This window comes from Dactylosporangium sp. NPDC050588 (assembly GCF_040654975.1).
Classification (GTDB): Bacteria; Actinomycetota; Actinomycetes; order Mycobacteriales; family Micromonosporaceae; genus Dactylosporangium; species Dactylosporangium maewongense.
This window is the reverse complement of sequence record NZ_JBFAJA010000016.1, coordinates 112,253-154,201: the sequence shown is the minus strand read 5'-3', so window position 1 is coordinate 154,201 and position 41,949 is coordinate 112,253. Positions and strand designations below refer to the sequence as shown.

At 72.1% G+C, this 41,949-nt stretch carries 45 protein-coding genes and 1 pseudogene; 21 read left to right on the top strand and 25 right to left on the bottom strand.

The window, feature by feature from the left end:
* Positions 1–617 precede the first annotated feature (617 nt).
* Entirely contained in the window at positions 618–1,481 is an 864-nt protein-coding gene (locus AB0I21_RS13670; protein ID WP_360561006.1) for an MEDS domain-containing protein, read from the bottom strand.
* A 698-nt stretch (positions 1,482–2,179) separates the two neighbouring features.
* Positions 2,180–4,549, bottom strand: coding sequence for a PAS domain S-box protein (locus AB0I21_RS13665; protein ID WP_360561005.1), 2,370 nt, complete (start codon positions 4,547–4,549; stop codon positions 2,180–2,182).
* A 438-nt stretch (positions 4,550–4,987) separates the two neighbouring features.
* Between AB0I21_RS13665 and AB0I21_RS13660 the strand changes: the two genes are divergently transcribed.
* Positions 4,988–5,473: a helix-turn-helix domain-containing protein gene (locus AB0I21_RS13660; RefSeq protein ID WP_360561004.1), complete on the top strand. Its 486-nt coding sequence runs from the start codon at positions 4,988–4,990 to the stop codon at positions 5,471–5,473.
* 292 nt (positions 5,474–5,765) lie between these two features.
* Here AB0I21_RS13660 and rnhA read toward each other — a convergent pair.
* Positions 5,766–6,200 (bottom strand): annotated as a pseudogene (rnhA, locus tag AB0I21_RS13655) (ribonuclease HI); the annotation flags it as partial.
* A 79-nt stretch (positions 6,201–6,279) separates the two neighbouring features.
* Here rnhA and AB0I21_RS13650 point away from each other — a divergent pair.
* Positions 6,280–6,753, top strand: a complete 474-nt coding sequence (locus tag AB0I21_RS13650) for a macro domain-containing protein (protein WP_360561002.1) — start codon at positions 6,280–6,282, stop codon at positions 6,751–6,753.
* Positions 6,754–6,897: 144 nt separating this feature from the next.
* Here AB0I21_RS13650 and AB0I21_RS13645 read toward each other — a convergent pair whose 3' ends face one another.
* A complete protein-coding gene (locus AB0I21_RS13645; RefSeq protein ID WP_360561000.1) occupies positions 6,898–7,971 on the bottom strand; it encodes a hypothetical protein in 1,074 nt (357 codons plus the stop codon).
* Positions 7,972–8,036: 65 nt separating this feature from the next.
* Between AB0I21_RS13645 and AB0I21_RS13640 the strand changes: the two genes are divergently transcribed.
* Complete coding sequence (locus tag AB0I21_RS13640) at positions 8,037–8,528, top strand: MarR family transcriptional regulator (protein WP_360560998.1); 492 nt, start codon at positions 8,037–8,039, stop codon at positions 8,526–8,528.
* Here AB0I21_RS13640 and AB0I21_RS13635 read toward each other — a convergent pair.
* A complete protein-coding gene (locus tag AB0I21_RS13635; protein ID WP_360560996.1) occupies positions 8,525–9,358 on the bottom strand; it encodes a hypothetical protein in 834 nt (277 codons plus the stop codon). The genes AB0I21_RS13640 and AB0I21_RS13635 overlap by 4 nt on opposite strands.
* A 22-nt stretch (positions 9,359–9,380) precedes the next feature.
* Here AB0I21_RS13635 and AB0I21_RS13630 point away from each other — a divergent pair, with 22 nt between their 5' ends.
* Together AB0I21_RS13630 and AB0I21_RS13625 are read left to right on the top strand one after the other, a co-directional pair.
* Positions 9,381–9,932 carry a DinB family protein gene (locus tag AB0I21_RS13630; protein WP_360560994.1) on the top strand — a complete coding sequence of 184 codons (552 nt, stop codon included), beginning with the start codon at positions 9,381–9,383 and terminating at the stop codon, positions 9,930–9,932.
* A gap of 54 nt (positions 9,933–9,986) precedes the next feature.
* The gene (locus AB0I21_RS13625) at positions 9,987–10,352 is read left to right on the top strand and encodes a VOC family protein (protein ID WP_360560992.1); all 366 of its coding nucleotides are present in this window, start codon (positions 9,987–9,989) and stop codon (positions 10,350–10,352) included.
* A 924-nt stretch (positions 10,353–11,276) separates the two neighbouring features.
* Here AB0I21_RS13625 and AB0I21_RS13620 read toward each other — a convergent pair.
* Complete coding sequence (locus AB0I21_RS13620; RefSeq protein ID WP_360560990.1) at positions 11,277–11,987, bottom strand: SDR family oxidoreductase; 711 nt, start codon at positions 11,985–11,987, stop codon at positions 11,277–11,279.
* Positions 11,988–12,090: 103 nt separating this feature from the next.
* Here AB0I21_RS13620 and AB0I21_RS13615 point away from each other — a divergent pair, with 103 nt between their 5' ends.
* Complete coding sequence (locus AB0I21_RS13615) at positions 12,091–12,978, top strand: helix-turn-helix transcriptional regulator (RefSeq protein ID WP_360560988.1); 888 nt, start codon at positions 12,091–12,093, stop codon at positions 12,976–12,978.
* A 52-nt stretch (positions 12,979–13,030) separates the two neighbouring features.
* Here the strand turns inward: AB0I21_RS13615 and AB0I21_RS13610 are convergent, their stop codons facing one another.
* A complete protein-coding gene (locus AB0I21_RS13610) occupies positions 13,031–13,585 on the bottom strand; it encodes a dihydrofolate reductase family protein (protein ID WP_360560986.1) in 555 nt (184 codons plus the stop codon).
* 159 nt (positions 13,586–13,744) lie between these two features.
* On the opposite strand from AB0I21_RS13610, the gene AB0I21_RS13605 reads away from it, so the two are divergent.
* The gene (locus AB0I21_RS13605; protein ID WP_360560984.1) at positions 13,745–14,332 is read left to right on the top strand and encodes a dihydrofolate reductase family protein; all 588 of its coding nucleotides are present in this window, start codon (positions 13,745–13,747) and stop codon (positions 14,330–14,332) included.
* Here the strand turns inward: AB0I21_RS13605 and AB0I21_RS13600 are convergent.
* The 3 genes from AB0I21_RS13600 to AB0I21_RS13590 are packed head-to-tail and all read right to left on the bottom strand — an operon-like array spanning position 14,313 to position 16,770.
* Positions 14,313–15,023, bottom strand: a complete 711-nt coding sequence (locus tag AB0I21_RS13600; protein WP_360560982.1) for an ABC transporter ATP-binding protein — start codon at positions 15,021–15,023, stop codon at positions 14,313–14,315. The genes AB0I21_RS13605 and AB0I21_RS13600 overlap by 20 nt on opposite strands.
* Entirely contained in the window at positions 14,996–15,811 is an 816-nt protein-coding gene (locus AB0I21_RS13595) for an ABC transporter permease (protein WP_360560981.1), read from the bottom strand. Before AB0I21_RS13595 ends, AB0I21_RS13600 begins: the two co-directional genes overlap by 28 nt.
* Positions 15,808–16,770, bottom strand: coding sequence for an aliphatic sulfonate ABC transporter substrate-binding protein (locus AB0I21_RS13590; protein ID WP_360560980.1), 963 nt, complete (start codon positions 16,768–16,770; stop codon positions 15,808–15,810). Before AB0I21_RS13590 ends, AB0I21_RS13595 begins: the two co-directional genes overlap by 4 nt.
* 119 nt (positions 16,771–16,889) lie before the next feature.
* Between AB0I21_RS13590 and AB0I21_RS13585 the strand changes: the two genes are divergently transcribed.
* From AB0I21_RS13585 to AB0I21_RS13565, 5 genes are all read left to right on the top strand, one after another.
* Positions 16,890–17,660 carry a hypothetical protein gene (locus tag AB0I21_RS13585; protein WP_360560979.1) on the top strand — a complete coding sequence of 257 codons (771 nt, stop codon included), beginning with the start codon at positions 16,890–16,892 and terminating at the stop codon, positions 17,658–17,660.
* A gap of 43 nt (positions 17,661–17,703) precedes the next feature.
* Positions 17,704–18,393 (top strand): hypothetical protein, encoded by a 690-nt coding sequence (locus tag AB0I21_RS13580; RefSeq protein ID WP_360560977.1) that lies wholly within the window; start codon positions 17,704–17,706, stop codon positions 18,391–18,393.
* 43 nt (positions 18,394–18,436) lie between these two features.
* Positions 18,437–19,117, top strand: a complete 681-nt coding sequence (locus AB0I21_RS13575) for a hypothetical protein (protein WP_360560975.1) — start codon at positions 18,437–18,439, stop codon at positions 19,115–19,117.
* A gap of 2 nt (positions 19,118–19,119) precedes the next feature.
* Positions 19,120–19,863, top strand: coding sequence for a DUF5995 family protein (locus AB0I21_RS13570; protein ID WP_360560973.1), 744 nt, complete (start codon positions 19,120–19,122; stop codon positions 19,861–19,863).
* A gap of 109 nt (positions 19,864–19,972) precedes the next feature.
* On the top strand, positions 19,973–20,263 hold the full coding sequence (locus AB0I21_RS13565; RefSeq protein ID WP_344504430.1) for a peptidoglycan-binding domain-containing protein: 291 nt from the start codon (positions 19,973–19,975) through the stop codon (positions 20,261–20,263).
* A 107-nt stretch (positions 20,264–20,370) separates the two neighbouring features.
* Here the strand turns inward: AB0I21_RS13565 and corA are convergent, their stop codons facing one another.
* Positions 20,371–21,387, bottom strand: coding sequence for a magnesium/cobalt transporter CorA (corA, locus tag AB0I21_RS13560; protein ID WP_360560971.1), 1,017 nt, complete (start codon positions 21,385–21,387; stop codon positions 20,371–20,373).
* A gap of 215 nt (positions 21,388–21,602) precedes the next feature.
* Here corA and AB0I21_RS13555 point away from each other — a divergent pair, with 215 nt between their 5' ends.
* Positions 21,603–22,031, top strand: coding sequence for an STAS domain-containing protein (locus tag AB0I21_RS13555; protein ID WP_360560969.1), 429 nt, complete (start codon positions 21,603–21,605; stop codon positions 22,029–22,031).
* Between the two features lie 40 nt (positions 22,032–22,071).
* On the opposite strand, the gene AB0I21_RS13550 is transcribed toward AB0I21_RS13555, so the two are convergent.
* The 5 genes from AB0I21_RS13550 to AB0I21_RS13530 are packed head-to-tail and all read right to left on the bottom strand — an operon-like array spanning position 22,072 to position 25,741.
* A complete protein-coding gene (locus AB0I21_RS13550; RefSeq protein ID WP_344504427.1) occupies positions 22,072–22,473 on the bottom strand; it encodes a VOC family protein in 402 nt (133 codons plus the stop codon).
* Entirely contained in the window at positions 22,470–23,315 is an 846-nt protein-coding gene (locus AB0I21_RS13545) for an AraC family transcriptional regulator (protein WP_360560967.1), read from the bottom strand. The genes AB0I21_RS13550 and AB0I21_RS13545 overlap by 4 nt, the downstream gene beginning before the upstream one ends.
* Positions 23,316–23,319: 4 nt before the next feature.
* The gene (locus tag AB0I21_RS13540) at positions 23,320–23,646 is read right to left on the bottom strand and encodes a plasmid stabilization protein (protein ID WP_360560965.1); all 327 of its coding nucleotides are present in this window, start codon (positions 23,644–23,646) and stop codon (positions 23,320–23,322) included.
* 13 nt (positions 23,647–23,659) lie between these two features.
* Positions 23,660–24,598 carry a TIGR03557 family F420-dependent LLM class oxidoreductase gene (locus AB0I21_RS13535; protein ID WP_360560964.1) on the bottom strand — a complete coding sequence of 313 codons (939 nt, stop codon included), beginning with the start codon at positions 24,596–24,598 and terminating at the stop codon, positions 23,660–23,662.
* Positions 24,599–24,640: 42 nt separating this feature from the next.
* A complete protein-coding gene (locus tag AB0I21_RS13530; protein ID WP_360560962.1) occupies positions 24,641–25,741 on the bottom strand; it encodes a glycosyltransferase family 2 protein in 1,101 nt (366 codons plus the stop codon).
* 79 nt (positions 25,742–25,820) lie between these two features.
* On the opposite strand from AB0I21_RS13530, the gene AB0I21_RS13525 reads away from it, so the two are divergent.
* Positions 25,821–27,734 carry an ATP-binding cassette domain-containing protein gene (locus tag AB0I21_RS13525; protein WP_360560961.1) on the top strand — a complete coding sequence of 638 codons (1,914 nt, stop codon included), beginning with the start codon at positions 25,821–25,823 and terminating at the stop codon, positions 27,732–27,734.
* 2 nt (positions 27,735–27,736) lie between these two features.
* The gene (locus tag AB0I21_RS13520; RefSeq protein WP_360560960.1) at positions 27,737–28,981 is read left to right on the top strand and encodes a multidrug effflux MFS transporter; all 1,245 of its coding nucleotides are present in this window, start codon (positions 27,737–27,739) and stop codon (positions 28,979–28,981) included.
* Positions 28,982–29,078: 97 nt separating this feature from the next.
* Here AB0I21_RS13520 and AB0I21_RS13515 read toward each other — a convergent pair whose 3' ends face one another.
* Positions 29,079–29,432 carry an Lsr2 family protein gene (locus tag AB0I21_RS13515; RefSeq protein WP_344504420.1) on the bottom strand — a complete coding sequence of 118 codons (354 nt, stop codon included), beginning with the start codon at positions 29,430–29,432 and terminating at the stop codon, positions 29,079–29,081.
* Positions 29,433–29,625: 193 nt separating this feature from the next.
* On the opposite strand from AB0I21_RS13515, the gene AB0I21_RS13510 reads away from it, so the two are divergent.
* The 3 genes from AB0I21_RS13510 to AB0I21_RS13500 are packed head-to-tail and all read left to right on the top strand — an operon-like array spanning position 29,626 to position 32,093.
* Positions 29,626–30,234: a DinB family protein gene (locus AB0I21_RS13510; protein WP_360560958.1), complete on the top strand. Its 609-nt coding sequence runs from the start codon at positions 29,626–29,628 to the stop codon at positions 30,232–30,234.
* 36 nt (positions 30,235–30,270) lie between these two features.
* Positions 30,271–31,551, top strand: a complete 1,281-nt coding sequence (locus tag AB0I21_RS13505; RefSeq protein WP_360560956.1) for an AMP-binding protein — start codon at positions 30,271–30,273, stop codon at positions 31,549–31,551.
* Complete coding sequence (locus AB0I21_RS13500) at positions 31,548–32,093, top strand: GNAT family N-acetyltransferase (RefSeq protein WP_360560954.1); 546 nt, start codon at positions 31,548–31,550, stop codon at positions 32,091–32,093. The genes AB0I21_RS13505 and AB0I21_RS13500 overlap by 4 nt, the downstream gene beginning before the upstream one ends.
* A 67-nt stretch (positions 32,094–32,160) precedes the next feature.
* Here AB0I21_RS13500 and AB0I21_RS13495 read toward each other — a convergent pair whose 3' ends face one another.
* Genes AB0I21_RS13495 through AB0I21_RS13470 form a run of 6 tightly spaced genes read right to left on the bottom strand, consistent with a single transcriptional unit; the run spans position 32,161 to position 38,247 of the window.
* Positions 32,161–33,180 (bottom strand): hypothetical protein, encoded by a 1,020-nt coding sequence (locus AB0I21_RS13495; RefSeq protein WP_360560952.1) that lies wholly within the window; start codon positions 33,178–33,180, stop codon positions 32,161–32,163.
* An 8-nt stretch (positions 33,181–33,188) separates the two neighbouring features.
* The gene (locus AB0I21_RS13490) at positions 33,189–34,454 is read right to left on the bottom strand and encodes a hypothetical protein (protein WP_360560950.1); all 1,266 of its coding nucleotides are present in this window, start codon (positions 34,452–34,454) and stop codon (positions 33,189–33,191) included.
* Entirely contained in the window at positions 34,451–35,116 is a 666-nt protein-coding gene (locus AB0I21_RS13485; protein ID WP_360560948.1) for a hypothetical protein, read from the bottom strand. The genes AB0I21_RS13490 and AB0I21_RS13485 overlap by 4 nt, the downstream gene beginning before the upstream one ends.
* Positions 35,113–36,297, bottom strand: a complete 1,185-nt coding sequence (locus AB0I21_RS13480; protein WP_360560947.1) for an ATP-grasp domain-containing protein — start codon at positions 36,295–36,297, stop codon at positions 35,113–35,115. The genes AB0I21_RS13485 and AB0I21_RS13480 overlap by 4 nt, the downstream gene beginning before the upstream one ends.
* The gene (locus AB0I21_RS13475) at positions 36,294–37,268 is read right to left on the bottom strand and encodes a glycosyltransferase family 2 protein (protein WP_360560945.1); all 975 of its coding nucleotides are present in this window, start codon (positions 37,266–37,268) and stop codon (positions 36,294–36,296) included. Before AB0I21_RS13475 ends, AB0I21_RS13480 begins: the two co-directional genes overlap by 4 nt.
* Positions 37,269–37,281: 13 nt before the next feature.
* A complete protein-coding gene (locus AB0I21_RS13470; RefSeq protein WP_360560943.1) occupies positions 37,282–38,247 on the bottom strand; it encodes an NAD-dependent epimerase/dehydratase family protein in 966 nt (321 codons plus the stop codon).
* Between the two features lie 437 nt (positions 38,248–38,684).
* On the opposite strand from AB0I21_RS13470, the gene AB0I21_RS13465 reads away from it, so the two are divergent.
* Positions 38,685–39,227 carry a hypothetical protein gene (locus AB0I21_RS13465; protein WP_360560941.1) on the top strand — a complete coding sequence of 181 codons (543 nt, stop codon included), beginning with the start codon at positions 38,685–38,687 and terminating at the stop codon, positions 39,225–39,227.
* Here AB0I21_RS13465 and AB0I21_RS13460 read toward each other — a convergent pair.
* Complete coding sequence (locus AB0I21_RS13460) at positions 39,215–39,496, bottom strand: hypothetical protein (protein ID WP_360560939.1); 282 nt, start codon at positions 39,494–39,496, stop codon at positions 39,215–39,217. The two genes, AB0I21_RS13465 and AB0I21_RS13460, sit on opposite strands and share 13 nt — an antisense overlap.
* A gap of 230 nt (positions 39,497–39,726) precedes the next feature.
* On the opposite strand from AB0I21_RS13460, the gene AB0I21_RS13455 reads away from it, so the two are divergent.
* Positions 39,727–40,053 (top strand): nucleotide disphospho-sugar-binding domain-containing protein, encoded by a 327-nt coding sequence (locus tag AB0I21_RS13455; protein ID WP_360560937.1) that lies wholly within the window; start codon positions 39,727–39,729, stop codon positions 40,051–40,053.
* On the opposite strand, the gene AB0I21_RS13450 is transcribed toward AB0I21_RS13455, so the two are convergent.
* Entirely contained in the window at positions 40,050–40,466 is a 417-nt protein-coding gene (locus tag AB0I21_RS13450) for a hypothetical protein (RefSeq protein ID WP_360560935.1), read from the bottom strand. The genes AB0I21_RS13455 and AB0I21_RS13450 overlap by 4 nt on opposite strands.
* A 169-nt stretch (positions 40,467–40,635) precedes the next feature.
* On the opposite strand from AB0I21_RS13450, the gene AB0I21_RS13445 reads away from it, so the two are divergent.
* Positions 40,636–41,922, top strand: coding sequence for an RICIN domain-containing protein (locus AB0I21_RS13445; protein WP_360560933.1), 1,287 nt, complete (start codon positions 40,636–40,638; stop codon positions 41,920–41,922).
* Positions 41,923–41,949: the final 27 nt, after the last annotated feature.

Genomic DNA, 41,949 nt, shown 5'->3' with positions numbered 1-41,949 from the left:
AACAACTCGACATCGCCACCGACTGGGGCCGCTACGCCGAGCTGTACTCCTACAACGCCATCAACGAGGAATACGAACTCGACCCCGCCCAACGGACACCGGCCACTGAGCCGCGCTGACCGGGCGTACCGCACACAAGACGGAGAGCGCAGTCGCCGGGCGACAACCTACCGAGGCGGCCATCTGTCACCGGTCACGAGTAGATTCGGTTTGACAAGCGGATGCCATGCACAGCACCGGGGGCATGGCCCCCGGGACCAACTGCCGCCCAGGACGACCCGTCGAGGAAGTCCAGATGGTACTGATCGGCGTCCCGGCCTCGTCGCTCACCGAAGGCCGTCTGTATGTCCACTCAGGACACCGCACGCCGTCAGGCCAGAGCCCGAAGGTTGAAAAACAAGCCTAGCCTGTGTTCGGTAAGTCGTTGTGGGCTGCCGGCTGTTCGCCGGTGTGGCGGTGATCAACAAACAGCGAGTCTCGGTAGTTGGCTCGTTGTCGATGGCTGGACACCCCGCGGCGGGCGCTCGCGGCTGAGCGACTTCTGACGGACACCGCTGCGTATTGAACTGCCGCCCGAAGGGCGGGTGCCGTCGAGGCGAGGAGGGCCGCCCCGGCGATCACCTCATGTGGTCGCCGTAGGAGAGCGACGGCTCTGCAGCGCCGCCGAGAAGGTCGAGCATGGACCGCAGTTGCCGCGAGCAGTGCACGATCAGCCCGCCCGGCACGGTACGCGCGGACTGCAGCATCAGATTGGCGGTGGCACCGTCGGCGAACCGCAGCGCCGATGCGTCGATGGTCATCGGCACGCCCGACACGGTGCAGTCGTCGCGGAGATCTGCAACGCAGAAGTGCAGCGCGAGGCGGTTGGACAGATCGCTGTCACCGATCAGCCGTAGCACAGGACCATCGCGAAGGATTCGCAGCAGCGACCGATCCGTGTCGGATGGTGGCCACTGGTAGATGGTGCCCGGATGCGCAATGGTGATCGGCCGCAGCTGTCGGCGGCCGAGCAGTCTGCGATCGTACTGGCAGACAACGGTCACGAAACCGCCGACGACCACGCGGTTGAGCAGCAATTCATAGCGGGCGAGCACGTCAGCGCTGACTCCGGCCCGGTGTGCCCAGGACATGTCTGCGATCGCCCACAGGCCCGAATAGCCGGCGGCGCGGGCGTCGGCAACCTCCGACGCCAACTTCCGCACGACTGCCTCCGCGATCAGCTGACCGTCCTCGATGTACCAGTCCGCAGGCGAAGGCAGCGACAATTGACCGGCCTCGAGAGCCGCCTCCGCTGCGACGCCGAGTTCGCGCAGCCCGGCGATCGCGGCCAGCGGGGCGGTGGTGCACCACACCACCCTGCCTCCCTTGCCCAAGCCTGCCGCCACGAACGCCGCAGCCATGCCGAGCCGTGACGCCGGGTCGTCAATGCACCAGCACACATGATCGCCCAGCTCGAAGCCAGCGGCCGAAGCGCGCGACACCCACACCACTCCCTTCCTCCACGCCGCGCGCGCCATCCGCAGAACGGCCACTTCCGACGGACTCGCCCCTCACAGCGGTGGAACGCCCGCCGGCGGAGCGGGACACGCTGACCGGCCGAACCACTCGGCCGGGCCGAACATTCCGACATGTGCCATGCAGGCGCCGGCGGCGCCCACATTGATTTATATATGTCAACATGTAACTCTATAACTGAAGAACCAGTCAACAAGTGACGACAGGGCAGGTCGCCAGTTCGGACCAGCAAGGTCGAGCCGCTGCGGCGACGCACGAGTCGGCGAGCAGCCACCGCCCCCTCGCCAACCAGTCGGCGCTGCCGCACAACGGTTGCCGTCAGGTGACAGCACGAAGGGCACTGCACACCCTTTGGCACGGGCTGCCGGGGCGGTCGCGCGTCGCAGTCGGCCCGGCAGATCCGATTTCCTGTCCGCGTCGTGGCGCTGAGGCCACCCGACGTGCGCTGCGATACCGCAGGCTTGGGGTTCGCGTCGTGATGGTGTCGTCGGCACTCCGGAACCGGCCGCCAGCGAGGTCGGGTTCAGCGGCCGACACACACGCCGGCGACTCAGGCAGGCGAGGCGGCGGCCGCGCTGTGGAGGTCATGTCGAACCTTGGACTGCAACGGATGGCGTGTCGCGCTAAACCGGACTGGCCGCCCTACGAACGCTTCGACGACCACTCACCCTGACCTCGGCCGTGCCCGCCTGACGAGACCGGCGCCGCTGCCCGTCGGTCCGACCGCCAGCGCCGCGACGACCTCTGCGAGCAACTCGGCTTCGGTGAACGGCTTTGCGACCAGGGTGACCGACGGGTCCAGTGTGCCCTGCGAGGCCAGCACCGGCTGGGCATATCCGGACATGAACAGCACCCTGACGTCTGAGCGCAGCGCGCGGACCCGCTCGGCGAGCTCCTTGCCGACCATCTCCGGCATGATCACGTCAGTGAGGAGCAGGTCGAGTTGCGTCGCCTCGGCAACCAGGGCAAGCGCCTCGGCGCCGTTGGCGGCGGTGATGACCTTGTAGCCGTTGCGGGTGAGAATACGGCGGGTAACCTCACGCAACGCGTCCTCGTCCTCGACGAGCAGCACGGTCTGTCCGGCGCCGCGGTCGACGGACATCGGGCCGGGGGCCGGTGCGGGTTCCGGTAGCTGGTCGGTGACCGGCAGCATGACCGAGATCGTGGTGCCGTTCCCCGGGTCGGAATTGATGGCGATGGCGCCGGCTGCCTGCACCACGATGCCATAGACGGTGGCCAGGCCGAGGCCGGACCCCTGGCCTTTCGGTTTGGTGGTGAAGAACGGTTCGAAGGCGCGATCCACGACGGCCTGGGTCATGCCGGTGCCCGAGTCGGTGACCCGGACAAGGGTGTAGGCGCCGGCGGGGACGTCCCAACTGCTGTCGTGTCCGGACGGCAGCATGACATCGTCGGTCTCGATGCTCAGGACGCCGCCGGTGGGCATCGCGTCGCGGGCGTTGACGGCGAGATTGAGCAGGATCTGCTCGATGTGGCCGGGGTCGGCGAGAATCGGCCCGGTCGTCGGGCTCAGGCTGGTCATCAGTGTGATGTGCTCGCCGAGGGTGCGCTGCAGGAGCTGCCGGACGTCCTCGACGATGTGGTTGAGGTCGATCACCCGCGGCCGGGCGACCTCGCGCCGGGCGAAGGCCAACAGCTGATGGGTCAGTCCGGCGGCGCGTTCCGCCGCCCGGCGGATCTGGGTCACGTCCGCGCGGGCGCTGTCCCGGGCCGCCCGGTCCGGTTCGTCGGTCTCCAGGACCTCCTCGACGAAGGCGAGATAGTTGAGGATCACGCCGAGCAGGTTGTTGAAGTCGTGCGCGACACCGCCGGCGAGCTGCCCCAGGGACTCCAGCCGTTGTGCCTGGTGCAGCTGCCGCTCCAGCCGTTCCCGTTCCGCCTGCGCCTTGAGCTTCTCCCGTTCGGCCCGCGCCTCCAGCCGTTCGCTGACGTCCCGCACGGCAGCCGAAACCAGCAGACCGTCCTCGGTCTCCAAGGCCGAAAGGCTGATCTCGGCGGGGAACTCTGAGCCGTCCTTGCGCCGGCCGGCCAGCTGCATGCCGGCGCCCATCGGGCGGGCCTTCGGGTCGGCGAAGTAGCCGTCGCGGTGGTGCGGATGGACACCCCGGGCGGCCTCCGGCACAAGCATCTCGACCGGCCGGCCGATCAGCTCACTGCGGGCGTACCCGAACAACCGCTCAGCCTGCGCATTCGCCAGGACGATCGTGCCGGAGCTGTCGACGCCGAGGATCGCATCCGGTGCGGCCTCCAGCAGCCCACGGAACTTCACCTCCGCTCGTTGCCGCTCCGACGCGTCGCGGGAGATCGACGCGACGCCGACAATGGCGCCTGCGGTGTCGCGGATAGGCGACATCTCCAGCGACACGGTGATGACCCGGCGGTCACTGCGGACCCGCTCGGTCAGATGCTGCTCGACCTGTTCACCACCGGCGATTCGAGCCAGCAGCAGGTCTTCCTCCCCGGCTCGGTCCGGTGCGCAGAGCACGTCGATCCGCCGGCCGATCATCTGCCGGGCGGAATAGCCGTAGAGGCGTTCTGCTCCGGGATTCCACGTGGTGACCACACCGTCGAGGGTCTTGCCGACGATGGCGTCATGGGATGACTGCACGATCGCGGCCAGCTGCGCCTGGGCCTCGGATGCCCGTTTCCACGCCGTCACGTCCCGCACCGCTGCGACGACCAGCGACTCGCCCTCGACCTGCAGGATGGACAGGGAGATCTCGGCGGGGAACGTGGCACCGTCCCGGCGCCGGCCGGCGAGCTCCATCCCGGCGCCCATCGCTCGCGGATGTGGATCGGCGAGATAGTTCCGCCGGTGAGCCGGGTGCACACTGCGCGCCGCCTCCGGCACCAGCATCTCCACCGACGCGCCGACCAAATCCCGCCGGTCATAGCCGAACAACCGCTCAGCCTGGGCGTTCACCAGCACGATCACGCCGGCGGAGTCGACCCCGATGATCGCGTCCGGGGACGCCTCCACCAACCCGGCAGCCTGCGCCGACCACTCCACCGCCATGGCAAGCCTCCACCTCGCCGAGAAGCGAGTCATGATCATCCAACCACGTTTCGGTGGACACCCACGCTGAAATGCTGCAACCAGCGTCGGAGGCGGATCAGCACTACCGACCGAGGGCAGAACCGGGCGGGTTCATGGCGTGAGCAGGATCGGTCCGCCGGGCCCTGGACGTATTGCGCCACGAAGGTCTGATCACGACTTGCCGTCCCGATCCCGGATCAGGTACTTCACCTGGCATCCGGCGTCCTCGAGGTCCATGACGAGATTGCGGGCGGTCTGGGTCACCCACGCGGCGGTCGGGTGCGCAGTCGCCGAGGACACGGACGCGGCGGCCGGCGTGTTCGATTACGGCGAGGATGTACAACCTGGTGCCGGTCAGCGTGATGGTCTCGATGAAGTCCGCCGCCATCAGCGCGTCGGCCTGCGAGCGCAGGAACTGTGTCCAGGTGCCTGGGCTTCATCGCGCCCGGCCCGCCCGAGCACCTCACCGGCCACCTCGTGGCCGGTGGCCCCTCCGCGACGCTCGACCAGCTCCACGACGGCTTCCAGGAGGCGATCCTGGCGCTGACCACCGCCGAACAGTTCCACCTCTCGGGGCTCGTCCGCCTCGCCGACCCCGGCCCGCGCCCGCTCGTCCTGTCCGACACCCGCATCGCCGCCGGCCTGTCCGTCCGGCACATGCGGGCCCTGGACACCCCGGCCCGCGCCACCACCGACATCGAGGACACCCCCCGCGTCTACCTCGAGTGCGACCAGCAGGTCCGCGAGGTCGCCCGCCGCCTCGCCGTCCACCAGAACACGGTCCGCTACCGCGTCCACCGCTTCCAGGAGCTGACCGGCCTCGACCTGCACCGCACCGAGGACCTCGTCACCGCCTGGTGGCTGCTCAACCGCCGCCGCCCGCGCCCCACGTCCTCCACGTGAACCGCGTTCCTTACCGTTCTGGGCAGAACGCCTAAGCGTGGGTCTGGCAGCGACCGCCGCCGGTCGCCACGCCGCAGGGTGTGCCGCGCTTGGTGGGCGCGCCGCAGAGCACCGCCGGGTCGTGGACGTGGCACAGGCCGGACGGGCGGGCCGCGATCGGGCACGGCTTGCCCGACTTCGTCCGTGCCCGGCAGAGTGCGCCGTCGGTCCTGGCGGGGGCAGCGGCGGCGCGGACGGGACGGGACACGGACGCCGGAGCGGCCGCCGGCACAGGCATGCCGGCCGCCTCCAGGGCCTCCCGCTGCCCGCGGGCCGCGAGCCGGTCGGCGCGCTCGTTCTCCACGTGGCCGGCGTGGCCCTTGACCCAGTGCCAGGCGACCTCGTGCCGGCTGACGGCGTCGTCGAGCTGCCGCCACAGGTCCTCGTTCTTCACCGGCTCGCCGGCAGCGGTCCGCCAGCCGTTGCGCTTCCACTTCGCGACCCACGACATGATGCCGTTGCGGACGTAGGTGCTGTCGGTGTGCAGGTCGACGGCCGACGCGCGGGTCAGCGCCGTCAGCGCCCGGATCGGCGCCGTCAGCTCCATCCGGTTGTTCGTCGTCGGCGTGGCCTCGCCACCGCACAGTTCCTTCTCGACCGAGCCGTACCGCAGCAGCGCTCCCCAGCCGCCGGGGCCCGGATTGCCGCTGCAGGCCCCGTCGGTCCAGATCTCCACCCGCTCAGCCATCCAGAGAACCTACGTCACGAACCCGGCCCGGCACGCACAGCCCTGATTCTTGTCGTACCCCGCTGGCATGCTTCGTGGCATGACACCACTGCGCATCATCAAAGGCGACGCGACCAGCCCACAGGCGAGCGGCCCGAAGATCATCGCCCACGTCTGCAACGACCAGGGCCACTGGGGCGCGGGATTCGTTCTCGCCGTGTCCCGCCGCTGGCCCGAGCCCGAGCGCGACTACCGCCGCTGGCATCGCGAACGGGCCGGCAACGACTTCGCCCTCGGCGCCGTCCGGGTGCTGGAGGTGCAGCCATCGGTGTTCGTGGCCAACATGATCGGGCAGCACGGGATCAAGACGGGCAGCTCCGGTCCGCCGGTCCGGTATGAGGCGATCGGGCGGGCACTGACGGCCGTCGGCGACCACGCGCTGGACCTCGGCGCGTCCGTCCACATGCCGAGGATCGGCTGCGGCCTGGCCGGCGGCCGGTGGGACAAGGTCGAGCCGCTGGTCGTCTCGGCGCTGTGTGAGCGCGATGTGCCTGTGACGGTCTATGACTTCTGATGTGCGTCGGCGGCTGATGTACGAGCCCGCTCAGCTCTCCTGACCGACGGCACCGCTCCGTTCGACGGCCGAGGTGCGGCGGCGACCGCGACTGGTCGCTGCCGGCCGCCGTGGCTTGGGTGCCCGTGGCGCGACACCTGCCCGTCATTGCCGCGGCGTGGTCGCCAGCGGCGCGGTCATGAACGGGACGACCACCACCGGCGCGGTCTGCACCGGGCCGGTGGTAGCGGGTTCGACTGCGGCTGCGGTGTCCGTGATGGCCGTCGAGGCACCCGTCGGGTTCGGCGCGGTGGATCGGGTGGCCATGGTGGCCGTCGGCGGGCTCGTCGGCGCGGGCGAGACCAGTGCGGGTGCCGCCGACGCGAGCGGTGTCGATGCGGGCGGTGCCGACTGCGACGTGATCGGGGCGGGTGCTGGTGGTGTTGCCGGCGAAGGAGGTGGAGCGAACGGGTCGGCGCCGTCGAGGAAGGCGGTCGCCTGAGCGGCGAGGGCCGGCGCGCCGATGGCCGTTGCCCAGCGGGCGATCTCGGTGGCGAGGGTGAGGGCGCCGGCTTCGTTGCCGGTGGCTCGGGTCGCGACGGCGAGGAGGAGTTGCTGCGACAGCGTGCCCGGGACGTTGCCGCCGGCGGCGCCCAGTTCCGTGGCGAGGCGCCAGCGGGTGAGGGCGGTCCCGGTGTCGCCGTGGTCGTGGTCGTGGCCGCCGAGGTGACGCAGCGCCTCGCGGGCGAGGAGCGGGTCGGCGGCTCCTGCCTCCAGCGCGACGCGGTAATGGGCGGGTGCGGTGTCCGGCCTGTCGAGGAGGTTGTCGCAGATGAGGCCCTGGTACATCTCGGCCCAGCCGGTGCGGACCGTGTCCGGCGCGGTGGTGGCCAGCGTGGCGGCGCGGTGGAGGAGCGCCGTGGCCGGTTCGCGTTCGGCCTGGTCGGTCATCAGCACGGTCCGGTACTCGGTCCGCACGCCGGCGAACGCGAGGTCCCACCGTCCCTCGTCGTCGAGGGCAGGGGCGTGCCGGGTGGCGATGGCGAGCCGGTGGGGGGCGGTGGTCGTACCGGCGAACCAATCCGACTCGACGGCCACCTGCGCCGAGGTGAGGGCCAGCACCGGGTCTCCGGGCGGCGCCGCGTCGAGCGGGGCCGCCGCGTCCTGCCACCGGCCGGCGTGGGCGAGTGCGCGGGCGGCCGAGGCGAGGACCTGCCGGGGAACTGCGATCTCGGTCATGACGGCGACAGTAGTAATCGAAAAAACTATCCTCAAGAAAACTACTTCGCGCGACGGGAGCGGCGATGAAGGACGACGTCGAAGAGCACATCGAGGCGTGGGAGCGGGAGCTGCCGTGGCTCGACCCCGTCAAAGAGGCGATCTTCGTGCGGCTCGCGATCCTGGCCCGGCACACGCAGCAGTTACGCCGGGACACCCTGGCGGCGGACGGGCTGCCGCACTGGCAGTTCAAGATTCTCATGAAACTGCGGAGGCTGGGTCCGCCGTACGCGACAAGCCCGTCGCAGCTCGCCGACGTGCTCGGGCTGACCCGCGGTGCGCTGTCCGCGCGGCTCGCGCCGATGGAGGAGGCGGGGCTGATCGACCGCACGAGCGACACGGCGGATCGGCGCCGGGTGCACGTACGGCTGACCGAGGCAGGCAGCGCCGCGTTCGAGCAGCAGGCCGGCCGCGAGGACCACGGCGAGTCGATCCTGCTGGAGGCGCTCACCGCCGAGGAGCGGCAGGTCCTCGCCGAGCTCCTCCACCGCCTCGTCCTCGCCGCCGAGATCCGCTAGTCACAACGCTGGGCGCGCATCGTCGCGAGGAGCTTCCGGGCCGTCTCGTCGTGGCACATCGTGGAGCTGCGGAGCGTCCGCGCGAGGTCGCCGAACGACCACACCGACTCGACGATCCGCTGCAGCGCCGCCGGGTCGTCGCCGTGCAACCACCAGGCGGACCCGCCGGCGTCGCCGGTGATCTGGATGAGGCCGTCGGGCATCCCCCAGTACCTCGTCGCGCCGGCCGACGTCGGCTCGCCGTGGCGGCGGGTCAGCTCCTGCCCGACCGCGTCCGGCACGGGCAGGTCACGGGCGCGCAGCCACAGTTCGTTGCCGAACGGCAGCACCGGCTGGCGCTCCTCGGACGCGTCGTGGTCGGCGTCCGGTCCCCAGAAGGACGCCGGGCTGCCGGAGTCGTTGTGGAACGACACGAACCAGTCGAACAACCAGCCGCTGAACGGCTCCTCCTCGACGCTCCAGCCCTCACCGCGCGTGTGATGGTGCAGCACCGGATCGTTGCCCGCCGGCTGGAAGTACACGTGATGGATCCGCATGACGTCGGCCTCGAAGCACACCTTCTCCTCACCCATCCCGGCGAGGACCTCGTCGAGCGTCCACAGCGTGGCGTCGCCGCTGAACTCGCGCCACAGGCCGGTGAAGGGCAGCGTCCAGGTGCCGCCGTCGGACAGTTCGAGGGAGACGTCGGTGGTGTAGAACTCGCGGACGGCCGCCGGCAGCTCCAGCCCCGTCCGCCGGCTCCATGCGTCGACCGCGGCCACGGCGGTGGCATCGGGAGCCGCCGTCGCGCACATCAGGTCGAGCGAGTCCTGAAGCCGCGGAAGTGTCATACCCAGATCCTATGGTGGACCCATGAGCCCTGCGCCACCGCTCGCTCCCGACGAGCTCGTCAGCGCCGCCGGCGAGCGTGATGTCCTGGAAACGTTCCTCGACCTGTATCGCGACATCGTCGTCCGCAAGGTCTCGGGTCTGTCCACAGTGGACGCGTCCCGGCGGCTCGTGCCGTCCCGGACCACCTTGGCGGGGCTGGTGCGGCACCTCACCGGCGTGGAGCGCGAGTGGTTCCACGGCGTGCTCGGCGGGCGGCCCGCGCCCGGCGGGGACCGCGCGTCGCCTGCGGCGCAGGGGACGTCCGGTGTGGCACAGGACGGGTCGAGCGACAGCTGGGACGTGCCCGGCGGCGCGAGCGTCGAGTCGCTCGTCGCCGACTATCGGGCGGCGTGCGCCACGTCGCGGGAGATCTGCGCCGGTTTCGCGCTCGACGACACGGTGCCGTCGCCGCGCCTGGGCCGGGTCTCGCTGCGCTGGCTGTATGTCCATCTCATCGAGGAGACCGCGCGGCACGCGGGCCACGCCGACATCCTCCGTGAGCAGACCGACGGCGCCACCGGGTTCGACGGATGACCTGCATCGCCGAGCCGCCTTGCACGGCCTCGGCCTGTTGAAAGGATGGTGAACATGACGGTTGACCTGTTCGCGGGCATCGCGGTGCGCGACCTGCCGGCGGCGCGACAGTTCTACGAGCAGCTGCTCGGCGGGCCTCCCGCGTTCGAGCCGAATGACGTGGAGGCCGTGTGGGAGCTGGCCGAGCACCGGTATCTGTACATCGAGCTCCTTCCAGAGCGAGCCGGCCACGCGATGCACACGGTGTTCGTCGGCGACTTCGACGAGCGCGTTGCCCGAGCCGCCGAGCGCGGCCTCACCCCGACGAGAACGGAGACGTATGACAACGGCGTAAGGAAAGCCATCTACGCCGACCCCGACGGCAACGAGGTCAGCTTCGGCGGCGGCCCCGCAGGAGACCCTGACCCCGAGGAGTCCTGATTCGCAGCAGGCTCGAGCGGCGGGAAGTCTGAAGGCGCGGGTCGCTTGGCAATTGGCGTCCACTCGTCAGGCACCCATGCGACGGGCACCCACGCGACGGATCAGGAGGTCGCCGGCAGCGCGGAAGCGATCGGCAGCCAGCCACGGGCGCGGGCTCCGGCGCGAGGTCGGCACAGGGCCTCGGATACAGGCTGCCGCGGCGCGGGTGCGGGCTCTGCCGAGCGTTTGCCGCGAAGGCGTGGCGGGCACGAGGCCTCGCATGAGTGCAGGCCTTTGGATCGGGGTTGCGGTCGCTCTGCTCGCCGGGATCATCGGGGTCCCGCTGGCGCTCGGAATGTTCCGCAATCGGGACCGCTGACTCGGGCGGGTGGCGTGACCTCCCGGATGCGTCACGCCACCACCATCGCGACGCGGCAGCCGCCCGTCACGCGCAAGCGACCGAGGCCGTCACTCGCCCGTCGCCGGAGCCGCCCCCGCGCAAACGACTGGAGCCGACCGCCCCACACACCCGGTCGACACCATGACACACGTACGGCCGATGCGAACCCCGACGCGAGGAGCTGAAGCAAGCCCGCGCGTAGCCGAAGCCGCCGCCGCGAGGAGCTGATGCAAGGCCCGCGCGTAGCCGAAGCCGCCGCCGCGACGAGCTGATGCAGGGCCCGCGCACACAACCGGAGCCGGCAGCCCCCACACACGCGGTCGACACCATGACACGCGTGCAGCCGAAGCGAACCTGGCGCGAGGAGCTGAAGCTAGCCCGCGCGGGTAGCCGAAGCCGCCGCCGGGTGCGCGGGGGCGACGCTGCCCCGCGCATGCGGGTGAGGCTGCCGCGCGGCAGCGCTGGCAGTGCGAGCGGAGCGAGCATTGGGGGTGCGGGGTGAGAATCCCCCGCCCCGCGGGCTTGCTCGCGGAGCAGGCACAGCGTCAGACGAGGCGGTGGCCGCCGTCGGCGTGGAGGACGGTGCCGGTGATGAAGGGGTTGTCGAGGAGGGACAGGAAGGCGTGGGCGATGTCGTCGGGCGTGCCTACCCGGCCGGTGGGGAGTTTGGCGGCCATGGCGGACAGGCGGTCGTGTTTCGCTGGGCCGGCGAGGGTGTCCCAGATGGGGGTGTCGACCCAGCCGGGTGAGACGACGTTGACGCGGATGGGGGCGAGTTCCAGGGCGAGTGAGCGGGCCAGGGACTCCAGGGCGCCGTTGGCGGTGGCGATCATCGAGGCGCCGGGGCCTGGGCGGTACGCGGCGATGCCCGACGTGAAGGTCAGCGAGCCGCCGGGGCGCAGGGCGGGGGCGAGGTGCTTGGCGACCAGCCAGGGGCCGAGGACCTTCGTGGCGAGGACCGCCTGCGCCGCGGTGAGGGTGAAGGAGGGCAGCGGCGCGTAGGCGCCCACCGCGTCGGCGGCCGTCACGACCACATGGTCGAGCGTGTCGTCCGTGAGGGCGGCGACCTGCGATTCGACGCTGATGTCGGCCTGGACGCAGGTGACGGGGGATGTGAGGTGGGCGGCCGCGGCGGCGAGGCGGTCGGGGGAACGGCCCGCGATCGTCACGCGGCGGCCGGTGGACAGGAGTCGGGCGGCAAGGGCGAGGCCCATGCCGGAGCTGCCGCCGATCACCAGGACGTGCTGCTGTGTCATGACCAGCAGCCTGCCGCCGTTCGTAAAGGGGCGGCAGGACCAGGTCAGGCCAGGCCCTCGCAGGGCCCCTCCCGGGAAGCAGACAACCGGCAGAATTTAGAGCGTGAGTCTCGGGGAGTTCCTGCGCAACCGGCGCGGCAGGGTCAGTCCGGCCGAGGCGGGGCTGCCCGCCGGGACCGGGCGGCGGCAGACGCCGGGGTTGCGGCGGGAGGAGCTGGCCGCGCTCGCGGGGGTGAGCGTCGACTACTACACGCGGCTGGAGCGGGGACGGGACACCAACCCGGGCCGGTCGGTGCTCGACGCGCTCGCGAGCGTGCTGCGGCTCGACGACGACGAGCGGGCGCACCTGCACCGCCTGGCCGGTCCGGCGGCCGACGCCAAGGAGTCGGGGAAGGAGTCGCGGAAGGAGTCGGGGAAGGAGGTCAGGCCGGCGCTGCGGGAGTTGCTGGAGACGGTGCGGCCGACTCCGGCGTACGTGCTGACGCAGACCAGCGATCTGCTCGCCGCCAACGAGGAGGGTGGGTCGCTGCTCCCAGGCCTGACGGTGCCGGGGAACCTGGTGACGTACGTGTTCACGCACCCGGCGGCCCGGGAGGTGTTCGTGTCGTGGCGGCGAATGGCGGAGGACTGCGTGGCGCACCTGCGCACGGTCGCCGACGGGCCGGAGCATGCCGCGCTGATCGCCGAGCTGCGGCACCGCAGCGACGAGTTCGCGGACCTGTGGGCGACCTATGACGTGCGGGTGAAGAGCGGCTCGCGGCGGGCGTTTCAGCATGTACTGGCGGGGCGCCTGGAGCTGACGTCGGAGATCCTGACGGCCGTGGACGGGCAGCGGTTCGTCATGTTCCGGGCCGACCCGGGCAGCCCCGACCACGCCGCGCTCGAGCTGCTGACGCCACCCGGCGGCGCCACGCAAAGCGCCGCGCAAAGCGCCATGCAAAGCGCCATGCAAGCGCCACCGGGCAGCACGACTGAAGCCGGGCACGACTGAAGCCGCTCAAGAAAGAGCGAACACGGAGCTACCCCACAGACCGAACAAGGGGCTACGACGCGTACCGCAGCAGGACGACGCCGTTGGTGAAGGGGCGGGACTCGGTCAGGTGCAGGCGCAGCGAGGTGCCGGGGTGGAACAGCGGGTTGCCGGCGCCGATCACGGCCGGGTGCACGTAGATGCGGTACTCGTCGACGAGACCGTGCCGCTGGAACGTGGTCAGCAGGTCAGGTCCGCCGACGAAGAGGTCGCCGGACGCGGCCGACCTGAGCGCCTCGACCTCGGCGGGCACGACCTCGCGGACGATCGTGGTGTTCCACGACGCGGACTGCAGGGTGCGGGAGTAGACGACCTTCGGCAGGTCGCGCCAGATGCGGGCGTAGTCGGCGACGAACTTCGGCGCGTTGGGGTCCTCGTCGGCGGTCGGCCAGAAGCCGGCCATCAGCGAGTACGTCCGCCGGCCGTTGAGCATGCCGCCGGCTGCGCCGATCTCCTCGTTGAAGTGGGTGTGCAGCTCGTCGGAGATGTCCGACCAGGCAAGACCGTGCTCGGTCGTCTCGAAGTAGCCGTCCAGTGACATCGACATCATGAAGATGATCTTGTTCACGAGGGTTCGTCCTTCCGGATGCAGGGACACTCCAATACTGACGACGGCGGCACCCGCGACTCATCGGTACACCAGAAGAAATCGGTACACCAGAAGAAATCGGTACACCAGAAGAAACCGGTACATCAGCAGAACACGAAACTGGAAGGACGGCGGAACATGGCTGTGGTCGAGGCGAACATCTCGATGTCGGTGGACGGTTACGTCACCGGGCCGGACCTGGACCGGCACCCGGGGCTCGGCGCGGGCGGCGACGCGCTGCACGCGTGGGTCTGGACCGACGACGGCAGGCGCCTGCTCAAGGAGACGTTCGGCGCGACAGGCGCGGTGGTGACGAGCCGGCAGGTGTACGACGCGACCAACGGCTGGGCGAGCGAGAACGGCCTCTACGGCATGCCGGTCTTCGTCGTCACCCACCGCCCGCAGGAGCCGGTGACCCGGGGCGAGACGGCGTTCACCTTCGTCGAGGGGGTCGAGGCGGCGATCCGCGCGGCGGCCACCGTCGCCCAGGAGCGGATGGTGCACATCATGGGCGGGGCGAGCATCATCCAGCAGGCGCTGCGAGCCGGCCTGGTCGACCGGCTCGCCGTCCACGTCGCCCCGGTGCTGCTCGGCAGCGGCACGCCGCTGTTCGCACAGATCGCCGAAACGTGCCCGGTGACGCTCTTCCCGCTGGAGCAGCACCACACCGCCGAGGCCACCCACCTGACCTACCGCGTGGAGAAGCTCAACCAACCGGCACGTTGAGCAGATCGAGCAGCGACCGACGGGAAGCGCCGAACCCCGGCATGTCCACAGCCCGCGGGCGGGGCAGCGGCACCGGCCGGTCCTCGGCGATCCGGCCGCCGTCCAGGACCAGGACCCGGTCGGCGAGCAGCAGCGCCTCGTCCACGTCGTGCGTCACGAACAGCGCGGCGAAGCCGTGCGTCGCCCGCAGGCGGCCGAAGAGGGTCTGCATCCGCAGGCGAGTGAGGGCGTCGAGCGCACCGAACGGCTCGTCGAGCAGGAGGAGGTCGGGTTCCCGTACAAGCGCCCGGGCGAACGCCACCCGCTGCGCCTGCCCGCCGGACAGCTCCGCGGGCCAGGCGTCGCGACGATCGGCGAGGCCGACCTCCTCAAGGGCGGCGTCGACCCGCTCCCTGAGGGCGGGGCCGCGCACGCCGAGGGCGACGTTGGCCGCGACCCGCTTCCACGGCAGCAACCGGTGCTCCTGGAACACGACGGCGGTGGCGCCGGTGGTGGACACGTCGCCGGTCGCCTCGCCGTCCAGGCCCGCGAGGATGCGCAGCAGCGTGCTCTTGCCGGAGCCGCTGCCGCCCAGCAGCGCGACGACCTCGCCGGCGGCGATGCTGATGTCGACCCCGTCGAGGACGACGGTGTCGCCGAAGGCCCGCCGGACCCCGGTCGCGGTCACCGGGCCCGCAGTCCGTGCCGCCATGCCAGCAACCTCCTCTCACCCAGTCGCAGCAGCAGGTCGGAGACCAGGCCGAGCAGCGCGTACGCGACGAGGCCCAGCACGACGACGTCGGTCTGGCTGAACTCGCGGGCCTCCATCATCATGAACCCGAGCCCGCCCTGGCCGTTGACCTGCTCGCCGACGACGAGGCTGAGCCAGCCGGCGGCGAAGGCGAGCCGCACCCCGAGGAACAGCGACGGCAGCGCGCCGGGCACCACGACGTGCCAGATGCGCTCGAGGCTCGAGAGCCCGCAGGTGCGAGCGGCTTCCACGAGGCGTTCGTCGATGTTGCGGATGCCGGAGTACGTGTTGAGGTAGATGGGGAAGAACGCGCCGAGCGCCACGAGCGTCACCTTCAGGGACTCGCCGATGCCGACCCAGATGATGAGCAGCGGCACCAGACCCAGGTGCGGCAGCATGCGGGCCATCTGCACGGTCGGGTCGACGAGGTCGTCGCCGAGCCGGACGAGCCCGGCGAGCGTGCCCAGCGCCAGACCGAGCAGGCCGCCGATGAGCAGCCCGAGGACGGCCCGCTGGACGGAGTCGAGCAGGTACTCGCCGAGGGTGCCTTCGAGCGCGAGCCGCCAGCCGGTCTCCAGCACCGCGCTCGGGGCGGGCAGCTTGTCCGGGTCCAGCAGCCCGCCGCGGACCCCACCCTCCCATCCGGCGAGCAGGGCCAGCGGCGTCACCGCCCGCAGCCAGCGCCGGGCCGCAGGGCGCCGCCTCGGCGGGACCCGCAGCGACGGCGGGCGGGTCAGGAGCGTCGTCATTGCAGGATGTCCGAGAACTGCTCGTCGATGCGGCCCTTGATGTCGACCTTGCCGGGGATGAGCTGCAGCTCGGTGAACCCGTCGGCGATCTCCTGCAGCTCGGTGCCGATGGCCGCGTCGATCGCGGCGAGCGGCTGGGCGCTGCGGTCCAGGGCGCGGCGGGCGACGTCCTCGGGGATGTTCAGCTCGGGTGCGAGGATCTTGACCCGCTCGTCGGGGTTGCCGATGCCCCAGTCGGTGACCTCGCGGTAGGTCTTGAGGAACTCGCGGATCTTCCCGGGCTTCGACTTCAGTGCCTGCGGCGAGACGAGGATGTACTCGCGGTTGTTGGCCAGGCCGGTCGCGTCGGCGAGCACCTTCACGCCCGGCGTTTCGGCGAGGGAGAAGTACGGGTCCCAGATGATCCACGCGTCGACCTGGTCGTTGTCGAACGCGGGCCGGGCGTCGGCGGGCTTGAGGTTATGCACGTCGATGTCCTTGATGGTCATGCCGTTCGCCTCGAGGAGGCGCACGAGCAGCCAGTTGACGTTGGACCCCTTGTTCAGCGCGACCTTCTTGCCCTTGAGGTCCTTGAAGGAGGTGTACCCCTTGGCCGCCTTGACCAGGACGGCTTCGCCCTTCGGCACCGGCTTCGAGGTACCGATGATCCTGAAGTCGATCTTGCCGGCGGCCGCGAAGATCGGTGGCGCCTCACCGACCTGGCCGATGTCGATCGCGCCGGCCTTGATGCCCTCGGTGAGCGCCGGCCCGCTCTCGAACAGCGACCAGGTCGTCCCGGCGGCCTCCGCCTTGCGCGCCTTCACCAGGCTGAGCCCGCCGAAGCGCTGGTACCCGACGCGCAGCGGCTCCTCCGCCGCACCCGGCTGCGCGGCGGCCGGCTCCTTGTCCGCGGCGCACCCCGCCAGGGTGGTGCCGAGCAGGACCATGACACCGGCCAGAACGACCGAGAGCCGACGCATCGATGACACTCCTCATTGACGGGCTTGCGCTGCACTCGCGTCCGGCACTATACCCACAACACCTACCAGTTGACTAGGGAATGCTTGTCGACGCCGCCGAGGTGCCGCACACTGCGACCGTGACCTCCCTGACCGCACCCGCCGTCGCCCGGCCCCGGCGCGCGGGCACCGTCCCGCTCGCCGTGGCGGTTGCGCTGGTGCTGGCCTGGGTCACCGCCGCCCTCATCTGGAGCGACGGCTGGAGCACCTCGCTGCGGGCCCAGGCATTGATGCTGCCGCCGGTGCTCTTCACCACCTTCACGCTCGGCTACCTCACGTGGAGTCTCGCGCGCCGCCGCCCGGTGGCCTTCGAGGTCCGCGACGGGGCCTTCGTCGTCCCGCCGGCCGACCAGCTGTCGGCGGCGTTCGCGACGTCCGTGCTCGCCGGCGTCACCGCCAGCGCCGGGATGCTGCTGTTCGACCGGTCGGAGGACTGGCTCGGCGAGTTCGTCACCAGCTGGTACATCTGCCTGGCGCTCACGGCAACGACCTTCGTGCTGCGGCTCCTCATTCGCGCCCGCAGCACCGGCCGGATGCTGCTGCGCCCCGAAGGGCTGCTCATCACGTACGCGTACGGCAGCCGCGAAATCCCGTGGGACGCGGTGTCGGCGGGCCCGCCACGGACCGGGCTCACGGACCCGAGGCTGCGCATCGGCCGGCCGGACCTGGTGCGCGCCACCGGCCTCGCCCGCCGCGGCGCGGTGAAGGCCTTCCTGCCCGCGTCCGACGCCTGGGTCCGGCGCGAGTTCCTGACCGACGCGATCAACTACTACCTGGCCGTCCCCGCCGCCCGGGTCAGCATCGGCACCGCCGACGGGTACGAGCACCTGCGCCGCGTCCTGCGCGCCTGACAAACGCTTGTCGATGCTTGCGCGGCTGCCGCACACTGCGACCGTGACCTCACCGACGGCGTCCGTCACCCCGCGCCCTCTCCGGTCCCCGGCGGTCGCCCTTGTGGTGCTGTCGGCGTCGGTACTGGTGTGGTACGCCGCCGCCCGGCGCTGGCACAACGCCTGGCACGACCACGGCGTGGCCGGCTTCGCCGCCTTCCTCCTGCCGACACTGGCGCTCATCATCGGCGCGCTGATCGTCGTATGGGTCCTGAAGGTGCGGCAGCGTCCGGCCGCATTCGAGGTCACCGGGGGCGCCTTCGTCGCACCGGCGGCCACCCAGGTGGCGGCGGCGAGCGCGGCGTTGACGCTCACCGTGGCGGCCGGGTCGGCCACGTGGTCCCTGTGGCCGAGCCCCGACGGCTGGCGGTCGCCCACCCCGGAGCTGATCCACCGTGTCTTCCTCGCATGCCTGGTGGCCGGCTTCCTGATGCAGGTCGCCGCGCTGGCCCGGCAGTCCGGGCGGATCGAGCTGCGCCCCGCGGGCCTGCGCGTCAGGTCCCTCTTCGGCGTCCGCGACGCGTCCTGGGAGCAGCTGGCGGAGCGGCCTCACACCCAGTTGGCGGACGATGCGTGGGTCCGCCGCGAGTTCCTGATCGCCGCGATCGAGCACTACCTGACCGTCCCCGACGCGCGGGAGACCATCGGCACCGCCGAGGGGTACGACCACCTGCGCCGCGTCCTGTGCGGCTGACGAACGCTTGTCGATGCCGGCGCGGTTGCCGCACACTGCGGTCGTGACCTCACCGAGCGCACCCGTCGCTCCGCGGTCCATTCGGGGTGCCATGGTCGCCGTCTGGGTGGCAGCCGCGCTGGCGGCGGCCTGGATCGCGGCGGCCGTGCGCTGGCACGAGACCCTCCTCCACGACATGGTGCTCGGCATCGGCGTCTTCTTCCTGCCGCCGACCGTGTTCTTCACCGCCATGCAGGTCATCGGGTGGCGGCTGCAGCCGCAGCGGCGCCCGGCCGCGTTCGAGATCGACGGCGGCGCCTTCGTGACACCGGTGGCCACGAAGGTGCAGGCGGTGAACGCCACGACCGCGCTCTCCCACGCGACCGGCCTGGTTTGCACGTACGGGTGGCAGGAGCCCGGTAACTACATCGACCTCGTGGTCCCGCGGGTCGGCATTCCGCTCATGGCGGTCCTGTTCCTGGTGCGGGTCGCCCGGCTCGCCCGCCGCTCCGGGCGGATCGAGCTGCGGCCCGAAGGGCTGCGGGTCACCTCCCTCTTCAGGGTCCGTGAGCTGCCCTGGGAGACGGCCGAGGCGGCACGGTACGGCCAGCCGACGCACACGCCCGGCGACACCTGGGTCCGGCCCGAGTTCCTGGCCGGTGCGGTCAACCATTACGTCAGCGACCCGGCCGCCCGGCAGGCGATCGGGACCGCTGAAGGATACGAACAGCTCCGGGCGAGGTGAGCATGGACGACGCGGTCGCGGGAGTCATCCGGCGGATGGAGGACGGGCTCGCCCGGCTCGCACCCGCCGACGCGCGGCGGCACTTCCACGGGACCTACCTGCGGACCACCTACGCGGTCGCGGCGGAGATCGAGCGGGGCGGGTTCCTGGACGCGGCGTGGCTGAACCGGTGGGATGTCGCGTTCGCGGAGCTGTACCTGGACGCGCTCGACGCGGACCTCGCCGGCGAGGAGGTGTCGCGGCCGTGGCGGATCGCGTTCGACACGGCGCGGGAGCGGCCGGGGCTGCCGGCGCTGCGGCACGTGCTGCTCGGCATGAACGCGCACATCAACTTCGACCTGCCGCAGTCGCTGATCGCGGTGATCGAGCCGGCCGAGTTCGACGATCCGACAACGCGGGCCGCCCGGGAACGCGACCATACGCACGTCGACACGGTGCTGCTCGCGCGGGTCGGGGCCGAGGAGGTGGAGGGTCGCGCCGCCGCCAGGCCGAGCCTGCTGGACCGGGTCCTGGCGCCGGCGAACCGGGCCGCGACCCGCCGGCTGCTCACCGAGGCGCGGGCCAAGGTGTGGCGCAACACGGCCGTGCTCGATGCCGCCAGGAGGCAGGGGCGGGAGTCGTACGACACCCGCATCCGCCAACTCGAGGACGCCTCGGCGGCGAAGCTGGCCACGCTCACCGCGCCGGGGCAGGTCCTGCTGCGCCTCGCCCGCACCGGATTCGGCGTGCTGATCCCAGGCGCGTAGAACCGCCGGAGTAGGACCTGAAGCGGAGGGGCGCCTCAGGGCAAACTCAGGGTCGGAGTGACCGAAAGCCCTGACGCGGCGGACGGCCGGGCCGACCACACTTGAGGGCATGACAGTCCGCCGTACCCTGCAGGCCGTCGGCGCCGCGCTCGCCGGTGCCGTCAGCGCCCCCGAGGCCGCCGCGCCGCCCGCCGACCCGCGCGAGGTCCGTGACCTCCTCGCCGAGATCGGCCTGCTGCACCCGCGCTCCCCCGTGTCCGACGTGCCGCTCACGCTCTGCCGGTTCCAGGCCAGGGCCGGGCTCACCATCGACGGCGTCGCCGGTCCGCGGACCGTGCAGGCGCTGACCCGGGCCGCCCGCGAGACCCGTCACATGCGCTCCCTCGGCCTGGCCGCGTAAGCAAGCCGAAGCCGCAGCCAGACGAAGCCACAGCCGGACGAAGCCACGGCCAGCCGAAGCCACGGCCAGCCGAAGCTACAGCCAGCCGAAGCCGCAGCCAGACGGCGTCACAGCCAGCCGTTGCGGCGCAACGCCCGGTAGAGCAGCAGGCCGCTGCCGAACATCAGCGCCAGGGCGAAGAAGTAGCCGTAGCGCCAGTGCAGCTCCGGCATGAAGACGAAGTTCATCCCGTAGATGCCGGCGATCGCGGTCTGCAGCGCGGCGAGCGCCGCCCACGACGCGATCTTGCGCATGTCGTCGTTCTGGTCGATGGTGACCTGTGCCAGGCGGGCCTGCAGGATCGAGTTGAGGATGTCGTCGTAGTTGACGATCTGCTCCACGACCCGGGTCTGGTGGTCGTTGACGTCGCGGAAGTACCGGCGGATCTCCTTGGCCAGGGCGAACGTCTGCTTGTCCAGCAGCGTCACCAGCGGCCGCTGCAGCGGGACCGCCGCCGTGCGGAACTCCATCAGCTCCCGCTTCAGCTGGTAGACGCGTTCGATGCTGATGCCGCTGTCTCGGCGGAACACGGCCATCTCCAGGGCCTGCACGTCGGTGTCGATGGCGGTGACGATGGCCAGGTAGGCGTCGACGATCCGGTCGAGGATCGCGTGCAGCACCGCCCACGGACCGGCGGCCAGCTGCGCCGGGTTGGCCTCCAGGTCGTGCCTGGCGGCGCGCAGCTCACCGGCCTCGCCGTGACGCACCGTGACCACGAACTGGCGGCCGAGGAACACCCTGACGGACCCGGTGTCGATCACCTCGCTGGTCTCGGTCAGCTCCTCGTGCGGCACGTAGCGGGCGGTCCGCGCGACGAAGAACGTCACGTCTTCGTACCGCTCGACCTTCGGCCGCTGCGGCATCGGGTTCAGCGCGTCCTCGACGGCCAGGGGGTGCAGCCCGAACACCTTCTCAGCCTCGGCGAACTGGTCCGGATCCGGTTCGTGCAGACCGATCCAGACGAACGCGTCCGGTTGGTCGCAGGCCCGCTCGTACAGTTCGGCGAGCGGCAGCTCGTCAGGCTGCCGGACGCCGCCGACGTACAGCGCGCAGTCCACGACCGCCGGCCGAGTGTCCAGTTTCACCGCAGAAGCACCTTTCATCCGGGCGTGACGGTTCGCGGGGGCTACTGGTTGCGTACCCACGCTGGTTCGTCCATGAACACCCGCCCGACCAATGACCGGCCGCTGCTCGGATCACCCGAAGCGACGTCCGGCTGTCCAGTCACCGGCCAGTCGGGTGGTCCCTCCACCTGGACAGAGGTTCACGGACCGTCACGGCGGACCGTATCGTCGGCAGCATGGCAGCTCTCACCTTCGCGGTGGACCGACTCGCTGCCGCGACGGTGCTGACGTGTCACGGCGCGCTGGTCGCGGCCAGCGCAATGCAGCTGGAGACCGCACTCTCCCAGCTGTTGCTGCGCCCCGAGCCCAGGATCGTGATCGACCTGGCGCAGGTCACCGCCATCGACTGCACCGGCGTGATGATGCTGCGCGTCACCGCGGGCATCGCCCTTGAGCAGGGCGGATCGCTGGTCCTGGCGATGCCGGCGCCGGCGGTCGTCCACACGCTGCGTGAAGGCGGGACGCTGTCCACGATCCAGACGTACCGGACGCTGGAAAGCGCTCTCGCCGCCGACCCGCGCGGCCTGGTCACCGACGCGGACGCCGCCGCCCAGGCGAGCACCACCCCGTGGCCGATGAACGCGGACCGCCGCCGCAGCGCCTGAAGCACCACGGCAGCGACGAAAACGCGATCGAAACAGCGGCTCAGCTGGGCTCGCCGCGGTAGGTGCCGAACGACCAGCGGTTGCCCTCAGGGTCGCGGACGATGAAGTCGCGGGAGCCGTAGTCGGTGTCGGTGAGCTCCATGACGACCTCGGCGCCGGCGTCGACCGCGCGCTTGTAGAGGGCGTCGGGGTCGTCGGTGACCACGTAGGCGCCGAACGTGCCGGGCCGCAGCGGCCACCTGTCGCCGTCGGCGTCGCGGACGCTGCCGAGCATGATGCCGCCGCCCGGCGGCCAGGCGAGCTGGGCGTGGTCGACCCGGTCGCCGTCGCCGTGCACCACGACCTCCCGGAAGCCGAAGGCGTCGACGAGGAACCGGATGAGGGCGCGGGCGTCGGTGGCGCGCAGGGTCGGCCACACCTGCGGTGCTGGTGTCGTTGTCATGCGGCCCAGTCTGCCGACCAGGGCACGTCCGGGTCTTGGACGTTTCGGAACGGCGGCAGCCGCTCCTCGGCGAGCCACCGCGCCGGCGGCAGCCCGGCCAGGGCGCTGAACTCCCGGGTCAGGTGCGCCTGGTCGTAGTAGCCGCAGCCGGCCGCGACCGCGGCGAGGGAGTCCGCGCCCTCCTGCATGCGGCGGCGGGCGGCGTCGAAGCGGGCGACCCTGGCCGCCGCCTTCGGTGCCAGGCCGATCTCTTCGTTGAACCGCCTGCTGAGGTACCGCCCGCTCCACCCGACCTCCCGGGCCACCGCCGCGGCGGTGACGGTGCCGCCGCGCAGCAGCCGCCACGCGTGCACGACCTCCGGCGCGGGCAGCACCGGGTCGGTGAGTCGCGTCGCCAGCATCTCGTCGACGATCCGGAACCGCTCGGCCCAGGTGTCCACCGCACGCACCCGGTCGCGCAGCAGGTCGATGAACGGGCCGAAGACGTCCGTGGCGGCGACGTCCAGGGACGCGAGCTCACCGGCGGGCAGGCCGAGCAGGGCGCGGGTGCCGAGCGGCGACAGGCCGATCTGGATGCCGGACTGCCGGCCGTCGTGCACGATCGTCGCCGGTGTCGTGTGCAGCCCGCCGAGCAGCGTGTCGTACACCCCCGGCGGCGTCTGCGCCGAGGGGTGCGCCGCGACCTGCAACGGGTCGTCAAGGGTGACGATGAGCGTCAGGGTCGGTGACGGCAGCCCCCGGTGCATGGCGGGCGCGACCCCGGTCTCGCGATAGCCGCTGTACCAGGTCGCGAACGGTCGCACCCGCGGCCCGGCGGGGCGGCGCACGTACTCCGACAGCACCCCGTCACCGTAGCGCCTTCTCCAGCTCCGCCTTCGTCATCCGGGAGCGGCCCTTGACGTTCTTGCGCCTGGCCTCCTCGTAGAGCTGGTCCCGGGTGCGGCCGGCGGGGCCGGTGGTCCGGGCCCGCAGCGCCCCGCGCTGTGCCGACGACATGTCCTGCGTCGACGTGCGGCTCGCCGTGCGCGACTCGCCGGCGCGGGCCCGTTCCTTGTTCACCACCCGGGCCGCGATCTCCTCGGCGACCTCCTCGGAGCGGCCCTGGGCCAGCTGCTGGCGCTTGACGTGTCCGTACTGCCGTTCCCGCTTGGCGCTCCACGCCTGCTGCGGCATGACGGTCCCCCAATCACAGGAATTCGCGCTTGTACAGGTCGATGAGCTCGGCGTAGTTGGGTCCGATGTTCGCCACGTACACCTCGTCGAAGCCGGCGTCCTCGTACTGCTTGAGCTGCGCCGCCTGCTTCGCCGGGTCCGGCCCGCAGGCGATCGCCTCGCGGGTCATGTCCGGCGTGACCAGCTGCGACGCCTGCTCGAAGTGCTTCGGCGACGGCAGCACCTGCGACAGCTCGCCGGGGACGCTCGCATTGGCCCACAGCTCGTGCGCGATCCGCACCGCGGCGTCCTCGCTCGGCGCGTAGCAGGCCTTGAAGCCGCCCTGCACCGGCTTGTCCCCGCCGCCGCCCTTGCGGAACGCCTCGACGTGCTCCGCGACGGGCGCCACGGACATGAACCCGTCCGCGATCCGGCCGGCGAGCTCCAGGGCCTTCGGCCCGAACGCCGACATGTACACCTTCGGCGGGATCTCCGGGCGCGTGTACACCTGGGCCTGCTCGACGGTGTAGTGGGTGCCGCGGTGGTTGACGAACCCGCCCTCCCACAGCTCCCGCATCACCGCGATGGCCTCCTCGAGCATCTCCAGCCGCTCGGCCGCGCCCGGCCACGCGTCGCCGTGGATGTGCTCGTTGAGCGCCTCGCCGGTGCCGACGCCGAGGACGAACCGGCCCTCGTGCAGGACCGCGCTCGTCCCCGCGGCCTGCGCGACGACCGCCGGGTGGATGCGCATGATCGGGCAGGTGACCGCCGTCGTGACCGGGATCGTGACGACCTGGCTCAGGGCGCCGATCACCGACCAGACGAACGGGCTCTGCCCCTGCGCGTCGTTCCACGGATGGTAGTGGTCGGAGATCCACAGCCCGGTGAAGCCGGCGTCCTGGGCGAGCTTCGCCTGCTCGACCAGCTGCGCCGGGGTGTACTCCTCGCAGGACAGGAAGTAGCCGATTCGCATGCCCTTACCCATACCCAGCCCGCCACGATCGACGCGCCGGCGTCAGGACATGGCATGCAGCCGGTCCACCAGGCGCTTGAGCTCGGCGAGGTGCTCCGGCGGGTACACCCGGCCGGCGGGGTCGACGACCCGCTGCACCGGCTGCAGCAGCCGCCACGCCTCGGCCACGTCGCCGAGCTGGGCGAGGGCCTGCGCGTCGAGCCAGTCGCAGTAGTCGCGGGCGACGCCGGCGCCGCGCAGCTGCGCGGTCAGCACCAGCACCGCCTCGTCCATCCCGGCGCCGAGCAGCAGCCGGGCCAGCGCGTCGGTGCCGAGGACCCACTGCCGGGTGCCGGGCGCCAGCTCCCGCAGCGTCTCGAACGCGTCGACGGCGTCCTGGGTGCGGCCCGCCCCGACGAGGCTGCGCCCCAGGTCCAGCAGGATGTCCGCGACCCGCACCGGGTCCCGGGCGCCGTCCGCGGAGCCGTCGGCGATCCCGTCCAGCATCGCCTGGGCCAGCTCGACGTTGCGTTCGGCCTTGCTGCGCCGTTCGTCCGGGTCCGCGTACCCCTGATGCTCCAGGCGGATCGCGTCGCGCGGCGCCGACGGCCACTCCGCGATCCCGATCCCCTGCACGGTCCCCGTCGCCTGCAGGTGCCCGGTGCCGACGCCGGTGCCGTGTCCGCGGTCGACGAACACGTCCGGCGCGGCGCCGCCGGCGATGCGGACCAGGTGCTCGTGCACCCGCCCCTGCCACCGCAGCTGCGCCGGACGGAAGAGCCGGGCCGTGCGGAACGTGTAGGGCAGCTCGTCGTGGGCGTTGTCGATGTCGACCAGCAGCGCGTCGGCGGTCGTCGCGGCCAGGACCTCGCGGAGCTTGCCGGGCACGGTGACGGCCCGGTCGTCGGCGTCGATGCTGAGCACCCAGTCCGCCGGCGTCCACGGTGCGCCGCGGGCGGCGGCCGCCTCGGCGAGCGCGGTGTTGCGGGCGGCGGCGAAGTCGCCGGTCCAGGTGCCGTGGCTGACGACGGCGTCGAGCGCGGCCGCGATGGCCGGGGTGTCGTCCTTCGAGCCGGTGTCGTGCACGTGGATGAGGTCGACGACCCCACGCAGCGACGTCAGGCACCGGTCCAGCATGGCGGCCGAGTCACGCACGATCAGCACCGCGGCAAGGTTCACCTCCGCCCGATCGGCGGCCGTCCGGCCGACCTGAGCGTTTACCTGCGCGAGGCACCATAGATGGATGGCGATCGAAAGTGCCGACCCGGCGGACGATCTCGCGGTCCCCTACTGGTTGACGGCCACCGCCGAGGCGGCGTCGGCGTCGTTCGGCCGGATGGTGCGCCGGCTGCCGGGGCTGCTGCTGCAGGCGTGGCGCCTGGCGTGGCGGACCGACCGGCGCACCACCGCCGTCGTCGTGGTGGGCAACCTCGCCGCCGGGGTCGCCTCCGGCGTCGGCCTCGTCAACGTCGTCGGCGTCCTCGACGGGCTGCTGCGCGAGGGCCCCACCCCCGACCGGATCCGCGCCGCCGTGCCGTCGCTGCTGGTCATGGTCGCCGCCGGCGCCGCCCGCACGCTCCTGGCCTCGGCGGCGACCGCGGCGCAGGGCAGGCTGTCGCCGCAGGTGTACGAGGCGGCCGAGCTGCGGCTGCTGGAGCTGACCACCCGGGTCGACCTGGCGACGTTCGACGACGCCGACTGGCGCGACCGGATGCAGCGGGCCCGCGACCGCGGCATCGACGCCGCGCAACGGGTCGTCGACCACGCCATCGAGCTCGGCACCAACGTCGTGTCGCTCGCCGCGGCCGCCGGGGTCCTGGCCGTGCTCCACCCGATCCTGCTGCCGCTGCTGGTGCTCGCCGTCGTGCCGAACTTCTGGGCCGCCGTGCGCTCCGCCCGCCTCGGGTACCGCCAGCAGCTGCGCCTCATCGCCGTGTGGCGGCGCAAGTGGATGCTGTCGGAGCTGCTCGCCGAGCGGGACCAGGCCGGCGAGCTGCGCGCGTTCACCCTGCAGCGGTACCTGCTGGCCGAGGTCCGGCGCCTCCTCGACGCGGTGACCCGCGAGCAGATCAAGGTGTCGTCCGCGCAGGTCCGCACCAACCTCGTCGGTCACGCGCTCGGCGCGCTCGCGACCGGCGCCGCGTACGCCGCCCTCCTCGGGCTGCTGCTGACCGGCCGGATGGACATCGCCGTCGGCGGCGCCGCGGCGTACGCGATCAGCACCGGCATCAACGCGCTCACCCAGGTCGCGTTCGCGGTGAACCACCTCTACGAGCAGGGCCTCTACTTCGGCGACTACGAGTCCTTCCGCGCGCTGGCCACCGCCCGCTCCGAGCCCCTCGACCTGCCGCCCGCGCCGGCCGGCTTCGAGACGCTGACCCTGGACGGCGTCACCTTCACCTACCCCGGCGCGCAGCGGCCCGCGGTGTCCGGCGTGAGCCTGACCATCCGCCGCGGGCAGACGATCGCGCTCGTCGGCGAGAACGGGTCCGGCAAGTCCACCCTCGCGAAGCTGCTCGCCGCGCTGTACCGGCCGGACAGCGGCGTCATCGCGTGGGACGGCGCCGACCTCGCCGGGCGCGACCCCGACAGCGTCCGGGAGCACGTCGCGGTCGTCATGCAGGACCCGACCAACTGGCCGCTGTCCGCGGCGGAGAACATCACGGCCGGCCGGCACGACCGGGTCACGACCCAGGCCGAGATCGAGGCCGCCGCCGGCCGCGGCGACGCCCACGACTTCATCGTGGAGCTGCCCCGCCAGTACCAGACGCTGCTGTCCAGGCACTTCAACGACGGTGCGGAGCTGTCCGGCGGCCAATGGCAGCGCCTCGCGATCGCCCGCGCGTTCTTCCGCGACGCGCCGCTGCTGATCTGCGACGAGCCGACCGCGAACCTCGACCCCCGCGCCGAGCACGCCGTCTACGGCCGGCTGCGGGAGCTCGCCGCCGGGCGGACCGTGGTGCTGATCACGCACCGCATGGCGAGCGTCCGCGAGGTCGACCGGATCTTCGTCCTCGACCACGGCACCCTGGTCGAGGAGGGCACGCACGACGAGCTGACCGCCGCCGGCGGCCTCTACGCCCAGCTGTACGCCCTCCAGGCGACCGCGTACCAGGGGAATGAAACGTCTGTCCAAACGCTTGACCACAAGATGTGACCGTGAACCCTGCCCGAGCTGCCGCTCATGAACTCCGTCTTGTGCTCGTCCTCGGCGCGCTCATCGCCATCGGCCCGCTGACCATCGACATGTACCTGCCGGCGCTGCCGAGCATCACCGGCGACCTGCACACCACCTCGACGGCGGTGCAGCTCACCCTCACCGGCACCCTCGCGGGCCTGGCGCTCGGCCAGCTCGCCATCGGCCCCTGGTCCGACGCGGTCGGCCGCCGGCTGCCGCTGCTCGCCGGGCTCGTCCTGCACGTGCTCGCGTCGGTCGCCTGCGTGTTCGCCCCCAACGTCGGCGTCCTCGGCGGCCTGCGGGTGCTGCAGGGCCTCGGCGTCGCCGCGTCGTCGGTCGTCGCGATGGCGATCGTGCGCGACCTGTTCAGCGGCGCCGCGTTCGCCCGCCTGTTCTCCCGGCTGATGCTGGTCATGGGCGCCGCCCCCATCCTCGCGCCCACCCTCGGCAGCGCCGTGCTGCGCTGGACCGAGTGGCGCGGGGTCTTCGTGGTGCTCGCCGTGTTCGGGGTCCTGCTCAGCACCCTGGCGGCGCTCGCCCTGCCCGAGACCCTTCCGCCGGCCCGCCGCCGCTCCGGCCGCGTCACCGGCGTCCTGCGCGTCTACGGCTCCCTGCTGCGCGACCGGATCTTCATCGGTCTGGTGCTCGTGGCGGGCTTCGCGATGGCGGCGCTCTTCGCCTACGTCGGCGGCTCCTCGTTCGTCCTGCAGCAGGTGTACGGACTGAGCGAAGCGCAGTTCGGGCTGGCCTTCGGCGCCGGCGCCGTCGGACTGATCGGCGGCACGCAGTACAACGTGCGGCTGCTGCGCCGGTATTCGCCGCAGCGCATCCTCGTGTCGGCCCTGGCGGGTGGCACGCTCGCCGGCGCGGTCATGGTCCTGCTGGCCGCCACCGGCCTCGGCGGGCTGCCCGCCCTGCTGGCGGCGCTGTGGGCGGTCCTCACCGCGGCGGGCCTGGCCCTGCCCAACGCCCCGGCGCTCGCCATGTCCCGCCACGGCGAGGCGGCGGGGACGGCGGCGGCGCTGCTCGGGGCGGTCCAGTTCGGGGTCGGCGCGGTCGCGGCCCCGCTGGTCGGCGTGCTCGGCACCGGCGCGACGGCGATGGCGGTGGTGATCGCCGGCGGCATGCTCACCGCGACCGTGACGCTGTTGCTGGTCGTCCGCCCCGGCTCCCTGCCGGTGACCGCGGACGACGCCACGGAGCCGGCCCTGGCCGCCGCCCACTGACCACGCCGCTGATCGAATGACGGATCCGGTCGCGATGACGGCCGGATCCGTTGTTCGATCATGCACGGCTCGTGGCGGGCGGCCGGCGGCGGCGCCCTCAGCGACCGGCGGCGGCGTGGTACTGGTCGACGATCTCCTGCTTGATCCGGCCCCGGTCGGAGACCTGGTAGCCGGCGCCAAGCGCCCACTCGCGGATTGCCCGGTTCTGGTCGCGGTCACCCCGGCTGGCACCCCGCCCGCGGCCCGAACCGGACCGGGCGGCGGGCGCCCCGCCACGCCCGACCTTCGTGCCAGCGGAAATGTAGGGCTTCAGCGCGGCGCGCAGTTTCTCGGCGTTCTTCTTCGACAGGTCGATCGCATACTGCACGCCGTCGAGGCCGAACTGCACGCTCTCGTCGGCCGGCTTGCCGTCCAAGTCGTCGATCAGTTCTTGAATGACGCGCTTGGCCATGACGGCGCCTCCTCGGCAACGGAAACAGGTGACGGCGGCGACCGAACGGCTGCCATCGCAGAAAATAGTATCGCCCATTCTGCGGATTTGAAGTCCGCTCGGTTTCAAATAGGCACGATCACCGATCGTGTCGGTCCAATTACGACCCGGGTGGGTCGCTGCGCCTGATCCCGGCATCGGCGAGACTCTACCCATGACGAACACTTCCACACCCGATTGGGGCGACCTGCTCACGGGCCAGTTGGCGTTCTACTGGGACGCGCATCTGCGACCCAGGCTGGACGGCCTCACCGACGAGGAATATTTCTGGGAACCGGTGGCGGGCTGCCTGTCGGTCCGCCCGGACGCCGACGGGAATTACCGCGTCGAGCCCGGCAGCCGCGACGCGGACCCGGCGCCGGTCACGACCATCGCATGGCGCATGATGCACATCGCCGTCGGTTGTTTCGTGATCCGGAGCAGCACGTTCTTCGGCGACGGAAGTGCCGGCGACGGTGCTGACATGTTCGACCCGCGGCACGTACCAGCGGATCTGCCGCACACCGCGGAGGATGCCGTCGCGTTCCTGGACGCCAGTTACCGCGAGTGGCACGGGCACGTTTCCGCACTCGACGAGGCCGCACTGAGCACGCCATTGGGACCGAAGGGCGCCTATTTCTCCGCGGACCCGATGGCGGCCCTGATCGCGCACGTCAACCGCGAGACGATGCACCACGGCGGCGAGATCGGAGTGCTGCGGGACCTGTTCCGGGCGACCGGCGCGGCACAACGCACCGACCGGCTCACCGCGACGAGTTCGTGACATCGATCCAGGGCCCGGTCTGGAAGACTTCCGGGCATGTCGACGATCGATGGGCTTCTTTCCGTTCGGTCCGTGCTGCGCGCGCAGCGCCATGACCGGGGCACGCTGGACCGGTTGACCCTGGCCGGGCTGCGGGACGCGCTCGACCACGCGCGCACCCGCGTCCCGGCCTACGGCGGCGACCGGTACGACATCGGAACCCCACACGACTTCGCCGACTTCGCGCGCCTGCCGATGCTCCGCAAGGCCGACGTGCTCGCGCTCGGTGAGGACCGGTTCCGCGACCCGGCCTACACCCGCGACGCCGTCACCGTCTACACCACCAGCGGCACCAGCGGGCAGATCCTCGAGGCGTGGCACGACCCCGCCAACTACGCCCACGACCGCGCCTGCAACATCCGCCGCTTCGCCGCCGCCGGCGGGCGCTACCGGCCCTGGTCGCGCCTGGTGCACTTCAAGCCGTTCCCGCTCGACACCGCGTGGTACCAGAAGCTCGGCATCTTCCGCCGCGCCGTCGTGCTCAGCGCGCTGCCCGTCCGCACCAGGGTCGAGCACCTGCTGCGCGAGCGCCCGCACGCGGTCATCGGATATCCGGTGATGCTCCGCGACCTGCTGCGCGGCATGCGCCCCGACGAGCTCACGACGCTGCGCCGCACGCTGCGCGCCGTCTTCACCGAGTCGGAGCTGCTGACCCCCGAGGTCCGCCACCAGCTCACCGAGGGCTTCGGCGTGCCGATCTTCAACGAGTACTCCGCCTACGAGCTCATGCACATCGCGTACGACTGCGCCGAAGGCCAGCTCCACGTCGCCGAGGACCGCGTCCACGTCGAGATCGTCGACCCCGACGGCCAACCCGTCCCCGACGGCACCGAAGGCCACGTGGTCGTCACCGGCTGGCGCGAGCGCGCGATGCCGCTGCTGCGGTACTGGCTCGGCGACCGCGCCACCCGCCACACCGGCCGCTGCGCGTGCGGTAGGACATTCGCCCGCCTGCACCTGACCAAGGGCCGCGCCGACGACTACGTCGTCCTCCCCGACGGCGAGCGCATCTACGCCGGCACCTTCATCGGCATGGCCATCAGCACCCCCGGCGTCGCCGAGTGCATGGTCCGCCAGGACTCCGCCGGCAACATCACCATCTTCCTCGTCCCCGACGGCCGCGCCGACCGCGGCTTCGACGATCTCGCCCGCGAGGCCCGCGCCTGGCTGCACACCACCGCCGGCCGCCCCTTCGACCTCGACGTCCGCCACGCCGACGCCCTGGAGCTCACCGCCGGCGGCAAGGGCCGCTTCGTCGTCTCAGAGTTCCAGCGGTGACCCCCGCCGGCGACATCCTGACGGGGCGCCTCCTGCTGCGCCGCCCCGCGGTCGGTGACGTCGACGCCATCCTCGACGTCCACCGCGACCCGCTCGCCTGCCTGCACAACCCGGGCGACCGTCTGCGGACCCGCTCCGAGGCGCTCGAACGCCTGCACCACTGGACGACCCACTGGGACCGCCACGGTTTCGGCTACTGGACCGTGCTGACCGCTCCGGCCGCCGCACCCCCGGCGCTGGTCGGCTTCTGCGGCCTCAAGTTCATGCCACTGCACGGCGAACCGGCGCTGAACCTGTTCTACCGCCTCGCACCCACCGCGTGGCACCAGGGCTACGCCACCGAGGCCGCGGCGGCCGCCGTCGCCTGGGCCGCCCAGCACCGCCCGGACCTCCCCTTGGTGGCCCGCGTCCGCCCGGACAACCTGGCGTCCCAGCGCGTCGCCAACCGCATCGGCCTGCATCGCGCCCCCCACCTGGACCACCGCGGCGAGGACGGCCCCGACCTGCTCTACCAGGCCACCCACGCACTCAGCCCGGCGTGACGCGCAACCCCCGCCACCTTCACCGGGCGCGCACCACCCAGCCGGTCCGCGCCGGGCGAGGTGGAGATCAGGCCGTCACGGCGCCGTGCTGGGGGACGAGGTGGGCGCCGAGGTCGGACTTCAGCTCGGACATGCCCTTGCCGAGGATCATGCCGCGCGCCCCACGGTCGACGACGCGCTCCACCAAGCGGCGGAACAGGTCGAAGTACAGGTGCCGCCGGCCGCCGTCCTCCACGGGCAGCGCGCCCCACGACAGCCAGACCGGCCAGACCGGGTCGTCCAGGATCGTCGCGGCGCCGAGGAGCCGGCCGGCGGCGTCGCGGTACGCCACGACACACACGTCGGCACGGCCGGCCACCGCCGCCTGCCACACCTCCGAGCGGGGGCCGCTGCGCAGCTCGACGCTGCCGGCCGCGTGCTTGGCGAAGTTGAGCCGGGTCAGGTGGGCGAGTTCCGCCGGGGTGACGACCTCGCCCACCCTGCCCGTGCGCACCTGAAGGTCCGGGTCGGCGGCGACGAGCCGCTGGGTGCGGCGCACGCTCGCCCGGCGCTTCTGGCCCAGGCCGGCCAGCCACGCGTCGACCGACTCCGGTGCGTCCAGCACAGCGAGCGGTTCGGTGTCTCTGGTGTACCGCGGCCACGGCAGCCACGCGTCGTCGCCCTCGCCGAGCTGCCGCCACAGCGCCCCCCGGACGCCCGGCCCGAGGGTCCGCCGGGCCGCGCGGCGGAACGCGCGCACCAGCGACGCCCGCTCCCGCACCGCGGACGACGCGAACCAGAATCCCGGCACGGCACTGCTCTGCGGCGCCTGCACGTGCAGATACCCGACCCGGGGAAACCCGGGTGCGGCGGCGCGACGGCGCGGCGCCACCACCGACGCGGCGACCAGCCCCACCGGACCCTCCACATCGGACAGCACCGCGAGCAGCACCGGGTCGGCGCCGGAGAGCACCCCGGCCCGCATGACCGGCCAGGCCCAGTTGGCGCGCAGGCCGGCGCGGGCGCGCAGCGCCTCCCAGTCGGCCGGCTCCGGGTCGGTGACCGGGTCGTGCAGCCCGACGGTCAGACCCTCCCTGACAGCTGTCACATCCACCATCATGATCCCCCGTGTGGAACTGTGCGACGCCACCTTCCACTGAGGCCGGCGTCGAGACTCAGGGCGCTCGCTCCGGCCGACAGCAGCAGCGCCGCCATCGCGCCGGACGAGGCGGCGTGCGGGACCAGTACCGCCGCCGAAACCGTGACGACGACCAGCCCCACGGCCGCGGCGGCCGCGGTGAGGCGGGGCGAGCGGCCGTCGGTGTTCTCCACCAGGTAGCCGGCGTAGGCGACGAGCGCGAAGAGCGGCGTCTCCAGGCAGGTCAGCAGGGTCAGCAGCAGCGTGCCCGGCGCCAGGAACGCGACCAGCGGCACGCCCGGCAGGCAGAGCAGCACCGCGAACCGCAGGATCCGCCGCGCCTTCGCCCGTCCCGCCCGCCCGGCGGGACCGCGCAACCGCAGCGACGTCACCGGTTGGCGCAGGCGCAGCAGGTACGTGAGCGCCGCCGAACAGAAGCCCGACGCGGTCACGGCGACGTAGAAGGGGCCGCTCTCGGTGCCGTGGCCGGCGATACGCAGGATCAGGTAGCACACGGCGAGGCTCAGGCTGGCGATCAGCTCGGGCAGGCCGAGCAGGACGCAGGTGCGCAGCACCAGCCAGGCGACCCGGCGGCGGCGCACGGCGGTCCCGACACCCCGGGCGCCGCGACCCGCCACCGACCAGCCGGCCGGAAGGCGCCACAGCAGGACCGCGGACGCGGTGAGGGCAGCCGCCGCCAGCATGGTGAGCTGCCACAGCGGCGGCCACGCGAAGTGGAACGTGACGGCGGACAGGGTCAGCAGCGCGCCGGTCATCGCGGCGAACGTGACCGCGTCGGTGCGGGGGTGGCCGCGGACCCGGTGCAGGCCGACGGCGAGCTGCAGCAGGCCGAGCGCGGCGGACCACAGCAGCGCGGCGGCGATCACCCGCAGCTGGTCGCGCCCGGACAGGAACGCGGCGGCGAACGCGACCGCCGCCACCATGACCGGCACCGCGGCGACCCGCAGCACGACCCGGGCGATGTACCCGCCGAGGCGGGGGGTGCGGGGCACCAGCTTGAGGGCGGCCTTCTCGCCGCTGGAGGCGACGAACACCGTCCACGCCGACACGCCGACGGCGCCGGCGTAGTCGGCGAAGCGGGCCGCGCCCCACGGCACGGCGAGCACCAGCGGCGCGAGCTGGCTGGTCGCCCGGAACGCGCCGCGGCCGGCGAACAGCGCCAGCATCATCCCGCCGCCGGGGGCGGCGGTGCGCGGCTCGGCCTGCGGTGCGAGCAGGGTCATGAGCGGTCGGCGAGGAAGCCACCGCCGCGGGCGGCGGCACGACCGGCCGGCCCGGCACCCGCGGGCGGGCCCACCAGGCGCGGCGGGGACGGCCAGCACAGCACCGCGACGGCGGCGACGAGGTGGGCGGCGATGAAGACGTACGCCTCCGTACGACTCGCGACGTGGCCGAGCCGGACCGTCATGTGGTCGGCCCAGTCCCACCGCTGCGGCACCGGCTGCCCGCGCCACAGCCAGAACGACAGGTCCTCCAGCCCCGACAGCATGACGAGGATGCTCGCGTAGCAGATCCGGCGCACGGTCGCCGCCGCCGAGCCGCCCAGCCGCTGGTGCAGCGCGAACGCGAGGATCAGCAGCGGCGCGAGCACCCGGACCAGCGAGTAGAAGCCCTCGAAGTCGTCCGCGATGACCCGGTCGAACATGCGCGGGACGAAGCCGCAGAACACGGCCGTGAACGTGAGGACCCCGACGACCTCGGGCAGCCGCCACCGGCGCAGCCACTCGGGTTCCAGTGCGGCGATGGTCTCCGTGGCGAGGACGAAGGGCAGCAGGTACGCCAGGAACAGCCACAGCGAGTCGAGCTGCTTGCCGTCCGGGGCGAGCGCCACCAGCAGCACCCCGGAGACCAGTGTGGCGGCGACGAGGCCGAAGAAGCGCTTCACGGCCGCACCTCGAAGCGCACCGTCGACAGCAGCCGGTCGGCGGCGGCGCGTAACTGTTCGGGGGTGTCGGCGGTCAGCAGGGCGTAGCCGAGCTTGCTGGTGAGGTCGATCGTGGAGGTGACGGCGCGGCCGGGCTCGGCCAGCAGCGCGATCCTGAGCACCTCCGGCCAGGTGCGCGCCTCCTCGACGCCGTGGATCGCGGCGAGCGTCCCGGTGTCCGCCGCGTTCAGCAGCTGCACCATCACCGGGTGCGGCACCCTGGCGGGCGGGACCGGTGGCAGCGGCGCGCCGACGGCGACGCTGATCGACGCCTCGATCGGGTCGACGCCGTAGCAGTGCTTGGCGAGCTCGCCGAGGGGATCGCCGCCGGTGCGGGCGCCCATCTCGATGAGCCGGGGCCGGCCGTCGGCACCGACGACGAGGTCGAGGTTGAGCGGGCCGCGGCGGTAGCCGAGCCGGGCGCAGATCGCGTCGACGTCGGCGACGATCGCGTCGTGGGTGCCGTCGGGGACGCCGGCCGGCAGCAGGTGCGCGGTGGTGGTCGCCTGCGGCGGCGGGGTGAGCCGGCGCTCGGTGAGGGCCATGAAGACGACCCGCCCGCCGTCGATGACGCACTCGCAGCCGCAGTGCTGCCCCTGGACCTCTTCCTCGATGACGATCCCGGCGCCGTACGAGAAGCGCTCCGCCTCGGCGATCGCGGCGTCCACTGTGGATTCGTCCGGGCAGCGGGTCACGCCGCGGCTGCTCTGCGCGTCGGCGGGCTTGACCACGAGCGGGAACGTCAGGCCCGCGCCGCGCCAGTCGGCGCCGTCGACCCAGCGGTAGCCGGGCAGGCCGAGCTCGTCGCAGACGGCGCGGAAGCGGCGCTTGTCCACCGACGCCGCGACGGTCTGCTCGGTGAGGCCGCACGGCAGCCCGAACCGTTCGGCGAGCGCGAGCTGCGTCGGCAGCGCGATGTCGCTGCTGGGGGCGAGGACCCCGGCGACGTCGGTGCGCCGGCGCAGGATCCCGCTGAGGGCGGCGACGTCGCGGGTGCTGACGGGCAGCAGCTCGTCGGCGAGCGCGACGGCCGGCGCGGTGTCGCGCAGGTCGACGGCGATCGTCCGGAACCCCAGCGCCCGGGCGGTGCGGTAGGTCGCCATCGCACCGTCGGCGGCGCCCAGGATCAGCAGGCTCTTCATGCGGCGTCTCCACGCTGTACGGGGATGTGCGGCACCGCTCTGGCGCCGGGGAACAGCTCGTCGGCGGCGTCGACCGGGATCGACGCCTCGCGGATGTAGAACATGGCGGGGCGCGGCTGCGCGTCGGCGACGAGCACCGTGTAGCGGAGCATGACGGCGGCGCCGGCGAGCGCGACGCACTCGGCGAGCAGCGCGCCGCCGATCGCGGGCGCGATGCCGACCCAGCCGGCGAAGGCGGTGGCCGCCAGCCCGGCCGTCACGAGCGCGGCGAGCAGCAGCACGATCGCGACCCAGTGCACGGCGCGGCGGGAGAAGGCGACGTACAGCTCCAGCGCGTGCCCGATGAGCCGCCCGAGGCGGAACTTCGACGTGCCGCGGGTGCGTTCCCGGTGCTCGACCGGCACGGTCGCGATCCTCGACGTGAGCAGCGGCACCGTGGCCAGGAAGTACGGTGTGCCGAGGCGGAGTTCGACGACCCGCCGGGCGAGCTCGGTGCGCAGCACCCGGAACGTGGTCGCGCCGGGTGGGATGCGCACGCGCAGCCGCCGGCCGAGCCAGTGGTAGCAGGCGGCACCCCACCTGCGGTGCCACGGGTCGTGCCGGGTGCGCCGCACCCCGAACACGGCGTCGAAGCCTTCCAGGGCCCGCTCCACCAGCACGTGCACCTCGGTCGGCGGGAACTGCAGGTCGGCGTCGAGGTGCACGAGCCACGGTTTCCGCGCGTACTTGTACCCGGCCGAGAACGCCGCCTCGAAGCCGAAGTTGCGGCTGAACGACAGGTACTGGACGCGGTCGTCGGCGGCGGCGAGCCGCTGGATCTCCGCGAGCGTGCCGTCGCCGCTGCCGTCGTCGACGAAGAGGATCTCCAGGTCGTAGCCGCCGAGCGCGGCCACGATCTCGGCGTGGGTCTGCGCGACGCTGTCCGCCTCGTCGTAGCAGGGCACGACGGCGGTGAGGCCTAACGGGTGCATGGGACCGGCGGGTTCAGCGGGCGGCGAGCGCGAGCGGCTCGGGGGCCGTCCAGTGCTCGCCCTGGGTGGCGATGAACCAGTCGACGGTCCGCTCCAGGCCCGTCTCGAGCGACACGAGACCGGCGGGGTCGATGCCGACGGCGCGCAGCGTCTCGGCGTTCGCGCTGACGACGGCGCCGGCCTGCTCACCGGGGCGCATCGGCAGGTCCACGATCTCGACCCGCGGGTAGCCCTTGCGCTCGCACTGGTCGATGACGATCTCGGCGACGTGGCGGATCGTGGTCGACGAGACGGGGCCGCACTCCACCACGTGGTCCAGGACGGTGCCGGCCTCGGCGGCCTCGAACGCGGAGACGAGCGCCCTGGCGACGTCGCCGACCCACACCATGTCGGAGACCTGGTGGCCGCCGCCGTAGAGCTCGACCGGCATCCCGCACAGGGCGCGGCAGACGACCGCGGGGGTGATCTTGCGGACCTTGCCGGGTCCGAACGGCGCGGCGGCGAGCTGGCGCGGCCCGTACGCGTTGACGGCGCGCACCACGTTGACCCGGCTGCCGCGGTCGGCGTTGAACATCGACACGAACCGCTCGACGGCGGTCTTGGAGATGGAGTAGCTGTTGTTCATCCAGTGGTTGCCGACCCCGATGTAGACGCCCGGCAGCTGGTACTGGGTGACGGCCTCGAGGAAGTTCAGCCCGCCGACGAGGTTCGTCTCGGCGGCCGGGCGCGGGTTCAGGATCGTCTCCTGGGTGCCGAGCACGGCGGCGAGGTGGATGATGCCGTCGCAGTGGGCGGCGAGCTCGACCATGGCGGTCGCGTCGCGGATGTCGCCGAGCATCACCTCGCGCTCGGGCGCCTCCGGACGGCGCCGGGCGTGCGCGTGGTGATCGAATACCAACGCCTCATGTCCTCGCGCCTCGATCTCCTCGCAGACGTACCGCCCGATGAAACCATTACCCCCGGTCACGCCGATCTTCATTGGCCGTTTCCTATCACTCGATGGGCGGGTCCTCGCCCACGGCAGGCTTCGGCGAGCCCCTCCACGGGGTGGTGCCCCGCGCTGGAAACGCCGTTGAACAGCACAAACACGATGCGGACAGCGATCTTCGCCACGAGTGATCGAATCCTCACGCCGCGGTCGCAATCTACCGTCCAGGCGCCAGTGATCACAGTCCGAGGGGAAAGATTTATTGACTCCGTCGTATGTGAGGCATCGTTTTGCCGACGTTGCCCCCGATCCGGCGGAATTTACGTGAAGCGATGGTTTTGGCGCCTCTCACGGACGCCGATACCTGCCGGAACGCTGTGATCCCTGGCAAAATCCTGGCAAACGCTCCGCCCCACACGGAGGTGGTCGAAGTTGACCCCGTCGGGCCGAGCGGTGCCCGGCTGCACGGCACCACGGATGGAGCACATGTGACCTCGATCAGCGGCATCAGCGGCATCTCGGGCTCGTTCGCCGGCCAGCGGACGGCGCTGCGACCCCCACCGCCACCGAAGGACGGCCAGGACCCGATGAGCGCGGTGACCAGGGCGCTCGGCCTGTCGGGCGACCAGCTGAAGTCCAAGCTGGACAGCGGACAGAGCCTCACCGAGGTCGCGGAGGAGCAGGGCGTCTCGCACGACGACCTGATCGCCGCGATCAAGGCCGGCAAGCCGGCGAGCGCGGCCACCTCGGTCTCCGCGTCCGTCGAGGAGAACGACGACGCCGTCGCCGAGCGGATCGCGGCGCAGAAGGGCACGCCCGGCCCGCCGCCCGGCGCACCCCGCGGCGGTGCCGCCGGCCTGTCGGACGAGTCGAAGCTGCAACAGCTCAGCACCCTGCTGGAGACCGACAGCGGGTCCCTGCGCGACAGCAGCGCCGCCGACGTCGTGAAACGCATGCAGGACAAGGGCATCGACCTGTCCCGGCTCCGCTCGGTCCTCGACAGCGGCGACCTGGTCGACTACGCCGCCTGACCCTCAGCCCTCGACAGCAGCCGCCCGGTGAGCTCCAGCAGCCGGGCGGCTGCCGCGGCGTCCAGGGTCGGGAAGTCCGGCGGGAGGCGCCGGTCCCGGTCGACCGCGGTCAGCGCGTCCGCCGGCGGCTCGTCCACGAACCCGTGGATCGGCGCGACCGAGGCGGCCACCGGCCGGGCCGCCAGCGACGCGACCGCGAGCAGCCCCCGGACCACCGGCGGCAGGCCCGAGCGGTCGCCGCTGCGGGTGAAGCCCGGGTGGTAGAGCACGTACCGGGCGCGGCTGCCGGACCTGGTCGCCGCCGCGTTCCGGCGGCACTACAGCCGGTGGGCGCTGCTGCTGGAGCGCAACCTCGCCCAGGAGGACAGCTCACCGGCGCTGAAGGCCAACGCCGACGGCGGCCGGGCCGCGCACCGGGCCTGGCTCGCCGCCGCGTTCCCGGGCCTCGATCCCCTCACGACCGGCCGGCTCGTCGGCGTCACCGGCGTCGAGCAGCCCCGTGCTCCGTCGCGCCGCCGCGGTGGTCTGCCCGGCCGGCATGGGGATCGTCACGAAGGCCGTCGCCGCGGGTGTACCGGTCGTCGCCGTCCCCTGGGGCCGCGACCAGCCGGAGGTCGCCCGGCGGGTGCAGCAGGCCGGCACCGGCGTGATCCTGCCCGCGAAGCGGCTCACCGCAGCCCGGCTCGCCGCGGCCGTCGACACGGCGCTGGGGCTGCGCGACCGAGCCCGTGCGGTGGCGGCCGGCATCGACCCCGCCCGGGCGGCGGAGCGCTTCGCCGACGCCGCCGAGGAGGTCGCCGTACGAAGCCCGCAGCCGGCGGTCTAACTCCGTGCGACCCGCGTCATCACCGCGACCAGCACGGCGCCGACGGCAACGACGGCGGCGTAAGGGAACCAGGGCGTGGGGTAGGTGGCGGCCACCAGACCGACCATCAACGGTCCGGTCGGCGCGGCGACGGTGCCGGCCACCACCGGCGACATGGGCCGGCGGACGAGCAGCCCCCGCACCAGGAGCGAGATCCCCACGCCGGCGGCGAACAGCGGCACCCCGATCACAGCCAGGACGAACGCGGTAAGGAACTGGATGTCGGGCTGGCCGCACCACGTGCCGCCGCCGCACAGCGCCCACGTCCAGGGGCCGAAGGCGTAGGCGACGAACCCCGCGGTCACGGCCAGGCCGAGCCCCACGAACCAGAGCGTCATCACGTTGTCAGTCCGGATGCGCGCGGCAGCGTCCATGCCCGACACCCTAGCGCCACCTGCGCGGACGACTTAATTGGAGACTTACTTTAACTATTAGGACTCTTTACCTTGTGGTGGCGTCATCGATGGCTGATGATGCGAGGGGAGCGGATCCGCCCATCCCCTCCCGCCTACCGAAGGACCACCCGTGCTCAAGAAGCTCCCCTTGAGCGCGCGACGCCTCGTGCTCGCCGCGCTCGCCCTGGTGACCGCGCTGGGGGTGGGCCTGGTCATCAGGCCCGCCCTGGCCGCCGCCGCCCCGTTCAAGGTGCTCGCCTTCTACAACGGCACCTGGGACGCGGCCCACATCGACTTCGACAAGGAGGCCCGGGACTGGTTCCCGGCGCAGGCCGCGCAGAACGGCTTCACCTGGGAGGCGACCACCGACTGGAGCCGGCTCAACACCGGCAGCCTGGCCCAGTACAAGGTCATCATGTTCCTCGACGACGCGCCGCCGTCGGGGCAGCGGGCCGCGTTCCAGCAGTACATGAACAACGGCGGCGCCTGGATGGGCTTCCACGTCAGCGCGTTCACCACCGACCCCGGCTCGTGGAGCTGGTACTACAACACATTCCTCGGCTCGGGCGCGTTCCGGACCAACACGTGGGGGCCGACCGCGGTCACGCTGAAGGTCGAGGACCGGGCGCACCCGTCGACGGTACGACTGCCGGCCACGTTCCGGTCCGCGGTCAGCGAGTGGTACTCGTGGAGCAACGACCTGCGCCAGAACCCCGCGATCGACATCCTCGCCTCGGTGGACCCCAGCAGCTTCCCGGTCGGCACCGACCCCAACCAGTCGTGGTACAGCGGCTACTACCCGATCCTGTGGACGAACCGTAACTACAAGATGCTGTACGCCAACTTCGGCCACAACGGCATGAACTACTCCACCAACACCCGCACGTCCTCGACGTTCGCCAGCGCCGACCAGAACCGCTGGATCATCGACGGCATCCTGTGGCTCGCCGGCGCCTCCACCACCCCGCCGTCGTCGTCGCCCACGCCGTCGGCCAGCACGGGACCGATCTCGCCGACCGCCTGGTACAGCGTCACCAACAAGAACTCGTCGAAGTGCGTCGACGCGCGGGCGGCCGGCACCACCAACGGCACGGCGATCCAGCAGTACACGTGCAACGGCTCCACCGCGCAGCAGTTCCAGTTCCAGCCGACCAGCGGCGGGTTCGTGCGCATCAACAACCGCGGCAACAGCGCACAGGCCCTGGACGTCACCAACGTGTCGAGCGCCGACAACGCGCCGATCCAGACGTGGACCTACGGCGGCGGCAACAACCAGCAGTGGCAGCCCGTGGCCGAGGGCGGCGGCTGGTACCACTTCGTGAGCCGGCTCTCGGGCAAGTGCCTGGATGTCCCGGCCGCGTCGACCGCCGACAGCGTGCAGCTCGTGCAGTACACCTGCAACGGCACGGCGGCGCAGTCCTTCCGGCTGTCCTGAAAGTTTCGGCTTCCACGGACCGCCCTG

Bases quoted from the DNA above. Each gene is read 5' to 3' on its own strand.
- AB0I21_RS13665 (WP_360561005.1), bottom strand. From the start codon at position 4,549: ATGGCGGTGGAGTGGTCGGCGCAGGCTGCCGGGTTGGTGGAGGCGTCC.
- AB0I21_RS13650 (WP_360561002.1), top strand. From the start codon at position 6,280: ATGACACCACTGCGCATCATCAAAGGCGACGCGACCAGCCCACAGGCG.
- AB0I21_RS13645 (WP_360561000.1), bottom strand. From the start codon at position 7,971: ATGACCGAGATCGCAGTTCCCCGGCAGGTCCTCGCCTCGGCCGCCCGC.
- AB0I21_RS13640 (WP_360560998.1), top strand. From the start codon at position 8,037: ATGAAGGACGACGTCGAAGAGCACATCGAGGCGTGGGAGCGGGAGCTG.
- AB0I21_RS13635 (WP_360560996.1), bottom strand. From the start codon at position 9,358: ATGACACTTCCGCGGCTTCAGGACTCGCTCGACCTGATGTGCGCGACG.
- AB0I21_RS13630 (WP_360560994.1), top strand. From the start codon at position 9,381: ATGAGCCCTGCGCCACCGCTCGCTCCCGACGAGCTCGTCAGCGCCGCC.
- AB0I21_RS13625 (WP_360560992.1), top strand. From the start codon at position 9,987: ATGACGGTTGACCTGTTCGCGGGCATCGCGGTGCGCGACCTGCCGGCG.
- AB0I21_RS13620 (WP_360560990.1), bottom strand. From the start codon at position 11,987: ATGACACAGCAGCACGTCCTGGTGATCGGCGGCAGCTCCGGCATGGGC.
- AB0I21_RS13605 (WP_360560984.1), top strand. From the start codon at position 13,745: ATGGCTGTGGTCGAGGCGAACATCTCGATGTCGGTGGACGGTTACGTC.
- AB0I21_RS13600 (WP_360560982.1), bottom strand. From the start codon at position 15,023: ATGGCGGCACGGACTGCGGGCCCGGTGACCGCGACCGGGGTCCGGCGG.
- AB0I21_RS13595 (WP_360560981.1), bottom strand. From the start codon at position 15,811: ATGACGACGCTCCTGACCCGCCCGCCGTCGCTGCGGGTCCCGCCGAGG.
- AB0I21_RS13590 (WP_360560980.1), bottom strand. From the start codon at position 16,770: ATGCGTCGGCTCTCGGTCGTTCTGGCCGGTGTCATGGTCCTGCTCGGC.
- AB0I21_RS13570 (WP_360560973.1), top strand. From the start codon at position 19,120: ATGGACGACGCGGTCGCGGGAGTCATCCGGCGGATGGAGGACGGGCTC.
- AB0I21_RS13565 (WP_344504430.1), top strand. From the start codon at position 19,973: ATGACAGTCCGCCGTACCCTGCAGGCCGTCGGCGCCGCGCTCGCCGGT.
- AB0I21_RS13555 (WP_360560969.1), top strand. From the start codon at position 21,603: ATGGCAGCTCTCACCTTCGCGGTGGACCGACTCGCTGCCGCGACGGTG.
- AB0I21_RS13550 (WP_344504427.1), bottom strand. From the start codon at position 22,473: ATGACAACGACACCAGCACCGCAGGTGTGGCCGACCCTGCGCGCCACC.
- AB0I21_RS13540 (WP_360560965.1), bottom strand. From the start codon at position 23,646: ATGCCGCAGCAGGCGTGGAGCGCCAAGCGGGAACGGCAGTACGGACAC.
- AB0I21_RS13535 (WP_360560964.1), bottom strand. From the start codon at position 24,598: ATGCGAATCGGCTACTTCCTGTCCTGCGAGGAGTACACCCCGGCGCAG.
- AB0I21_RS13525 (WP_360560961.1), top strand. From the start codon at position 25,821: ATGGCGATCGAAAGTGCCGACCCGGCGGACGATCTCGCGGTCCCCTAC.
- AB0I21_RS13515 (WP_344504420.1), bottom strand. From the start codon at position 29,432: ATGGCCAAGCGCGTCATTCAAGAACTGATCGACGACTTGGACGGCAAG.
- AB0I21_RS13510 (WP_360560958.1), top strand. From the start codon at position 29,626: ATGACGAACACTTCCACACCCGATTGGGGCGACCTGCTCACGGGCCAG.
- AB0I21_RS13505 (WP_360560956.1), top strand. From the start codon at position 30,271: ATGTCGACGATCGATGGGCTTCTTTCCGTTCGGTCCGTGCTGCGCGCG.
- AB0I21_RS13490 (WP_360560950.1), bottom strand. From the start codon at position 34,454: ATGACCCTGCTCGCACCGCAGGCCGAGCCGCGCACCGCCGCCCCCGGC.
- AB0I21_RS13480 (WP_360560947.1), bottom strand. From the start codon at position 36,297: ATGAAGAGCCTGCTGATCCTGGGCGCCGCCGACGGTGCGATGGCGACC.
- AB0I21_RS13475 (WP_360560945.1), bottom strand. From the start codon at position 37,268: ATGCACCCGTTAGGCCTCACCGCCGTCGTGCCCTGCTACGACGAGGCG.
- AB0I21_RS13470 (WP_360560943.1), bottom strand. From the start codon at position 38,247: ATGAAGATCGGCGTGACCGGGGGTAATGGTTTCATCGGGCGGTACGTC.
- AB0I21_RS13450 (WP_360560935.1), bottom strand. From the start codon at position 40,466: ATGGACGCTGCCGCGCGCATCCGGACTGACAACGTGATGACGCTCTGG.